Below are 56532 nucleotides of genomic sequence, written 5' to 3'. Positions count from 1 at the left end.
GCGTCGAAGGTGCCGTTCACAGCGCCGCCGAGCCGGAAGGTGTCGCTGCCGGTGCCGACCACGTTGCCGTTGATGATCGAGCTCGCCCAGATCTCCAGCGTGTTGCTGCCGCCGGTGAAGGTGATTGCGTTGGCGCTGGTCACGGCGACGCCGCCGGTATTGAACCCGGCCGAGATCGTGCCGCTGTTGATGATGGTGAGATTGGCGCCGGTGACGCCGGCCCCGGCCGGACGGTAGTCGCCGTCGTTCGCATTTGGGCCAACGCCCTTGTTTCCTGAAGCGCCACCGCTGATGCTCCCGGAGTTGATCAAGGTTCCACCGGCTGCGAAGACCGCGCCTGCACCGCCATTGCCGCCATCGCCACCGGCGTGGAATTGGATGCTGTTGGCGGTGTTGCCGCCATCGCCGCCTACGCCACCGAAAATCGCGCCAGAATTGACCAGGATACTGGTGCCGGTCAGATAGATGCCGTAACCACCATCGCCGCCGTCGCCTCCACGACCAGTGCCGTTGGCGACGCCGCCGGGACCGCCGCCACCAGCAGTGATCACCCCAACGTTCGTGTACGTCAGGCCGCTGCCATCCACGACCACCCCGTAGCCGCCCGCTCCACCGCCGCCGGCTCCGAAGCTGAGGCTGGTCGAGCCGCCCCGTCCGCCATTGCCGCCGGTTACGGTTGTCGAATTGACGTCGTTCGTGATGACCACCGCGCCATGAGCGCCACCACCGCCACCGCCGCCGCCGGTGCTCCCGCTGCCGCTTTCGCCGGCATGTCCCCGCTCGCCCGCGCCGATGCCGCCTTGGCCCCCCAGGGTCTGGCCCGTGCTGTCACCTCCGCCGTTGCCGCCGTTCACACCCGCGCCGCCGCCGCCGCCTCCTTGCGCAATGTTGGCTCCGGCACCGCCATCGCCGCCCGAACCAGTGGCCGAACTCGTGCCGCCATTCCCAGTCGCTGCGCCGCCGTCGCCGCCACTCGTCGCCTGGGCGAGGACTGGGCTGGCGAGCATGACGGTGAGTAGCGCTGTCGTCGCTGCCAGCCAACGCAACTGAGTACGTCGGAGTGAATCGGCCGATGTCTCGTTCTTCAATCTGCCTGGGATCAGCACTTCAGCCCTTCGCGCGACTCGATATCAGGCCGGTGCCGATCGACGGACGCAGGCCGTCGTCCAAAGCACGCAAATTTGCGGGGGCGGGAATTGTGACTTTTTGGGTGAATTGAGCGGCAGTGCAGATCGTAATCGGACTGTGGCACCGCCGACACGTTTACGAGAGGCCGGATCGGCAGCGACGGACCGTTGTTCGAATCGCTTCCGCGCTTCTCCAGAGGTTGTGTCTTTGCGATGACAGCATTTTAGGCAGCACAGTGGTAGGCTTCATTCATGGGCAGACGTCGTGCTGCTCACGCGCGGTGCCTGATCTCTGGTCATCGCGCCCTGATGTTTCCTCCCGAGACGATCACCTTGCCCGGCGCGTGCGTCGGGCTTTTTTTTGCATTCGGTGGATCAGGGTTCGCAGCTCATCCCGTCACCCTCGAAAGGAAAAAGCCTCCGTCCGGCTTTCGGAACGAAGGCTTCGAGCAAAGGTGATGCAGGTCAGCGAGCGCGCAAACCTGAGGCAGGCCAGCCTCAGTTGGCCTTCTCCGCGAGCGGCATGTGGTACCAGTCGGACTCGTTGTCCAGCATCGTCTCATCGAAGGGCAGCGCGCCGTCGTGATTCAGAGCGGCGGCGTTGACGTCGCGGACGATATCCATCGCCGACAGAAACTCGTTCAATTCCGATGCGCTCATGACCCGCTACTCCTCAAGCCCGCGGGCCCCGGGGGTCCGCGATCAACTGATGAGAAGAGGTTAACGCGGTCTCGCTCTGGCCTCAATCCCGCCCAGGTCGAAGTTCCAACGTGGTGACATCTGGGCCACAGCGGCGGGATGCCGCAGCTTGGTCATATTGCACTTGCTCACACGACGCGATGCAGCCGGAGATCGGCGATCTCGCCGTCGGTAAAGCCGAACTCGGAGAGGATCTCCTCGGTCTGCTCACCGAATTCCGGCGGCCGCGCCGCCATCCGGCTCGGCGTCCGCGACAAGGTGAAGGGCTGCGCCACCAGCGTGATGTCGCGGCCGTCGTCGCTGGCGATCTGCTGCGCCATGCCGAGATGCTGGACCTGCGGGTCTGCGAACATCTGATCGATGGCATAGATCGGGCCGCACGGCACCCCAGCGGCGTTGAGCTCGGCAACCCATTGCTCGCTCGTCTTTGCCAGCGTGCGCGCGTTGATCTCGGCGTTGAGCGCGTCGCGGTTCTTCGAGCGCGCCGGCGCGGTCGCGTAGTCCGGATTGTCGATCCATTCGGGCGCGCCGAGCGTCTGGCACAGCCGCTCCCAGATCCGCCCGCCGGTCGCGGCGATGTTGATGTAGCCGTCGGAGGTCTTGAACACGCCGGTGGGGATGCTGGTCGGATGGTTGTTGCCGGCCTGAGGCGCGACGTCCTTCTCCATCAGCCAGCGCGCGGCCTGGAAGTCGAGCATGAAGATCTGCGCCTGCAACAGCGAGGTCTGGACCCACTGGCCTTCGCCGGAGACCTCGCGCTCGAGCAGCGCGGTGAGAATGCCCATCGCGCAGGACAGGCCCGCGGAGAGATCGGCGATCGGGATGCCCGCGCGCATCGGCCCCTCGCCGGGCGCGCCGGTGATCGACATCAGCCCGCCCATTCCTTGCGCGATCTGATCGAAGCCAGGCCGCTTGGCATAGGGGCCGTCCTGGCCGAAGCCGGAGATGCTGCCATAGACAATGCGCGGATTGACCTTGCGCACCGCCTCGTAGTCGATGCGGAGCTTGGTCTTCACGTCGGGACGATAGTTCTCGATCACGACGTCGGCCTGCTTGGCGAGCCGCATGAACACGTCGACGCCCTTCGGGTCCTTCAGGTTGAGCGTCATCGCGCGCTTGTTGCGATGCAGGTTCTGGAAGTCGGACCCGCGGCGCGGGCCGCCGAGCGCCTCGCCGCCGTCCTCCATCATGGCGTCGATCTTGATGACATTGGCGCCCCAATCGGCGAACTGCCGGGCGCAGGTCGGGCCGGCGCGCACCCGTGTCAGATCGAGCACGGTGAAGCGGGACAGGGCTTTGGACGCGCGCGGGAAGGCCATGCGGACGAACTCCAGGGAACGTGACATGGCTGTATAGGAGAGCGCGCGTGAGGCGACAATTGCGCATGGGACGTGCGCAGGGCGCGGCTCATGCCGTCGCCGCAGGGCTTCGCCTCGGTTGCAGGACCTCAGCGCTCGTCGGCGATCACCTTGCCGTCGTTCGGCAGCGTGCCCGGCGCGACGATCTCAACGTTGCCGCCGAGCTTGGTGACGCTGCGCAGGCTGGCGGTCACGGCCTCGGAGAGGCTGTCTGCCGGCGATGCGCATTCGGCCTTCAACGTCATCGCATCGGTCTCGCCGGCGCGGGTGACGACCAGACGAAGGCGGCCGATCTCGGGATGGCGCTTGCCGATCTCGGCGACCTGCTCGGGGCGCACGAACATGCCCTTGATCTTGGTGGTCTGGTCGGCGCGGCCCATCCAGCCCTTGATGCGCATGTTGGTGCGGCCGCAGGCGCTGATGCCGGGCAGAGCGGCGGTGAGGTCGCCGAGGGCGAGGCGAATCCAGGGATGGTGGGGATCGAGCGAGGTCACGACGATCTCGCCGACATCGCCTGGCGCCACCGGATCGCCGGTGCCGGGGCGGACGATCTCGAAGATCAGGTCCTCGTTGACGACCATGCCGTCGCGCGCTGCGGTCTCATAGGCGATGATGCCGAGATCGGCGGTGCCGAACGCCTGATAGGCATCGATGCCGCGCGCCTTGATCTCGGCCTGCAGCGACGGCGGGAACGCCGCGCCCGACACCAGCGCGCGCTTGAGCGAGGAGACGTCGCGACCGGCGCTGGCGGCGGCATCGAGCAGGATCTTGAGGAAGTCGGGCGTGCCGCTGTAGCCGATCGGGCGATAGGCCTCGATCAGCTCGAACTGCGCCTCGGTGTTCCCTGGTCCCGCCGGAATGACAGCGCAACCGAGCGCGCGCGCCGAGGCATCGAAGATGAAGCCGCCCGGCGTCAGATGATAGCTGAAGGTGTTGAGCACGACGTCGCCACTGCGCAAGCCCGACGCGAACAGCGCGCGGGCGCCGCGCCAGGGATCGTTGTGCGCTGCCTCCGGCTCGAAGATCGGTCCGGGCGATGTGAACAGGCGCGAGAACGCGCCGGGCGCCTGCGCGACGAAGCCGCCAAACGGCGGGGCCGCTTTGTGCAGGGCAGGCAGTTCGGATTTGCGCAGCACCGGCAGCTGCGCCAGCGCGGCGCGGGTCGTGATTTCTCCGGGATCGATGCCCTGCAGCAGCGCCGCATACGCCGGCGCCGTCATCGCCGCACGCAGCACGTCGGGCAGGCGGGCGAACAGCTCCTGCTCGCGGGCTGCGGGATCACGGGTTTCGAGGGCGTCGTAGTAGGTGGTCATTGCTCGTGTCCTGGCACGTCATTCCGGGACGGTTCGCTGCGCGAACTGGCGAAGCCATTTGGCGCACTGGACCGAACTCGGAAATCTCGAGATTCCGGGTTCGCGCGTGCCGCGCGCCCCGGAATGACGGAGTGTGACGTTCACAGCCACCGCTTCCGCCGTTTGAAGCTCTTCAGGTTCTTGAAGCTCTTGCGCTGGTCGCCGGCGCCGCCGAGGTAGAATTCCTTGACGTCCTCGTTGTCGCGCAAGCTCTCGGCGGTGCCGTCGAGCACCACCTTTCCCTGCTCCATGATGTAGCCGTGGCTGGCCACCGACAGCGCCGCGCGCGCGTTCTGTTCGACCAGCAGGATGGTGACGCCGAGATCGCGGTTGATCTCCTTGATGATCGCGAACACTTCCTTGACCAATAGCGGCGACAGTCCCATCGACGGCTCGTCCATCAGGATCATCTTCGGCCGCGCCATCAGCGCGCGCCCGATCGCCAGCATCTGCTGCTCGCCGCCGGAGAGATAGCCGGCGAGGCCGGTGCGCTCCTTCAGCCGCGGGAAATAGTTGAACACCATCTCGATGTCGCTTGCGACCTCGCGATCGGATCGCGTGAAGGCGCCGAGCTTGAGGTTCTCCAGCGACGTCATGTCGGAGACGATGCGGCGCCCCTCCATGACCTGGAAGATGCCGCGGCGAACGATCTTCTCCGGATCGATGCCGTCGATGCGCGCGCCGTCGAACATGATCTCGCCGCGCGTGACCTCGCCGTCCTCGGTCTTCAACAGGCCGGAGATCGCCTTTAGCGTCGTCGACTTGCCGGCGCCGTTGGCGCCGAGCAGCGCGACGATCGCGCCCTTGGGCACATCGAGGCTGAGCCCGCGCAGCACCAGGATGACGTCGTCATAGACGACCTCGATGTTGCGGACGGAGAGCAGGGGGGCTGCTGTCGCGCTGGCTGCGCCGGTTCGCGGAGTGTCGAGTGTTTCGGTCATTGTGGCTGTCCACCGCTGTCGTCCCCCGCGCAGGCGGGGGACCCAGTATTCCAGAGACGCCGATGCTTGATCGATGAGCCGCGGCGTACTGGATCCCCGCTTTCGCGGGGATGACGATCGTGTGTGGGGCGACTGCTGAGTTCACTCAACCGTCGCCGATCAACTTACCAACCAGCCCATTCCGCCTTGCGCGGCAGCTCGATGGTCTTGACCTTCTCGAGCTTGATCACGCCCTTGGCCATGAGGTCGTTGAGGTCGCCATCGGTCGGACCCGTCACGCGGGCGCGATAGAGGTCGACCTTCATGGTGCCGCGGTGGTCCTTGTCCGTCCAGGTCGACGGGCTGCAGACGCCCTCCATCCCGGCCGGCACCCAATCTTTCTTCTGATAGAAGCCCTTGGCAACGTTCTCGCCGGTGGCACCGCCGTTCTTCGCAGCCCACTCGATCGCCTCCTTCATGTAGAGCGAGGAGCAGACCGCGGCGACGTAGTGCACCGGGCGGTAGACCTTGCCGGTCGGGTCGGACATCTTCGAGATCTCCTGCACCGTCTTCATGCCCGGCGCATCGCCACCCCAGGCCACCGAGGTGCGCAGCGGGAAGATCACGCCGTCGGCGGCAGCGCCCGCGGTCTTGGCGGCGTTCTCGTCCATGCCCCAGACGTTGGACAGGAACTGCACGTCGACGCCGGCATTCTTGCAGGCCTTCATCACCGAGATGTTGGAAGCCGCGGTGTTGCCGAGATAGGCGTAGTTGGCGCCGGAGCTCTTCAGGCTCAGGCACTGCGCGCTGTAGTCGCCCGGCGCCAGCGCGAACACCAGCGGCGGCAGCACCTCGAAGCCGAGCTCGGTGGCGAGCGCCTCGCCGGCCGCCTTCGGCGCGTTGGGGTAGGGGTGGTTGGCGCCCATGTGGACGAATTTCGGCTTGCCCGGCTTGCCCTTGGCCTTCCAGTCCTCGGCCGCCCAGGTCAGCTCGGCGCGCAGCGCATCCGAGTAGCTCGGGCCGTAGAAGAAGTTGTACGGCGCCGGCTTCGCCTTGCCGCTGGTGCCTTCCGGATCGGTCAGCGCGGCGGCGTAGGAGCCGGACATGTCCGGGATCTTGTCGTTGGCGAGGAAGCCGGTCAACGCCTCGGTGTCGGCGGTGCCCCAGCCCATGATCGCCGCGACCTTGTTGTCCGGTGCCGACCACTTCTTGTACAACGCGATCGCGCGCGGCACCTGGTAGCCATAATCGTTGCTGTCGACTGCGAGCTGCTTGCCGCCGATGCCGCCGTTCTTGTTGACCCAGGCGAAGGTGTCCGCGACGCCCTGGCCGTAGGGCGTGCCGACGTCGGACGTGCCGCCTGAGAGATCCTGCAGATGGCCGATCGCGATCTGCTGCGCCTGCGCCGACGGGGCGAATGCGCCCGCCAAGAGCGCCAGTGCCGCCGAGCCGAGCCATGATTTGATCGTCATAGTGCTTCCTCCTGTGGTGGGTTCGGGCCGGATTGCCGCCGGTCCCTGTTGGTTGGAATCAATGTGAGAACGGATAGAGCTTCCAATAGGTCTTGATCTGGCGCCAGCGATGCGCGAGCCCGTCGGGCTCGAACATCAGGAAGCCGATGATGATCAGGCCGATCGCGATCTCGCGCAGAAAGGTGATGTTGTTGTTGAGCGCGAGCGCCTTGTCGATCGCGCCGCCCTTGAGGAGATGGCTGAGCCACTCCATCGATTCCGGCAGCAGAACGACGAAGGCGGTCCCCATCAGCGTGCCCATGATCGAGCCGGTACCGCCGATGATGATCATGGCAAGGAACAGGATCGAGCGCTCGATGCCGAAACCCTCCTGCGAGATCACCAGCTGGTAGTGCGCGTAGAGGGCGCCGGCAATGCCGGCGAAGAACGCCGCGAGGCCGAATGACAGCGTGCGATACTTGGTCAGGTTGATGCCCATGATCTCGGCAGAGAGATAATGGTCGCGGATCGCGATCAGCGCGCGGCCGTCGCGGGTGCGCATCAGGTTGGTGACCAGGAGATAGCAGACCAGCACGTAAGCGAGCACGACGTAGAAATATTGCCGGTCGCCGCGCAGCGTGTAGCCCAGAATCGAGAACGGATTGGCCGAAGCCGGCACCGAACCGCCGGAAAACCATTCGGCGCGCGAGAAGAAGTCGAGCAGGATGTATTGCGCAGCGAGGGTGGCGATGACGAGATAGAGCCCCTTCAGCCGTGCCGCCGGAAGGCCGAAGACCAGACCAACGAGGGCCGTGATCACGCCGGCGAGCGGGATCGCGAAGAACACCGGGATGGCATAGGCGTTGTTGATGTAGGCCGAGGTGAAGGCGCCGAGCAGGAAGAAGCCGGCCTGGCCGATCGAGATCTGGCCGGTGAAGCCGACCAGGATGTTCAGCCCGAGGGCCGCGATCGCGAAGATGCCGATCTGGATCGAAACCGACAGCCAGTATTCGGAGAACACCTGCGGCGCGAAGCACAGCAGGATGACACCGGCGATCGCGAAATTGCGGCTGGTCCTGGTCGGGAAGATCGTGGTGTCGGCCGCGTAGGAGGTGCGGAAGTCACCGGCGGGTATCGTGGAACGTGCGACCATGGTTCAGATCCGCTCGATGTCTTTGGTGCCGAACAGGCCGTAGGGCTTGATCATCAGGATGATGATCAGGACGTAGAACGGCGCGATCTCGTACAGATTGCCCCAGTGCAGATACTGGCTGTCGACATATTGCGCGATGTTCTCCAGGAGGCCGATGATGATGCCGCCGAGCACGGCACCGCCGACCGAGTCGAGGCCTCCGAGGATCGCCGCCGGAAACACCTTGATGCCGTAGGCCGACAATCCCGAGGACACGCCGTTGACGACGGCGACGACCACGCCGGCCACGGCGGAGACGGTCGCCGAGATCGCCCAGGCCATCGCGAACACGCTCTTGACGGAGATGCCGAGCGATTGCGCGACCTGCTGGTTGAAGGCGGTGGCGCGCATCGCAAGGCCATATTTGGAGGCCTTGAAGAACCAGGCCATGCCGAGCATCATCAGCAGCGACACGACGAGGCTCATGACGTAGACCGTCTGGATCTGCAGTCCGAACAGGTCGACGGACGTGCTGGCGAACACTGGCGGGAACGGCTGCGGATTGACGCCAAACATCCATTTCAGCGCCGCCTGGAACACGGTCGACAGGCCGATCGTGACCATGATGACGGAGATGATGGGCTCGCCGATCATCGGCCGGAGGATCACAACCTGGATCGCGATGCCGAACGCGAACATGAAGACCAGCGTCAGCGGCATGCCGACCCAGAACGGCACCTGATATTTCGTCAGCAATGCCCAGCACACCCAGGCGCCGATCAGGAGCAGCTCGCCTTGCGCGAAATTGACGACCTGGGTCGCCTTGTAGATCAGCACGAACGACATCGCGACCACGCCATAGAGCGTTCCGACGACGAGGCCGTTGACCAGGAGCTGGATGAGGAAGGCGGTGTTCATGATCGTTCTCGCTCGTCATCGCCGGGCTTGACCCGGCGATCCAGCTTTGTCGGAAGAGGATGGATGCGCGGGGCAAGCCCGCGCATGACGATTGGGTGTGCCGAGCCGGCGTGGCTCTTACCCTCTCCCCTTGTGGGAGAGGGTGGCTGCGCGCAGCGCAGCCGGGTGAGGGGCTCTCTCCGCGGGCGAGCGAGAGGAGAGGGACCCCTCACCCGACCGCGTTTGCGTTGACCGGCCGAGATGCCCTCTCCCACAAGGGGAGAGGGCGCAGTCATGCGCAGTAACCTTCGCTGCGGCTCAAGCCGCTGCTCGTCATCGCCGGGCTCGACCCGGCGATCCATCGCTCTCGCAAGAAGATGGATGCGCGGGTCAAGCCCGCGCAGGATGACCGAATATGACGATAAGCACATCACTCTGCGGCCTCCGCCATGGGGCCGTGGCTGTCCAGGTCCACCACCTTCAGCGTGGTGCGGATGCGCTGGGTGGTGCCGTCCTGGAAGCGGATGACCGTGTCGACGGGGATCGCCGGCTTGCCGCCATAGATGCCGTCGATGATATCGGCGTACTTCTCGTTGATGACGCTGCGGCGCACCTTGCGCGTACGTGTGAGCTCGCCGTCGTCGGCATCGAGTTCCTTGTACAGCAGCAGGAAGCGGGAGATGCGCTGCGCCGGCGGCAGGTGGGCATTGACGGTCTCGACCTCCTTCTGCAGCAGCGCATAGACCTCGTTGCGCGAGGCGAGATCGGAATAGGTGGTGAAAGCGATGCGGTTCTTCTCGGCCCATTTCGAGATGATCGAATAGCGGATGCAGATCATCGCGGCGAGGTGCTCGCGGCCGGCGCCGAGCACGACGGCCTCGGCGATATAGGGTGAGAACTTCAGCTTGTTCTCGATATATTGCGGTGAGAAGCGCTCGCCGCGCGCGGTCTCGGCGAGGTCCTTGATGCGGTCGATGACGACGAGCTGCTTCGCGTCGTTGAAATAGCCGGCGTCGCCCGAATGCATCCAGCCGTCCTTGACGTCGGCGGTCGAGGCTTCCGGGGCCTTGTAGTAGCCCAGGAACATGTTCGGGTGGCGTACCAGGATCTCGCCGATGCCCTGGCTGTCGGGCTGGTCGATCCTGATCTCGATGTCGTCAGCCATCGGCACGCCGGTCGTGTCGGGATCGACCTTGTCGTCCGGATGCAGCGTGTAGGCCCCGAGCAGCTCGGTCTGGCCGTAGAGCGTGCGCAGCGGCACGCCCATGGCGCGAAAGAACTTGAACGTATCGGGCCCGAGCGCGGCACCGCCGGTGGCAGCCGAGCGCAGCCGGGTGAAGCCGAGCCGGTCGCGCAGCGCACGGAACAGCAGCATGTCGGCAAGGCTCGAATGCCGGCCCTTTTCCAGGGCCGCAAGGCCGGTCGACATGCCCAGATGGTAGAGCCGCTGCTTCAGCGGCGAGGCGTCCATGACGGCGGCACGGACGTCGGCCGCGATCTGCTCCCACACCCTTGGTGCAAACAGCACGAAGGTCGGCGCGATCTCGCGGAAGTCGTTCATCATCGTGTCGGGCTCTTCGACGAAGTTGACCTTCATCCGGCAGAGCAGTCCTTTGCCGAGCACGTAGACCTGTTCCATGATCCAGGGCAGCGGCAGCACCGAAACGTATTCGTCCTCCGGCCCCTTCGGATCGAACGCGAGATAGGTCGCGCAGTGCTTGAGCACGCGCGCGGCCGAGAGCATCGCGAGCTTCGGATGCGAGGTCGTGCCCGAGGTGGTGCAGAGAATGGCGACGTCGTCGCCGACGGTCGCATCGACCATGCGGTCGTACAGATCCGGCTCGCGCGCCGCCCGATTGCGGCCGAGCTCAGCGAGCTTGTCCGCCGGCATCAGCCTGGGATCGTCATACTTCCGCATGCCGCGCGGATCGGAATAGACGATATGCTCGAGCGCCGGCACGCGCTCGGCGAGGTTGAGCAGCTTGTCGACCTGCTCCTCATCCTCGGCGAACACCAACCGAGCCTCGCCGTAATTGAGCAGGTAGGCGGCCTCGTCGTCGAGCACATCGCGATAGAGCCCGAGGCTGTAGCCTCGGATCGCATGCGTTGCGATCTCCGCCGCGACCCAGTCGGGCCGGTTGTCGCCGATGATTCCGATCACGGCATCCTTGCCGAGCCCAAGCTCGACCATGCCGAGCGTGAAATCGCGCACGCGCGCCTGGTAGTCGGCCCAGGTGAAGGTGCGCCACAGCCCGAGATCCTTTTCGCGCAGCGCGATCTCCGTCCCGTGCTCTTTCGCGTTCAGCCGTAGCAGCTTCGGATAGGTGTCGGCCTGCCGGACGCGACCCGCATAGTCCATCATGCCGCGTCCTCCGCGATGGACGGCGCCTCGTCGGGATCGACCAGCAGTTCGTCCTCCTCGCCGAGATAGGCGCGCTTGACGTGGGGATCGGCGAGCACCGCGGCCGGGTCGCCCTCGGCGATCTTGCGGCCGAAATCCAGCACCATGACGCGGTGGGAAATGTCCATCACCACGCCCATGTCGTGCTCGATCATCACGACGGTCATGCCGTATTCCTCGTTGAGGTCGACGATGTAGCGCGCCATGTCCTCCTTCTCCTCGAAGTTCATGCCGGCCATCGGCTCGTCGAGGAGAATGAGATGCGGCTCCAGCGCCATCGCTCGGGCGAGCTCGACGCGCTTGCGCAGGCCATAGGAGAGCGTGCCGGCCGGCGCCTTGCGCACCGACTGCAGGTCGAGGAAGTCGATGATCTGCTCGACCTTCTCGCGGTGCTTCAGCTCCTCGCGCCGCGCGCCGGTGAGCCAATACAGAGAGCCGGTGAGGAAGTTGTTCTTCAAGAGGTGATGGCGCCCGACCATGATGTTGTCGAGCACGCTCATGTGGTGGAAGAGGGCGAGGTTCTGGAAGGTGCGGCCGATGCCGATATTTGCGCGCGCGCTCGGCGGCAGGCCGGTGATGTCGCGGCCGCGATGGAACAGGCGGCCCTCGGTCGGCTTGTAGCGGCCGGAGATGCAGTTGACGATCGAGGTCTTGCCGGCACCGTTCGGGCCGATGATCGAGAACAACTCGCCCTCGCGCACGCCGAAGCTGACGTCGGTCAGGGCCCGCACCCCACCGAAACGCAGCGACACTCCGCGCGCTTCCAACGTATAGTCCAAGTCGTCCTCCCGAATTGTCTTGGGCGCTTGGCGCGCTCTTCAAGGCATCGTGTCGCGCGACGTTGAGCTCGTCGCGTCGGCTGCAATCCTATCCCGGGCATCGGTTCCGCGCCATCCGACGAATGACGGGCCACCCGGGCGGGCGCATTTTGCCGCATCTCGGATGCACCTCATCCGAGGCGCGAGTCGAAGGCGGTGGTCCTCGATAGGGGAAAGCGCTATCAGGAACTGTCTTGCGCCTGACATTTCCCAGGCTAAATTCACCGCTGGATTGTTGCGATGCAATATAGTTGCCGCGAGCTTCGACGAGACGAGATGACGGCTTGATCTCTCCCGATACCCTTCTGCGCATCGCGCCCTGGTCCCGCCATTTGAAGCCCGAGGAAATCGACACGGCCGCGGCCGGCGTCGTCGAGCGGTCGTTTGCGGCCAACGAACACATCTTCGTCCGCGGCGACCAATTCGACTACTGGACCGGGATCGTCACGGGTCTGGCGCGCATGAGCACGGTGTCGCGCGGTGGCAAGGCGACGACATTCGCCGGCATGTCGGCCGGCGCCTGGTTCGGCGAGGGCAGCGTGCTGAAGAACGAGCCGCGCCGCTATGACGTCGTGGCGCTGCGCGATACGCGCGTCGCGCTGATGGAGCGGCCGACCTTCATGTGGCTGTTCGAGAACAGCGTCGGCTTCAATCGCTTCCTCGTCACCCAGCTCAACGAGCGGCTCGGCCAGTTCATCGGCCTGGTCGAGGTCGGCCGCACGCTGGATGCGACGGCACGGCTCGCCCGCAGCATCGCGTCACTGTTCAATCCGATCCTCTACCCGAATACGACCCGCCACCTGGAGATCACCCAGGAGGAGATCGGCGCGCTGTCGGGCCTGTCCCGGCAGAACGCCAATCAATGCCTCAAGACGCTGGAGCGGGAGGGCCTGCTGCGCGTCGAATATGGCGGGGTGACCGTGCTCGATCTCGACCGGCTGCGCTGCTACGGGGACTAGGTCCCGCCTTGCGTCGCGCCGATACGGGATTGATCCAACGCCTTGTTTTCCGTCGAGCTTGACCGGCGGCTTCGGCTGTGGACTGCTCGCCGGGAACTTCGGCCCGAGGGGGCGCGACGGTGTTGGAGTGAGTATGGCGGGGAAGGATTGCAGCGGCCGCGTGGCCCTGATCACGGGCGTCACGGGCCAGGACGGCGCCTATCTGGCCGAATATCTGCTCGGCCTTGGCTACACTGTGCACGGCATCAAGCGGCGGTCATCGTCCTTCAATACCGCGCGGGTGGATCATCTCTACCAGGATCCGCACGAAGGCAACGTCCCGTTCCTGCTGCATTACGGCGACATGACCGATTCCACCAACCTGATCCGGCTGGTGCAGCAGATCCGCCCCGACGAGATCTACAATCTCGCGGCCCAGAGCCATGTCGGCGTCAGCTTCGAGAGTCCGGAATACACGGCCAATGCCGACGCGCTCGGGGTTCTGCGCTTGTTGGAAGCCATTCGCATTCTCGGCATGGAGAAGCAGACGCGGTTCTACCAGGCCTCGACCTCGGAGCTGTACGGCCTGGTGCAGGAGATCCCGCAGCGGGAGACGACGCCGTTCTATCCGCGCTCGCCCTATGGCTGCGCCAAGCTGTACGGCTACTGGATCACGGTGAACTATCGCGAGGCCTATGGGATGTTCGCCTGCAACGGCATCCTGTTCAACCACGAGAGCCCGATCCGTGGCGAGACCTTCGTGACCCGCAAGATCACCCGCGGCGTCGCCCGCATCGAGACCGGCCTGGAGGAGACGATCTATCTCGGCAATCTCGAGGCCAAGCGCGACTGGGGCCATGCGCGCGATTATGTCGAGGGCATGCACCGTATCCTGCAGGCCGATACGCCTGACGATTTCGTGCTGGCGACCGGCGAGACCCATTCGGTGCGCGAGCTGGTCGAGCTCGCCTTCGCCGAGGTCGATCGCCGCATCGAATGGCGCGGCGAGGGGGTCGAGGAGACCGGGATCGACGCGAGATCCGGCAAGGCGGTGGTGCGGATCGACCCGACCTATTTCCGCCCGACCGAGGTCGACCTCCTGATCGGCGATTGCAGCAAGGCGCGCGACAAGCTCGGATGGAAACCAAGGACGAGCTTCGCCCAACTGGTCAAGGAGATGGTCGCCAGCGATCTGTGCGCCGCACGGCGGGAGGCGAGCAGTGGCCACGCCATTTGATCTCCGCGGCAAGCGTGTCTTCGTCGCCGGCCATCGCGGCATGGTCGGCAGCGCGCTGGTGCGGCGGTTGGCGAGCGAAGGCGTCGAACTGCTGACGGTGCCGCGCAGCGAGGTCGATCTGCGCGACCAGGCGGCGGTGTTCTCATGGTTTGCGCGCGCCCGGCCGCAGGCCGTTTTCCTCGCCGCGGCGAAGGTCGGCGGCATCGTCGCCAACAACACGCTGCGTGCCGAGTTCATCTACGAGAACATCGCCATCGCCACCAACGTCATCCACGCCGCGCATGTGAACGGCGCCGAGAAGCTGATGTTTCTCGGGTCCTCCTGCATCTATCCCAAGCTCGCTCCCCAGCCGTTGCGCGAGGATTCGATGCTGACCGGGCCGCTGGAGCCGACCAACGAGCCCTACGCGATCGCCAAGATCGCCGGCATCAAGATGGTCGAGGCCTATCGCAGCCAGTATGGCGCCGATTTCATCAACGTGATGCCGACCAATCTCTATGGTCCCGGCGACAACTACCATCCCGAGTACAGCCACGTCGTTGCGGCGCTGATCCGCCGCTTCCATGAGGCGAGGCTCGCCGATGCGCCGGAGGTGGTGGTCTGGGGCACGGGAACGCCGCGGCGCGAATTCCTCTATGTCGACGACATGGCCGATGCCTGCGTGCACCTGATGAAGACCTATTCGGAGGCCGGGCTGGTCAACATCGGCACCGGCGAGGACATCACGATTGCCGATTTCGCCCGTGTGGTCGCGGCGACGGTCGGCTATCGGGGACGGATCAGCTTCGATCCCTCACGCCCCGACGGCACTCCGCGCAAGCTGCTCGACGTCTCGCGCCTGGCGAAGCTCGGCTGGCGCGCGACGACGTCGCTGAAGGAAGGCATCGCGCGCGCGTATCAAGCGTTTCTGCAGGAGACGGGGCAGGCGGCCGCCTAACCCGCCGCTGTCGTCCCGGCGAACGCCGGGACCCATACCGCGGACGCTATCTGGGAACGGGGCTGGTAGTTGCCTGCCTCATCGCGATCGGTGGCTATAGGTCCGGGGGCAAGCCCGGGACGACACTGTTAGTAACGCGCCGCTGGCGGCACTTTCACACCCAGCGCCTTGGCCATCGCCGAGATCAGCGGCTTCATGAAATAGGCCTCGCCCGCCGGTGTGATCGACGGCGTCAGCCCATGCGCAGCCAGCTCCTCCGTCACCACAGGCCCGACGGAGGCGATCTGCGTGCGTGCCAGTCCCTCACGCAGGCGTGCCTCGACGCCGTGCGCCCTGGCGACGTCGAACAGCCGCCGCGGCTGGCCCGAACTCGTCAGCGCGATCGCGTCAACCTTGCCGGCGATCATCTCGTCGATCGCGGTGAGGATGTTCGCATCCGCCGCCTTGGCATCATAGACATAGGGCAGCACCGGATCGACCTCGGCGCCACCCGCCTTGATCGCACCGATCAGCGCCGAATGATCCTTGTCGGGATAAAGCTGCAGGCCGAGCCGATGGCCCGCGAGGTCGTAGCCTGCCAGCAGTTCGGCCACGCCTTCCGAGGTCGGCTTCTCCGTGGTGACCTGCGCCTCCAGGCCCAGCTCGCGCAAGGCGCGCCCCGGCTTGGGGCCGCGGGTGAAGGTCCGGGCCTTGCCGATCGCGGCGATGAACTCGGCCTCGACGCCGATCCGGCGCGCCACCGTCATCAGCCGCCTGAGGCCCTCGCCGGTCATCAGCACGAGATCGTCGAACGGCCGTTCGTTACAGCGGCGAATCCAGGCTTCGATCGGCGCCGGGTCCGGCGCATCCTCGATCGTGAACATCGGACATTGCAGCACGTCCGCGCCCTGCTCGGCGAGCAGCCGCGAGAACTGCGCCTCCTCGCGGGTTTCCAGGATCAGGATGCGGTTGCCGGTCAGCCTGTCAGCCATGACGATGCTCGAAGTTTGAGAGTTGATGTTTTGTTCATCCTGCCCACGGGCCGAGCGTTGGCGCAAGCGCGCGGAGGGTGATAGAGCAGGGCCCGAACGGGCGCCAAGCCTGCCGCATCATTCACCCCTCGTCATCCGCCCGGTAACGTCACGCCATGTCCGACCACCAATATGTCCTGACTCTGTCCTGCCCGGATCGTCCCGGGATCGTCTCGGCCGTCTCCACCTTCCTCGCCCATAACGGCCAGAACATTCTCGACGCCCAGCAGTTCGGCGACTTCGAGACGGGTCATTTCTTCATGCGTGTGGTGTTCACGGCGGCCGACCTCGCGGTCAACCTGCCGGCGCTGCAGACCGGATTCGCCGCGATTGCCGAACGCTTTGCGATGGATTGGCAGATGCGCGACCGCGCCGGGCAGCGCCGGGTGATGCTGCTGGTGTCCAAGTTTGACCATTGCTTGGTCGACATCCTCTATCGCTGGCGCACCCGCGACCTCGCGATGATCCCGACCGCGATCGTCTCCAACCATCCCCGCGAGACCTATGCCGGGCTCGATTTCGGCGACATTCCGTTCCACCACATGCCCGTCACCAAGGACACCAAGCGGGACCAGGAGCAGGCGATCCTGAAGCTGGTCGAGGAGACCGAGACCGATCTCGTCGTGCTCGCGCGCTACATGCAGATCCTGTCGGACGAGATGTCGGCGAGCCTGTCCGGCCGCTGCATCAACATCCATCATTCTTTCCTGCCCGGCTTCAAGGGCGCGAAACCCTATCACCAGGCTTATGAGCGCGGCGTCAAGCTGATCGGCGCTACCGCCCATTACGTCACCCGCGATCTCGACGAGGGCCCGATCATCGACCAGGACGTCGAGCGAATCAGCCATCGCGACACCCCCGACGATCTCGTGCGCAAGGGCCGCGACATCGAGCGGCGCGTGCTGGCGCGGGCGATCCGCTATCACCTCGAGGACCGCGTCATCCTCAACGGCCGCAAGACCGTCGTCTTCATGGATTGATGTCGCCGCCGTCAGCGGCCGGGGGCGGTCGCCTGCGCGTTGGCGTTGGACTGCGTCTGCTTGTCGCGTTCGGCGGCCGGCAATTGCCGCTGCCGCTCGCGCTCCTGCATGAACCGGTCGTATTCGGGGGTGCCCGGCCGGGGTGGCGCGTCGGCCGGCAGGCCGCCGGCCCATTGCGGCATTAGATCGCCCATCCCCGCGCCGACCTTCTCATTGATCGACGAGCAGCCGGCGAGGATCGGCCCGGCCGCGGCCAGAAGCATCATCGCGGCCGGAAAGAGCCTGGTCCGGTGGGGGCGTCTGGCCGGCATTGACGGGGGACCTTTCGTGCTGCGGGCGACCCGCGGCCCGGACCCTAACGACTTGCCATCAATTGGTAAAATTTGGCCGTTCGATGGTTTGGGTATTAATATACCAATCACGGATCGGTGGTCCGTTGCGGAAACCTACCGTTCACGAAGCCTCCCATGATCGCCATTGACAACGGGGTCCCAAGTCCGCAGCGATGCGCCCGCGATATCGTGAACGAGATCGCACGGTTAAGACAACAATGGCCGGGGGCTGCGGTCCTGATCCGACCAGGGAGGTAGTTTCAATGTTCGTGCGAAACAAGACACTGACGCTCGCCGCCAGTGCGGCGCTCGCCGCGGCTGCGCTCGCGTCCGGTGCGGCGCGGGCCGAAGACGTGTTCAAGATCGGCCTGATCGTGCCGATGACCGGCGGCCAGGCGTCGACCGGCAAGCAGATCGACAATGCCATCAAGCTCTACATGCAGCAGAACGGCGACACCGTCGCCGGCAAGAAGATCCAGGTCATCCTCAAGGACGACGCGGCGCTGCCCGACAACACCAAGCGTCTGGCGCAGGAGCTGATCGTCAACGACAAGGTCAATGTGATCGCCGGCTTCGGCGTGACACCGGCGGCCTTCGCCGCCGCGCCGCTTGCCACCCAGGGCAAGATCCCGGAAGTCGTAATGGCGGCCGGCACCTCCATCATCACCGAGAAGTCGCCCTACATCGTCCGCACCAGCTTCACGCTGCCGCAGTCCTCGACGATCATCGGCGACTGGGCGGTCAAGAACGGCATCAAGAAGGTCGCCACGCTGACCTCGGACTACGCGCCGGGCAACGACGCGCTGGCCTCGTTCAAGGAGCATTTCACCGCCGGCGGCGGCGAGATCGTCGAGGAAATCAAGGTTCCGCTGGCGAACCCCGACTTCGCTCCGTTCCTGCAGCGCATGAAGGACGCCAAGCCGGACGCCATGTTCGTGTTCGTGCCGGCCGGCCAGGGCGGCAACTTCATGAAACAATATGCCGAGCGCGGCCTCGACAAGAGCGGCATCAAGGTGATCGGACCGGGTGACGTCACCGACGACGACCTGCTCAACGACATGGGCGACGCCGTGCTCGGCGCCGTCACCGCGCACATCTATTCGGCGGCGCATCCGTCGGCGAAGAACAAGGAGTTCGTCGCGGCCTACAAGAAGGCGTTCAACAGCCGTCCGGGCTTCATGGCGGTCGGCGGTTACGACGGCATCCATCTGATCTACGAGGCGCTGAAGAAGACCGGTGGCAAGACCGACGGCGATTCCCTGCTTGCTGCGATGAAGGGCATGGCCTGGGAGAGCCCACGCGGTCCCATCTCGATCGATCCGGAGACGCGCGACATCGTTCAGAACGTCTACATCCGCAAGGTCGAGAAGGTCGACGGCGAGCTCTACAACGTCGAGTTCCAGACCTTCGAGGCCGTCAAGGATCCGGGCAAGGCCAAGAAGTGACGCGATAGGCGTCATCTCGAGCGCGCACGAACGGTGCGCTCCCTCCCCCGCGTGCGGGGGAGGGCTGGGGTGGGGGTACCCCACGGCACACGCGTCGTGTGGAGAGATGTCCCCCACCCGGATCACATCGTTCAGATGCGATCCGACCTCCCCCCGCAGGCGGGGGAGGCGCAGACCGAGCAAGCATTGAATGCATGCCCTTCGGATGAAGGGATGACCGGGGACTGAAACTAGACTCCATGACCGCCATCCTCACCAACCTCTTCGACGGCGTCGCCTACGGCATGCTGCTGTTCGTGCTGGCCTGCGGGCTCGCCGTGACGCTCGGCCTGATGAACTTCGTCAACCTCGCCCATGGCGCCTTCGCCATGGCCGGCGGCTACGTCTGCGCCGTGCTCGTCAACCGGATGGGATGGCCGTTCTTCGCGGCGCTGCCGCTGGCCTTCGTCGCGAGCGCCATGATCGGCGCGCTGCTGGAGCGGACGCTCTATCAGCATCTCTATGCGCGCAGCCATCTCGACCAGGTGCTGTTCTCGATCGGGCTCGTCTTCATGACGGTGGCCGCGGTCGACTACATCATGGGCTCCTCGCGAATCTTCATCAATCTGCCCGACGTGCTGCAGGGCCAGTTCGACGTCTTCGGCGTTGGCATCGGCCGCTATCGGCTGATGATCATCGTCATCTGCGGGCTGCTCACGGTGGGGCTGCAGCTGGTGCTCTCCAAGACGCGGTTCGGCAGCCGGCTGCGTGCCGCCGTCGATGATCCGCGCGCGGCGAGCGGCCTCGGCATCAACGTGCCGCAGGTGTTCGCCTTCACCTTCGCGTTCGGCTGCGGGCTCGCCGGCCTGGGCGGCGCGCTCAGCGCCGAGATCCTCGGCCTCGATCCATACTTCCCGCTGAAGTTCATGATCTACTTCCTGATCGTGGTCACCGTGGGCGGCTCGTCGTCGATCACCGGCCCGTTCCTCGCCTCGCTGCTGCTCGGCATCGGCGACGTCGCCGGCAAATATTATGTGCCGAAGCTCGGCCCCTTCGTCATCTACACCATCATGATCGTGATCCTGATCTGGCGTCCGAACGGCCTGTTCGGCCGCACGGCGACGCGGTGAGGATCGCATGACCATGAACGCACAAACCGAGGTCGGATTTCACGCCAGGCAGCACGGCCGCTGGCACTGGAGCGAGTTCGCCTTCTGGATCGTCGTGCTGGCGGTCGGACTGGCGTTTCCCTCGCGCTACCTGATCATGACCGAGATCCTGCGGCTGGCGCTGTTCGCGCTGTCGCTCGACCTGATCCTCGGCTATGCCGGCATCGTCTCGCTCGGCCACGCCGCCTTCTTCGGCGTCGGCGCCTATTGCGCGGGCCTGCTCTCGGTGCACGGCATCATCAACGAGCCGGTGCTGGCGCTGATCGTGGCCGGCCTCGCCGCCACCGTGCTTGGCTTCGCCACCAGCTTCCTGGTCATCCGCGGCGTCGACCTGACGCGGCTGATGGTGACGCTCGGCATCGCGCTGTTGATGGAGGCGCTGGCGGAGCGCTTCTCCAACATCACCGGCGGTACCGACGGTCTCCAGGGCATCGACATCCAGCCGATCTTCGGCGTGTTCGCCTTCGACATGTTCGGCAAGACCGGGTTCTTCTATGCGCTCGCGGTGCTGTTCGTGCTGTTCCTGCTGGCGCGGACGATCGTGCATTCCCCCTTCGGTCTGTCGCTGCGCGCGATCAAGAACAATCCGTTGCGCGCCGCCGCCGTCGGCATTCCCGTCAACAAGCGCCTGATCGCGATCTACACCGTCGGCGCGTTCTACGCCGGCATTGCCGGGGCGCTGTTCACCCAGACCACGGCGCTGGCCTCGCTCGACGTGTTCTCGTTCGAGCGCTCCGCCGACCTCGTGCTGATGCTGGTCATCGGCGGATCCGGCTATCTCTATGGCGGGCTGATCGGCGCCGCCGTGTTCCGGATGCTGCAGGAGCTGTTCCAGTGGATCACGCCGCAATACTGGATGTTCTGGATCGGCCTCGTGCTCGTCGTCATCGTTCTGGTCGGCCGCCATCGCATCCACGCCTATGCGCTGTGGCTGCCCAATCTCATCCTTCGGCAGATCGCCGGCCGCAAGGCCGCGGTGGCCCTCACCGATAACGAGGCGCCATGACCTACGCATTGGAAACCCGCGGCCTCGACAAGCATTTCGGCGGCCTCCATGTCACCCGCAATCTGTCGCTGCAGATCGCGCCGGGCGCGCGCCATGCGCTGATCGGTCCGAACGGCGCCGGCAAGACCACAGTCATCAATCAGCTCACCGGCGTGCTGGAGCCGAGCGCGGGGCGCATCCTGCTCGAAGGCCAGGACATCACCGACCTGCCCGTGCACAAGCGCGTGCTGCGCGGCCTGTCGCGCACCTTCCAGATCAACCAGCTCTATCCGGACCTCACGCCGCTGGAGACGATCGGGCTCGCGGTCTCCGAGCGACTCGGCGGCGGCGGCAACTGGTGGCGGCGCATGGGCACGCGCGACGACATCAATGCCGAGATCGCCGAGACCTTGGAGCGCTTCCGGCTACTCGACGTGATGAACGATCGCACCTCGACCTTGCCCTATGGCAAGCAGCGCCTGCTGGAGATCGCGGTCGCGATCGCCGCGCGCCCGCGCGTTCTGCTCCTCGACGAGCCCGCCGCCGGCGTGCCCGAGGGCGAGCGCAAGGATATTCTCGCCGCCGTCGCGGCGCTGCCGCGCGACGTGACGGTGCTCTTGATCGAGCACGACATGGATCTCGTCTTCTCCTTCGCCGACCGCATCTCGGTTCTCGTCTCCGGCGCGCTGCTGGTCGAGGGCGCGCCCGACGAGGTCGCGCGCGATCCGCAGGTCAAGGCCGTCTATCTCGGCGAGGCCGCGTGATGACCGATCTGCTGACAATCGAGAACCTGCGCGCCGGCTACGGCCAGGCGGTCGTGCTGCCGGACATGTCGCTGAAGCTGCCCGAGGGGCAGGTGCTGGCGCTGCTCGGCCGCAACGGCACCGGCAAGACCACGCTGATCAACTCCATCGTCGGCGTTACCCGCCGCTTCTCCGGCACGATTGCGCTTGATGGTGCCGACATCACCGGCCTGCGCGCCGACCAGCGCGCCCGCGCCGGCATCGGCTGGGTGCCGCAGGAGCGCAACATCTTCCGCTCGCTCACGGTGGAGGAGAACATGACCGCGGTGGCGCAGCCCGGACCCTGGACGGTCGAGCGCGTCTACCAGATGTTTCCGCGGCTCAAGGAGCGGCGCAACAATTTCGGCAACCAGCTTTCCGGCGGCGAGCAGCAGATGCTGGCGATCGGCCGCGCGCTGACGCTCAATCCCAAGGTGCTGCTGCTGGATGAGCCGACCGAAGGCCTCGCGCCGATCATCGTCGAGGAGCTGCTGGCTGCGATCGGCACCATCAGCCGCGCCGGCGGGCTGTGCTCTGTTATCGTCGAGCAGCACGCGCAGAAGCTGCTGGCGCTGGCCGACCGTGTCGTGATCCTGGAGCGCGGCACCATCGTGCACGATGCGCCGTCGAGCGCCTTGAAGGCCGATCCGGCGCCCCTGGAGCGGCATCTCGGCGTCGCGAGCGCCGCCGCGCACTGACCTGATCGATAGGCTTGAACGCGACGAGCCGAAGCGTCATCATTGGTTGCGGGGACGGCGTGGCTCGCGCAATCGACCGAGGTCTGGCGGTATGGCGCGGCCGTCGTCAACATCGGTATGCAGAATCCAGTTGTGACGGCCTGGCGGCCGGAGCCTCGTTATCCCGAGGGCGCTTTGCCTGGAGACGGATTTGATGGGGTCACCTCAAGATTGCCCATCGAACGCGGTCGGAATTGGCCAGACCACCGCACCTGGCATGGATTGCGCCGTGCCTCTCCACGATCTCTCTTCGACAGAATTGTATACCGACCGGATACGGGGTAGGGGATGGACCCAGTCCATCACGCTTTGCCCAGGTGACCAGCCAGGACAGATCGCGGGTCCAACAACCCTATCCAACGAATCGACGCCTTCCAAGGAGTGAGCACATGCAACGCACCAAGCCCCCATTCCGCGCCGACGAAGTCGGCAGCCTCTTGCGGCCGCAGAAGATCAAGGAAGCCCGCGCCAAGCTCGAGAAGGGCGAGATCTCGGCGGCCGACCTCGCAAAGATCGAGGACATGGAGATCGAGAAGGTCGTGCATCGCCAGGCCTCGACCGGCCTGAAGCTTGCGACCGACGGCGAGTTCCGCCGCTCCTGGTGGCATTTCGACTTTCTCGCCAAGCTGACCGGCTGCGAGCTGTTTCACCCGGACACTGGTATCCAGTTCACCGGCGTGCAGACCCGTCATGACGCGGTGCGCGTCATCGGCAAGCTCGACTTCCCGGCCGATCATCCGATGCTCGACCATTTCCGCTTCCTGAAGAAGCACGCCGACACCGCACATGTCACGGCGAAGATGACGATCCCGTCGCCGGCGGTGCTGCACTTCCGCGGCGGCCGCAAGTCGATCTCGAAGGAGGTCTATCCGGATCTCGATGCGTTCTACGAGGATCTCGGCAAGACCTATCGCAAGGCCGTCAAGGCGTTCTACGACGCCGGCTGCCGCTACCTGCAATTCGACGACACCGTCTGGGCCTACCTGTGCTCGCAGGACGAGCTCAAGAAGGCGCGCGAGCGTGGCGACAATCCGGATGGCCTGCAGCAGATCTATTCGCGCATCATCAACTACGCGATTGCCGAGCGTCCCGCCGACATGACGATCACCACGCATGTCTGCCGCGGCAATTTCCGCTCGACCTGGATCTCCTCGGGCGGCTATGAGCCGGTCGCCGAGACCATGCTCGCCAACACCAACTATGACGGCTACTTCCTGGAGTACGACAGCGAGCGCGCCGGCGGCTTCGAGCCGCTGCGCTTCCTGCCCAAGGGCAACAAAGTGGTCGTGGTCGGCCTCGTGACCTCGAAGGTCGGCGAGCTCGAGAAGAAGGACGACATCAAGCGCCGCCTGGAAGAGGCCTCGAAGTTCGCCCCGCTGGACCAGCTCGCGCTGTCGCCGCAATGCGGCTTTGCCTCCACCGAGGAAGGCAACATCCTGAGCGAGGAAGAGCAGTGGGCCAAGCTGCGCCTCTGCGTCGAGCTCGCCGAGGAGATCTGGGGCAAGTAATCAGCTGCCTGAGGCAGCGCGCCTGGCGATCAGGCGATGATCAATGACGTGGAAGCGGGGCCGGAGCAATCCGCCCCGCTTCGTTTTTGCGCAGCAGCGCGCGGCGGATCAGTCGCTGGGCGGGGGCCTCGAAGCCGGCATAAGTGAGATATGCCGCCGTCAGGGTCAGTCCCATGAAGCCGATCCAGAACAGCTGGCTGCCGTACGGGATCGGTTGGCCCCAGGACGCGAATGCCAGCGCGATCATGAGCTGGATCGGGAAGTGCAGCAGGTAGCACGAATAGGTCATGTTGCCCGCGGCCTGCAGCAGATCTTCGACACGCTTGGGCAGTGTCAGCGGGGTTGTGCAGACGAACAACAGGAGCGGTGTGTAGACGAGCAGGAGCGCTGCCGCGCGCTCGGCGAGCGCGATGCCTGACACCCGCAGCGCCAAGGGAATGCCGACGACGGCGCAGGCGGCGAGCGCCTCCAGTTTTGGCCGGTACGGGGCATCGGCAACGCTCTGCCGCGCCATCGCGGCGAGGCCACCAGCATAGAAGAACACGAAACATTTTCCGACCAGCGTCCCGCTCGCGATCCCGGCCAGGATCATCGCCAGGTTCAACAGCGGCGATGCGGTGACGAAACGCAGCGCCAGGAAGAACGCGGCATAGACCAGCACCTCGATCGAGACCGACCAGATCGGGCCGTTGAAGCTGACCCCGGTCGGCGGCAGCCAGTCGCTCGCCATGAAAAGCTGGGCGACGAAATGAGCGAGATCGTTGCTCTGGTAGACGAAGAAGAAGCCGTGCTGCGCGACATAGAGGGCCTGCAGCCCCGCGACCAGCAGCAGCGTTGCGAGATGCAGCGGATAGAGCCGCGACAGCCGGTTGACGAAGAAGGTCCAGCCGTCGACCGCGCCATCCGGGACGAGCGCGCTGTACTTCCAGAAGAAGATGAACCCGGAGATGCACCAGAAGATCACCACGCCGTGTTCGCCGAGCTCGTAGAACGGGAACAGCACGCGGTAGAATGGCAATTCGCTTCGGACGAGATCGACCGGCGCGTCGGCGACGTAGGCGAAGTGTGGATAGTGCCACAACAGCACCGAGATCGTGGCGATGAAACGCAGCAGCTCGAGCCCGAGCAGCTTGTGAGTCCCAGACGATGTCGATGTGTGAGGCAGGGCCATGCGGTGATCGTTAACCGTCTCGACGGGATGTGCGCCCCAATCCTAGCCGGCGCGAAGTGAAGGATTGTTTTCGCAGCCTGCGGATCAGCGGCAGGCGAGCTCGGTTCCCTGCAGGATCGCCTGGTCCCAGGACCGATAGCCCGTGGCATTCAGATGGATGCCTTCGAGCGTGAACGGCGATTCCATCGGCGGCAGGGGCAGGAAGGTCGCGCCGATGCGCCTCGCGAGGTCCGGCAGCACGGCGCGATAGCCGGTGATGCTCGCCGTGGCGGCCTTCTCCATGGCCGGCGTGAATGGCCCGCGCGCCTCGACGGAGGGAAACTCGGCGATGAAGATGCGCGTGGTGAGCTTTGACAGCTCGCGCAGCAGGGCCTCGTAGCGCGCAGCGAAGACCTCGCTGGAGTCGGGCTTGGCGGCCAGCGCATCGTTCACGCCGAGCGAGACGATGATCGCGAACGGCCGTTTCGGCCCGAGTGCGGGCTTCAGCCAGCCGGCGAGATCGCTGCGCGTCCCGGCGCCGGCGAGACCGGCGTTGACGACCGGATGCCCGCAGGCGTTGGCCGGCAGCGTCGCCGCCTCGACGATGCTGTCACCGAGCACGATGATCGGGTCATCGGGGCGAGCCAGCAGATTGTAGTGGACGACGAGCTGGCGGACCATGCGGTGGTCGCTGCCGGACGGTGTCGCCGAGCGGCGTGCCAGCACGAACGTCGCGGCTGCCGCGGTGATCACCGCAAACAGCACGAATCCCAGCCGCGCCTGCGTTTTCGCTGCCATATGGACGATCGATGCCCTGATGTGACCCGACCGTAGGATGAATTCGCAAACGGAGCTCTAATTCGTCCGCGTCCAGGTCGAGGAACGGCAGATGACGCCGCCGAAGGCGCAGCCGGCCGTGGTCAGCGTGCCGCCGGACAGGGTCATCTTGGCATCGTAGGTCTTGCCGTCGTCGGGATTGCTGTAGCTGCCGGCCCAGGCGTTGGGTCCGGTCGGCTTCATGCCGGAGAACAGCCGCTGGCCGACCTTGGCGGGGGTAACCGTGCCTTCCTTGATCCAGACCAGCGTGCCGCAGATGGCGCCGCCGCAGGGCGCGAATCTGACCTTGGAGGCGCCGCTTTCGCGCAGCCAGACGCCGCTGACATCGTCGGCGAGCGCCGGGCCTGCCGCCAGCGCGAGCGACACACCTAGTCCGACAACGAAACGACCGATCATGCGAGCCTCCCTCATCCTTCGAGACGAACTTGTTGCTAGCGGATCGTGTCGGCGATGCGGCGGGCCGACGGCGACACGCTTGGTCTCCATTGTTCAGAAAGGATATCAGGATTCGGGCGTGCCGCACCTGTCTCGCGGGCTGTGATGGTCGGGCTGTGGCAGTGCCTGCCCAGCCGCAGGTTTATCTCGCCGCCAGATAGACTTCGCCAAGCAGCGAGGAATTCGACCACGGCACCTGCCGGTTCTTGGTGCCGGCCACGACCTCGGCGCGTACGCGCGTCAGCATCTGCTGCACCTCGAGCCCGGGCGTGCCGATGTGGCGGGTCAGCGCCGCCGAGAACGGGCTGTTGTCGCCGTCGCCGTCGAGCGCGACCTTGCCCGGCGCGGTCGCGAACGCGATCAGCGTGCCGGCCCCGGACGTCGCGCCAGCACCGAGCGACGATGGTGCGGCCAGCCCGGTGGCGCTGAGACCCCGGCCGGGTCCGGCGCTTGCCGTCTCCGGCGGCGCGAACGGATTGTTGCGGCAGGCATCGAGGATCAGGATGTTGGTGCGGACCTGGTCGTCGAGCCCGGCCAGGATCTGGTCCATGTCGACCATTGCCGTGACCACATCGCTGCCCGCGGACGGTGCGATGTCGGTGGGCAGGAGATAGTTGCGGCCGTCGATCTGCACGCCGTGGCCGGCATAGAACACGACGGCCACCTGCGCCCGCGTCGCCTCGCGCAGGAAGTCGCGCGTCTTGGCCTGCATCGCCGCGCGGTCGAGATCGATGCCCTCAGTCACCGTGAAGCCGATGTCGCGCAGGCTCCTGGCGATTGCTCGCGCATCGCGCGGCGGATTGGGCAGTGGCTGCACGTGAGCGTAGGCCCCGTTGCCGATGACCAGCGCCATGCGCTGCCCCGTCGGCGCCGCTGCGGCCGAGGAGGGGGCCGTGGATTCCGGCCGCGGCTGGGGGCGCACCACCGCCTCCGACAGCAGCGACAGACGCACCCTGGCGGTGGCCTGGTTGGCCTTGCTGCCGGCATCGGATGCGGTCGGCGTCAGCGCCGCGGCGTAATCCGCCTTGGCCGCGTCGAACTCGCCCTTGGCCTCATAGGCCAGCGCACGATGCACATGGGCAGCGATGACGACGCTGCCCGGCGGCGTCATCACGTTGGCCGGCGGATTCTGCGCGAGCCGGACCGCCTCCGAAGCGTCGGCGACGGCGCGGTCGAGATGGCCCTTGGCGCGCCAGATCACACTGCGGTTGATCAGCGGCGAGGCCAGCGCCGGATCGAGCCGGATCGCCTCGTTGATGTCGCCAAGCGCGCCGTCGAGGTCGCCGGTCGCTTCCTTGGAGATGCCGCGATTCTGCCAGGACAGCGCGGATTTCGGCATCAGCCTGATCGCCTGGTCGTAGTCGGCGATCGCCTTGGCGTAGTCGCCGGTGCCGCGATAGGCGTTGCCGCGGTTGTGGAAGAGCGTGCCGCTCGGCGCGCCGCTCTTGATGGCGTCGTTGAAGTCGGCGATCGCGATCTCGTACTCGCCTTTGTCGTAGTAGGCCGAGCCGCGCAGATTGTAGATCGCCTGCGCCGGTGCCAGCCGCAGCGCCTCGGTGGCATCGGCGATCACGTGGGTGTAGTCGCCCTTCTTGTTCCAGCCGACCGCGCGCCAGAAATAGATCGTCGCCAGCTGGCTGCCGGAAAACACCTTCAGCGCGATGATCTTGTTGCAGGCGGCGATCATCTGGTCCGCAGGCGCCGTCTCGGTGGTGCAGATCAGGCCGAGCTGGGACTTCGACTGGGCGAGGCCGGGAGACGTCCAGAGGGCAGCCAGCAGTGGTATCAGCAGCAGGAGGGAGCGGCGCATCGGCACGGACCGTGGGGACGAGAGGCAGGAACCTATCCGGTTTGTTGCGTCCGGAAGGGTCCGGGTTCAGGCTCTTTCCAATGGTGGGCAGATGGTGCTAGGACGTTGGGCCAAGGGCACGCTGCCCACTTACATTTCCCACCCGTCGGACCGAATGAAGAACGACCAGCTGCTCGCCCAGATCACGGAGTTCTGCCGCCAGTCGGACATGGCGGAATCGACGTTCGGCCGCCGGGCCGTGAACGACGGCAAGCTCGTGCAGCGGCTGCGCGAGGGCAAGCGCATCACCATCGATACGCTGGACCGCATCCAGGCCTATATCGCGGCTTCCACCGGCACGCTGCCGCCGCCGCGGCTCGACGTCGTGCCGGAGAAGCGCGATCCCAAGAGCAATTTCCGCTTCTTCGAGAACCGCCAGAAATACCTGCTGTTCGTGCATACCTGCAGCGAGAAGCGGGTGGTGGCCGAGCGTGTCGGCCTCGAGCTCGCCAGCATCCATCCGCGGCCGCCGGCGCTGCGCCTGTTCGACGCCGGCGTCGGCGACGGCACCGTGCTGTCGAAGGTGCTGCGCACGATGCACGGCCGTTTTCCACACATTCCGTTCTATGTCGCCGGCAAGGAGCTGAGCCTCGAGGACGTCCGGCTGACCCTGGAGAAGGTGCCCGACCGGCTGTTCGAGCATCCGGCCAGCGTGTTCGTGTTCACCAACATGAACTATGCCGAGGCGCCCTGGCTGACGCCGGCATCGCCTTCGGTCGCGGCGTCGATGATCTGGCACGAGGTCGTGCTGCAGGGCGATTCGTCCGGGGATTTCGAGGCCCAGATCACCGCGTTGAAGCCGTTTCTGGAGCAGAACTGGCGCGCCAACGTCTCGCAGCGCACCGGCATGCCGGTCTATGAGCGGCCGATCGCGCTGGTGCTGTATCGCGAGGATCACCGCTTCCTGCTCGACGGCATCATCCCGCGGGCCGGTCGGGTCGAGGCCAATTTCGACCTGATCATCGCCTCCCAGCCCTACCGAGCCCGGTCCTCGGTCAATTTCCGCGCCAAGCGCATCATCGCGCCGCTGGCGCGGGCGCTGAAGCCCGGCGGCCGGCTGATCGGAATCCACTCTCACGGCCAGGATCCGGGCCTGGACATCATCCAGGCGGTCTGGCCTGGAGAAAATCCTTTCTCGGTCAGCCGCCATGAGCTATTGCGCGCCGTGAAATACGAGCTCGGCTCCAGTGGGCGGGACTTAAATTTTAACGCCTATGCGGACAATCGCTCGATTTTCAGGTATGAGATGGAGGCTCTGCCCAACGAGGTCACCGGTGCGATCGGAACCTCGACGGCCTTTGCAGCCTGGAACGCGGCGGTGTATGTCGCGCAGATCGAGGAAGACCGCCTGACCGAGGTGGCCCACTCGTCTCGTGCGCTCGACGCCGCCAGAGAGGTTCTGCGAAAGCACAACGGGCTGTGGTTCTACGACGAGTCCTACGTCATCTCGCGGCGTCGCGACTGACATCCTGGGATCAGGACAGTTGGGATCAAGAGACTTGGGATCGAGAGACTTGGGATCAATACAAATGACCGCCGTGGGCGGCAAAGAAGGGGTTGCTTGATGCGCGCGTCTTATCTGTTCACCTCGGAGTCGGTGTCCGAGGGCCATCCGGACAAGGTCTGCGACCGTATTTCCGACGAGATCGTCGACCTGTTCTACCGTGAAGGGCCGAAGGCCGGCATCGACCCCTGGCAGATCCGCGCCGCCTGCGAGACGCTTGCCACCACCAACAAGGTCGTGATCGCCGGCGAGACCCGCGGCCCGGCCTCGGTCACCAACGAGCACATCGAGCACGTCGTCCGCGAGGCCATCAAGGACATCGGCTACGAGCAGGAAGGTTTTCACTGGAAGACCTGCGATATCGAGATCCTGCTGCATCCGCAGTCGGCCGACATCGCCCAGGGCGTCGACGCGCTGCAGCCCGGCGAAGTCAAGGAAGAGGGCGCCGGCGACCAGGGCATCATGTTCGGCTACGCCTGCAACGAAACGCCCGATCTGATGCCGGCGCCGATCTTCTACGCCCACAAGATCCTGCGCCTGATCTCCGAAGCCCGCCACTCCGGCGTCGAGAAGGTGCTCGGCCCGGACTCCAAGAGCCAGGTCACCGTGCGCTATGAGAACGGCAAGCCGGTCGGCGTGCGCGAGATCGTCGTCTCGCATCAGCATCTGGTCGAGGACATGACCTCGGCGCAGGTGCGCGAGCGCGTCGAGCCCTACGTCCGCGAGGCGCTTCCGAAGGACTGGATTACCAAGGACACGATCTGGCACATCAACCCGACCGGCAAGTTCTTCATCGGCGGTCCCGATGGCGACACCGGCCTGACCGGCCGCAAGATCATCGTCGACACCTATGGCGGCGCGGCTCCGCATGGCGGCGGCGCGTTCTCCGGCAAGGATCCGACCAAGGTCGACCGCTCGGCGGCCTATGCTGCGCGCTACCTCGCCAAGAACATCGTGGCCGCTGGTCTGGCTGATCGCTGCACCCTGCAGCTCGCCTACGCGATCGGCGTGGCGCGGCCGCTGTCGATCTACATCGACACCCACGGCACGGGTAAGGTTTCCGAGGACAAGCTGGAGAAGGCGGCGGCCGAGGTCATGAACCTCACCCCGCGCGGCATCCGCTCGCATCTCGACCTCAACCGCCCGATCTACGCGCGCACCGCGGCCTACGGTCATTTCGGCCGCACGCCGGACAACGAGGGCGGCTTCTCCTGGGAGAAGACCGACCTCGCCGAGGCGTTCAAGCGCGCGGTGTAAGCATTGCCGGCGCTTGCCGCCTGAATGTTCGAGGCGTCATGGCCGGGCTTGTCCCGCCTGCGCGGCCGAAGCCGCTTCGGCGAGGCGGAGACCCGGCCATCCACGTCTTGAGTTGAGGTGACTGATACGACTGACGACGTGGATGCCCGGCACGAGGCCGGGCATGACGAACCATTGCTGTTCGATTTGCTGAATGTCGCGTTCGCGCGAAGACAGAGGATGATCTCATGACCGCCTTCAACGACTACATCGTCAAGGACATTTCGCTCGCCGAGTTCGGCCGCAAGGAGATCTCGCTCGCTGAGACCGAGATGCCCGGCCTGATGGCGACGCGCGAGGAGTATGGCCCGAAGCAGCCGCTGAAGGGCGCGCGCATCGCAGGCTCGCTGCACATGACCATCCAGACCGCGGTCCTGATCGAGACGCTGAAGGCGCTCGGCGCCGACATCCGCTGGGTCTCCTGCAACATCTATTCGACCCAGGACCACGCGGCCGCCGCGATCGCCGCCGCCGGCATTCCGGTGTTCGCCGTCAAGGGCGAGACGCTGGTCGACTACTGGGACTACACCGCAAAACTGTTCGACTGGCATGGCGGCGGCCATCCCAACATGATCCTCGATGACGGCGGCGACGCCACCATGTACGTCCATCTCGGCCTGCGCGCCGAGAACGGCGATGCGGCGTTTCTCGACAAGCCGGCCTCCGAGGAAGAGGAGGTGTTCTTCGCGCTTCTGAAGAAGCAGCTCAAGGAGAAGCCGAAGGGCTACTTCGCCGAGATCGCCAAGTCGATCAAGGGCGTCTCGGAGGAGACCACCACGGGCGTGCACCGCCTGTACGACATGCAGAAGGCCGGCACCTTGCTGTGGCCCGCGATCAACGTCAACGACAGCGTCACCAAGTCGAAGTTCGACAACCTCTATGGCTGCCGCGAGTCGCTGGTCGACGGCATCCGCCGCGGCACCGACGTGATGATGTCGGGCAAGGTCGCGATGGTCGCGGGCTTCGGCGACGTCGGCAAGGGCTCGGCCGCCTCGCTGCGCCAGGCCGGCTGCCGCGTCATGGTCTCCGAGATCGACCCGATCTGCGCTCTGCAGGCGGCGATGGAGGGCTATGAGGTCGTCACGATGGAGGACGCCGCGCCGCGCGCCGACATCTTCGTGACCGCCACCGGCAACAAGGACATCATCACCATCGAGCACATGCGCGCGATGAAGGATCGCGCCATCGTCTGCAACATCGGCCATTTCGACAACGAGATCCAGGTCGCCTCGCTGAAGAACCTGAAGTGGACCAACATCAAGCCGCAGGTCGACGAGATCACCTTCCCCGACGGCAAGCGCATGATCCTGCTGTCCGAAGGCCGCCTCGTGAACCTCGGCAATGCGATGGGCCACCCGTCCTTCGTGATGTCCGCGTCCTTCACCAACCAGACCCTGGCGCAGATCGAGCTCTACGCCAACAACAAGGACGGCAAGTACAAGAAGGAAGTCTACGTGCTGCCGAAGTCGCTGGACGAGAAGGTGGCGATGCTGCACCTCGCCAAGATCGGCGTGACCCTTACCAAGCTGCGTCCCGACCAGGCTTCGTATATCGGCGTCAAGCCGGAAGGCCCATTCAAGTCGGACCACTACCGCTACTGAGTTCCGGCGCGACGCGCGGCGAGACGACGAAGGCCGGGGCATTGCCCCGGCCTTTTTTGTTTTGATCGCGAAGTAACTATCAAACTCAATCGTAGCGATTGAGGATGACAAGTCGAGTGCGATGCCCATGAATGCGCCCTCTCCCCTTGTGGGAGAGGGCAAGGTGGTGACTGCCACAAATCTGTTTGGGTGAGGGGTATGCCTCCACGAGCAACGCTCGCGGAGAGAGACCCCTCACCCGACCGCGTGCGTGGCGGTTCGGAGATGCCCTCTCCCACAAGGGGAGAGGGCGCTGCATCGCTCACCGCACTGAAGGATGTCGTCAAGTCCGTGGTTTAGCGACACGCGTAGCAATCTACGCTTGCAATCACCCCGTCCGCCGCGACGCCAGCGCCGACGCGCGGACCGCCTTCGCGCGCTTGGCCGCGTGATGCTCCGGTCGCGCGGCGATCCGCTTGCGCTTGTTCGTCTCCGCCGCTGCCACCTTCACGGCCGGCGCGCGATGCTTGGCATATTCCTCGCCGTCGACCGGGCCGACATGCGGCGGGTCGCGGTCGAGATAGGGCCGGCCGATGCCGAACGTCTTGCCGTTGGCGTCGACCCATTTCCACAGAGCCTCGGTCGCGACCCAGCGCTGCGCGCGCGTCGCGCCGTTGACGCTGACGATGTCAGCCGCGAGGCCATGGCCGTAGCCGCCGCGCAGGCTGCCGCCGTGATAGGAGCGATTGCTGGCCGCCTTCAGCCCGCTCGCGATCTCCTGGCGATAGTCGTCGCGGAATCCGCTGGTGATGCCCGGCGCGAGACCCGCGGCCTCGGCGGCGTGCAGGGTGTGAAACAGCTTCAGCTTGAAGCCGCGGTCCATGCCGCCGATCACGTATTCGGCCATGCTGCGGCCGACGCGCTCGGCCGCCTTCGGATCCTTCCAGGTAAAGTCATTGTCGACGAGCTTGGTGAAGCTGCGCGTCACCTTGACCATGCGCCCCTTGCGCTTGACCGTGACGACGCGGCGCTCGGTTTCGCGGATCTTGTCGAGCTTCGGCGCGCGCTCATACAGCGCGAACAGATAGCGGTCGATGCAGGCATCGATGTCGGGGCACTCGTCGAGGATCTCGATGCGGTCGGCGCTGGCGACGGTGGGCCGGGGCGGTTCGGTTGCCGCGCCGGGCGCGGCCTGTTCGTCCGCGGGCAGGACGGCCGATGGGGTGATCGACGCGGTCGTCAGCGCAGGCTCGGCTGTGGTCGGCTGCGGCGACGTCGCGATCGGCTCCGCGACGATGGGCGGCGTCGTCGCCTCGATCTCGGCGGCGGCCGCGGGCCAAGCCGCCGCACAAGCTGCCAGGACAACGGACCGACACAACGCACGCGTCAGAAGCTGCTGCGAGCTCATCATCCGGTCTCCCCAAAATCCGAGCCCCTGCTGGTGAGGGGCGGTCAGGTATCCGATACCTGCGATTGTTCGGCGCTTGGCGGCGAGGTGCAATAACACGACGCCCGTGGCGGGCAGCTTTTGCGGGAACTGTGACATCAGCGCAACGGTGCGCGATTGTGAGTTCCGTGTGTCGCTTATGAGTCGACTCTTGCGCTGGACTGCTGCCCACGCTGCATCGTTCGCCGCAGCAGCTTGCGTCCGGTCAGCATGGCGCGGGCGAGATTCTCGTGCTGCAGGCGGCTCACCAGCACGACGCCGGCGACATGCAGCACCACCAGCGGGATCAGCAGATAGGACGTCACCTCGTGGGTGTCCTCGACCCACCAGATGCCGAAGAACCGCACGGTCACCTGCATCGCGCCGGTCACCGCGGAGACGATCAGCAGCAGCAGCAGTGCGAGCTGCATCGCCGTGCCGGCGGGATTCAGCCCGAGATAGCGCCCGGTCCTGCCGCGCCGCAGATTCCACAGGTAGGCCGGCGTCGCGCGCAGCCGGGCACGGAGACTGCGGAAGCGCGAATGGCGGGTGCCGATGATGCCCCAGATCAGGCGAAAGGCGAGCAGGCCGAGGATCGCGTAGCCCGCAATCCGGTGCAGCCCGTCATGGACGTTCGGCGTCATCCAGGCGATGAGCACCAGCACGGCGAGCATCCAATGCCACAGCCGCAGCGGCAGGTCCCAGACCTGCACGGTGTCGGCGATGTCCTGGCGTTTCAGGCTGGCTCTGGGGGCTTTGCCGTGCATGGCTCTCACGTCACGTCGTCCAGCATGCTGGACGACGCTTGCGCCAACTACTTGGCGATCGTGTGCTTCAGGCTGAGATCCTCGGGGCTGTAGAACAGCTCATACAGCTTGCCGCCCTTGACGCCGTAGACCTCGTAGCAGGAGCCCTCGACCTTCGAGCGGCGCACCTCGTAGCCCGCTTCCTTGGCCTTGGCTTCCGCCTCGGCCGCCGACTTCCACTGGGCCTTGTCGAGCTTGGTGCAGTCCTTGTAGCCGTCGGCCAGAGCCGGCGAGATGGCGAAGCCGGCGAGTGCGGCACCGAGCACGGCTGCGATGGTCAGTCTCATCAATCCCTCCAATGAGCAAATTCAAATACGATGCATCGTGGGATCAGTGGAGACGGCAACCGCCCCGATGTGTCAACGGAGCGGCGGCTGGAATCGCTCTTAGAGCTTTTCCAAGTTCGTGAGGGCCGCGATTTCGGCCGAGAATCGCAGATGGCGCGATGCGCGACGTTACGTCTCGCTCGTGCAGCTGGTCGCGACGCTGTCGTCGTCTGGCGCCCGCTCTCGCCCTGTCCCGCTTGCGGGACAGGGCAGTGCTGCGAATACCGGCGTCAGAATTCCAGGTTCGCCCCCAGATAGAACGAGCGTCCGGGACCGGGAACGGCGGTGCCCCACATCGTCGCGGTGCCCGATACGCCGCCGCCGGTGGCAGCGACGGTCCCGGCCTCCTTGTTGAACGACATCGATGCGCCCTCGCCAACATAGGCGCCGCCGAGCGGCAGGTAGTAGAGCTTGTTGAACAGGTTCTCGACGCCGAAGCTGATGCGCAGCTTCTGCCAGGTGTAGTTGCTGCGCAGGTTGACCAGGCTGTAGCCCGGGGTCTTCAGCTCGTTGCGCGCGACGGAGACGTCGGACTTGCGGCCCACCATCACCAGCTCGAGGCCGCTGTCCCAGCCGTCGAGCCGGTGCGTGAGCGTCAGCCTGCCGTTGATCGGCATGATGTTGTAGAGGCCGCTTCCGGTGTCGAGGTTCCTGCCGTTGGTATAGCTCAGGACTCCCTTCAGGCCGAAATCGCCGACCGGCGTGCTGCCCAGCGGCACCTTGCCGGACAGATCGAAGCCGTACAGCCGTGCCTGCTGGTTCATGTACTTCATGATCACGAACTGGTTGGCGACGGCAGGCACGGCAGCGGTGTTGGTGGCGGCCTTCCACTGCACCGCATCGATGTAGTCGCGCACATGGGTGTAGTAGGGGGTGAGCCGAAGCTCGGCCTCATGGTCGGCGCTGTGCCAGGCGCCGGTGAAGCTCACGGTATGGGCGACCTCGGGTCTCAGATCGGGGTTTCCGAGATAGCCGTTGCCGTCGCCGACGAAGTTGTTCATCTCCAGCGCCATGGTGTTGCGCGACCAGGAATAACGTTCGTACAGATTCGGCGACCGGGTCTTCTGCATCGCGCCGAACTCGAAGGTGAGATGGGCGCTCGGCGTGTTCCGGAACAGCGCCGTCAGGTCGATATTGTTGTCCTTTCGCGAGCGATCCATGGCGTTGAACGCCGCGCGGGAGCCGACCGAGCTCGTCTCGTACATGCCCGACATGAATCCCGATGTCAGCGGTGTGGTGCTGGTGTTGTAGCCGACGACCGGTCCGGTGTCGGTCTCGACGCGCTCGAACCGCACGCCCAGCAGCGACAGCCAGGACGGGCTCCACTTCGCCTCCCACTCGCTGAACACGCCGGCCCGGTCGCGCTTGCCGCCGTTGATGTTCCAGAACGTCAGCGGCGCCATGCCGCCGATGCAGTTGCCGACGCCGCAATCGGGGGCCGGCGGCCACCAGTCGTCGAGACGGTAGGTCTGCAGATCGACGCCGACGCGGACCACGTCGCGGGGCGACAGCGTGATGTCGGCCTTGGAGGTCAGGCCGTTGGTTTTGGTGCGCGTATACATCGGCATGCCGTTGACCGGATAGCTTGCTCCCGTCGTGTTCGGCGGCTTCAGCGTGCCATACGAGAACAGCCGATCACCGCCGAAGTTCATGTAGTGATCGACGAACTGATGGTAGAGGCGGGTGTCCAGATCGCCCCAGTCGAACCGGCCGAGATGGTGCAGGTTGACGCTGTAGGCATCGTTGCCCAGCATGTCCATGCGCTGGTTCGGGTAGAGCTGATAGGGGACCTCCTGCACCCCCGCCTTCAGCTCGATGAGCTGGCCGTCCTTGCTCCAGGCGACGCCCATCAGATGATTCCTGGTCTCGTAGGCGGATGAGCCGACCTGATCGAGGGGGAGCACCGGCGTGATCGAGCTCCTCAGGGTGAAGTTCTTGAAGTTGCCGCCGGCCGTATAGTTGTCTGCCTTGACCGCAGCGCCGCTGTAGCTGACGCTGTAGTTCTCGGTGGCCATGGTGGCCGACAGGTTGACGCCGCGCACGTTGCCGTTGCTGCGGTAGAACGTGCCGATGCTGCCTTTGGTCAGCAGGCTCTGCCCCGGCGCCGCGAACAGGGCCGCCGGCGAGTTGACCGCGACGGTGCCGCCGATCGAGTCGCCGCCGACGCTCACGGGCGTGATGCCCGCCCAGACCTTGGCCGCGGCGACCTGGGCCGGATCGATGTAGGACAGCGCCGGGTTCATGTGATTGGGACACGAGGCGATGGTGTCCATGCCGTCGACCTTGATGCGCAGGCGGTCGTCGGCGAGGCCATGGATCGCTGGCAGGCTCGAGACTCCGCCGGCCGAATAGAGGCTGACGCCGGGCACATCGGCAAATAGCGCAGCCGCGTCGCTCGTGGTGGCCCGCTTCGCCAGGATGTCACCCGGCGCAACCGAAGTGGCGCCCGGAGGCGCGGCGATGCCGTCGGATGAGGCCGCCTGCGGCGCTGGCGCAACTGCCGGATTGGTCGTCGCCGCATGTGCGCCCCTGCGGCGGACTGCCGTTCGGGCGGCCGGGCGGGGCTGCGGGACAGTGACCGTCACCTGCGGCAACGTGGTGCCGGAGCGAGCCTGCGATGGGTCCTGTGCGAGCACGGGGCTCGAAAGGGCGAATGCCAGCAGCGCCGGCGATGTCAGCACGGTGGTTGAGCGGAGCAACCCCCGCCGGACGGGTGTCGAACAATGGTCCATGATGGGATCTCGGAATAGGAATGGGAGAGGCGCCTGGCGGCGAGCGCGCCGTGGCCTCGTGAACATGTCGCGACGAGGCGGCTGCGGGCACGCTGCGGCGGCCGCCGGACGGCAGCCTACAGCGCGCGCCGACGAGACCGGCCGCATCGTGACGGGATGAGATGTCTGGAGTGTCGGCCTAGACGGCCGCCGGTGGTCCGCGAGCGACCGGCAGTTCGAGCGCAGGCCGGGGTGCCGCAACGAGGTCGGTCCGCTCGATCAGGATCGCCACGACCATCTGCATCGGCCGCGCCACGGCGGGTACGTGCGGGACGGTGACGCCGCGCCCGAGCGCACAGAACGGACAGCTCGCGCATTGCTTGGCCGCAGTGCCGATGTCGTCGGACGTCGGACCGTCGGTGGAGCTCTGACAGATGATGGCGACGGCGTCGGGCGCCGCAACCGCAGCGCTCATCGCGGAGAGCGCCAGCGCGGACTGGAAGATCAGGGCCCATGCCGCAAACCAGACGAGAGCGCCGCCGAGCCGCGACAGCGCTGCGCGCCGCCGCGCTGAGCGCATGCGCGCCTCACGTCGTCCTGATGCGATGCCTTGTCGTTGACGCCCCTGACGAGCCACCGGCTGACGCTCCCGTCCCTTGGAATGACCTACAGGAGCGGGCATCGCATTGGCAATGGAGTATGTGGGATGTCGTCTTCTCCCGTCACGGTGGATCAATTCGGCCACAGTGAAGTAGCTTCAACTCAGTCGCGAGCCGCAGCGGGCGTGAAATGCTGATCGACGCGTCCTGCGAGTCGAACTCAATCGCGAAGCGGTCTCGAGCGACCGATGAGACCGGGCCTGGACACCGTCGCCAACAACTGTCAAATACATCCTCATGACCTTCCGCATTCACGTCGCAGGCGCTGCACTGGGCAGCCGAATTACCGACCCGGCCTGATCCGTCGGGCCGGGCGTTTGCCTGCGAAATTCTTTGTGAAAATCTCTGGCGTCCCAAGCGGCGCCGCACGCGAGGTCTGTATCCATGTCTCCCAACCAACCGACGCTGCACCTCGTGTGCGGCAAGATCGCTGCCGGCAAATCGACTCTCACCGCGGAGCTCGGCCGCCGTTCAGGCACCACCGTGATCGCCGAGGACGACTGGCTGGCGCGGCTCTATCCCGGCGAGCAGAGCACCCTGGCGGACTACGTGCGCAATTCGTCACGGCTGCGCAGCGTGATGGGGCCGCATGTCGTCGCACTCCTGCGGGCCGGCGTTTCGGTCGTGCTCGACTTTCCCGCCAACACGCCGGCGAGCCGCGCCTGGATGCGCGGCCTGTTCGAGGCAGCGGGCGTGCCGCACCAGCTGCACCATCTCGACGTGCCCGACGAGGTCTGCAAGGCGCGGCTGCGCGCCCGCAACGCAGAAGGCCGCCACGCCTTCACAGTGACCGACGAGGAGTTCGACCTGTTCACGAGCTACTTCGTGGCGCCGACGGCGGACGAAGGGTTCAACGTGATCGTCCAGCCCATGGAAACCCAAGGCAGTTGCGTAGCCCGATGAGCGCAGCGACATGCGGGTTCGCCAGGACAGCGCGTGAGAGCCCGGATGTTGCTTCACTCATCCGCTCTACGCGCTGCCCACCCCGATCCTGAAGCGCCGATTCTGCCGGCCTTTGTTATCAACCTTGAGAATACGAATCCGCCGTGCCTGTGCCGTCGAGACCAGATGCGTGCCGCCGCAGGCCTGGCGGTCGAGGCCGTCGATGTCGACGATGCGGATCAGGCCGTCGGCCTGGCGCGGCGGTGCGACCGATTTGGCACGGAACAGTCCCGCGGTCGCCTGCGCGTCGTCATAGGGCATGTCGAAAGCACGCACCGGACGATCGTCCGAGATCGCGGCATTCACCGCGTCTTCCACCGCACGGAGCTGCTCCGGCGCCACCTTGGGCAGGTCGAAGTCGACGCTGAATTCGTCGGTCTCGGTCATGCGGACGCCGGTCAGCAGCGCGCCGTCGAACTGGGTGTAGACGGCGCTGTTGACGAGATGCGCCACCGTGTGCTGCTCGCTCATGCGCTGCCGGAACGCCGGATCGACCTGCAGCTCGATCACCCCGTCGGGGATGGCGTCGTCCCCGATCAGGTGCCAGATGCCGGCAGCGGTCGGCTCGAAGCCCACGACGTCGCGAACGATGCCATTCCACGCGATCGTGCCACGGTCCGGCAATTGGCCGCCGCCACCGGGATAGAATGGCGAGCGCGCCAGGAGCACCGCGCCCGGCCGTGCGTCGAGCGCCGTGATGTCGAGCTCCAGCAGGTCGGGATGATCGACGGCGAAAGGGCGAGGCAGGAAGTCGGTCATGCGAGGCCGTTCACGGTCGGAGCCCGGATGAGCGCAGCGACATCCGGGTTCATCGAGATTGCGCGTGAGACCCCGCATGTCGCTGCGCTCATGCGGGCTACGATCCTTTCCTAGACATACGCAGCGTCGCTCGTCCGCGCAACTTGGACGGCAGGCGACGCCTCACCGGCACGCCGCCACCGTGAACCACGCCATGCGGAAGGCGCCGTCGTGCAGGCGAAGGCATACGGTGTCGCCCGGCTGCAGCCGCTCATACAGCGCCTGCGCGACATGCGCATCGGCTGCCGTCGCAAACGGCCCCCACGGCTCCAGCGTCACCTGATAGGTCGCAAGCCGGCTATGGCCGAGATGCTTTGACAGCACGCGGCTGCGCAGCAGCGCCGGCGCCGAACGGTCGAGCGCGGTGTTGAACTGGCCGAGCGCTCCGAACGCATAGGCGGCGACGAAGACGGCAGCGAGCAGCAGCCGCCAGCCGCGCCGGCGGAGCTGGGTTTCGAACCGCGCGGCGACGATGAGGAAAATGATCGCGACCGCGGCCGCGAAGGCCGTCAGCGGCAGCCAACTGACGAGATTGACGTCCGACAGCGTGCGCGCGGCGAGCGTGCCGGCCGCCACGATGCAACCGGTGCCGAGATTGGCGCCGTAGCCGGAGCCGAGGCCGATGCGGAACCGCCCGGGAAAGCGCAAGGTGAGGACGAGCGCCAGCAGCGGAATGACGGTGACGACCGCGATCAGCTGGCCGGCCGGAAAGCTCGGGAAGAGCGACCAGGCTGCGAGCCCGATTGCGAACAGCGAGAAGCCCAGGGCGATGCGCTGTGACGGCGCGCCACTGCCGCCGGGGCCGTCATTGTCGCCGGGCCTGTCGTCGCGCGGGTGGGGAGCGTTCATCGCCAGATCCGTATCGAGGGTGTTTCCCGCTGATAGCGGAGGAGGGTTGACCGACGACGAATGCGCCGGCGATTTGACAGCGACGGGCCGGGTTGCGACTGTCCGCAGCCAGAGCAAGAAAGCTGCACCAGGAAACGCCAGGAACACCGTATGTCAACAGAGCATGTCGACGTGCTGATCGTCGGCGCCGGGCTGTCCGGCATCGCCGCCGCCTATCATCTGCAGCACAAGTGCCCGGGCAAGCGCTTCGCGATCCTGGAGGGGCGGGGCGCGATCGGCGGCACATGGGACCTGTTCCGCTATCCCGGCATCCGCTCCGACAGCGACATGTACACGCTTGGCTATTCGTTCAAGCCGTGGACAGATCCGAAGGCGATCGCCGACGGGCCGCAGATCCTGAAATATGTCCAGGACACCGCGACCGAGAACGGCATCGACCGCCACATCCGGTTCAACCATCGGGTCCGGCGTGCGTCGTGGTCGAGCGCGGACGCATGCTGGACCGTCGAGGCCGAGCGCCGGACGGAGCAGGGCACGGTCGAGACCGTGCGGATGACCTCAGGCTTTCTGTTCATGTGCTCCGGCTACTACCGCTACGAAAAGGGCTACCTGCCGGACTTCAAGGGCATGGCCGATTTCAAGGGCCGCATCGTGCATCCGCAGGCCTGGCCTGAGGACCTCGACTATGCCGGCAAGCGCGTCGTCGTGATCGGCTCCGGCGCGACCGCAGTCACATTGGTGCCGGCGATGGCCAAGTCCGCCGCGCATGTGACGATGCTGCAGCGCTCGCCGACCTATGTGGTGTCGCGCCCCGCGCAGGACGCGCTCGCCAACAAGCTCTGCCGGCATCTGCCCGCTGCTCTCGCCTATCACCTGATCCGCTGGCGAAACGTGCTGTTCGGGATGTATTTCTTCCAGCTCAGCCGGCGCAAGCCGCAGCGGGTCAAGCAGCTGATCCTGGGCGGGGTGCGCGCCGCGCTGGGTCCCGATTACGACGTCGCCACCCATTTCACGCCGCGCTACAACCCGTGGGACCAGCGGTTGTGCCTGGTGCCGGACGGCGACCTGTTCAAGACCATTCGCGAGCAGCGTGCCTCGGTCGTGACGGCCGGGATCGAGACCTTCACCGAGCGCGGCCTGCGCCTCACCGACGGCCGCGAGATCGAGGCCGATGTCGTGGTCACCGCGACCGGCCTGGTGCTGCAGGTGCTCGGCGGCCTCGAGGTCGTCGTGGACGGCCGCACCGTCGATTTCGCCAAGACGCTCAACTACAAGGGCATGATGTATTCCGACGTGCCGAACCTGGCGGCGACGCTCGGCTACACCAACGCGTCGTGGACGCTGAAATGCGACCTCACCTGCGAATATGTCTGCCGGCTCCTCAACTACATGGACCGGCACGGCTACCGCCAATGCGTGCCGCACAATGACGACGCCACCGTCACGCCGCTGCCGTCGCTGAGCTTCAGCTCCGGCTATGTGCAGCGCTCGGTCGCCGAGCTGCCGAAACAAGGCTCGAAGCGGCCGTGGCGGCTGTACCAGAACTACGCCCTCGATATCGTCTCCCTGCGCTTCGGCAAGGTCGACGATGGCGTGATGCGGTATTCGTGAGGGCAGGGCGCTCCGTCGGATCGTCGGCGCGATCTCGGGCCTCATGGTTCGAGACGGCGCTTCGCGCCTCCTCACCATGAGGGGAAACATCTCGCCACCGCAGAGGATTTCGCCACGCACTCGATCCTCATCCTGAGGAGCCCGCCGCAGGCGGGCGTCTCGAAGGATGGCCGCAACGACGGTGTCAGCGTCAGTTCTTATCGGGCGCGACCGTGCGCATGATGGGGTGGAGCAGGAGCAACCTTCACCGCTCCTCCGCCGCCCCCTCCCGCAGCGGCGCGCGGCTGAGGTCGTTGGCGGCGGCGATCGCCTTGCGCATCAGGCGCACCAGCTCGTTCGCCTCGGCCGCGCTGAGGCCGCGCACCATCAGCCGCTGCGCGGCCTCGACCGCCGGCGTGATCGCCTCCAGCGTCCTTTTCCCCTCATCGGTGATCAACAGCTCCCGTGACCGGCGGTCGCGCGCGCTCGCTCGGCGGACAACGAGGCCTTTCTGTGCGAGCCGGTCGATCACGCCGGTGATCGTGGTGCGGTCATAGGCGATCAGGCCAGCGAGCGTGATCTGGTCGATCGCCGGGTTGGCCGCGATCGCCGCCAGCGCCGCATATTGCACCGGCGTCAGGTCGAAGCCGGCCGCTTCCACCTCCGCCAGAAACACCGCCACGGCGATCTGCTGAAACCGGCGCGCCAGGTGCCCCGGCATGTCCCGCATCTCGGTCAATTCGAATCTCCTGTCACCAGCTTGACAAGCATACTGATGATCAGCATACTGATCAATAAGGAACAGCGAGGGAGGGTGGTCACGTGCAGTTTCATCTCAATGGCTTCCAGCCGGGCGATCCCGAAATCTTCGACACGGCCGAACGTGTCGCGAGCGCCGGCGCGAGCAGCCCGCTGCCGGCCGAGGCCGACGTCCTCATCGTCGGCTGCGGCCCGGCGGGCCTCAATCTCGCCGCCCAGCTCTCTGCCTTCCCCGACATCAAGACCTGCATCGTCGAGCAGAAGCCCGGCCGGCTGCTGCTCGGCCAGGCCGACGGCATCGCCTGCCGCACCATGGAGATGTTCCAGGCCTATGGCTTCGCCGAGAAAGTGCTGAGGGAAGCGTGCTGGATCAACGAGACCACGTTCTGGAAGCCCGATGACGCCGACCGCGCGCATATTGCGCGCAGCGGCCGCGTGCAGGACGTGGAGGATGGCCTGTCGGAGATGCCGCATGTCGTGCTCAACCAGGCTCGCGTGCACGACTTCTTCCTGGACGTGATGCGCCGTTCGGCCGCGAAGCTCGAGCCGCACTACGCCCGGCGACTGCGGGACCTTCATATCGATCCGTCCACAGGCAATGACGCACACGGCGTGACCGTCAGCTTCGACCGCATCGATCCGGAGCATGAAGGCCAGGTCGAGACCATCAAGGCGCGCTACGTGGTCGGCTGTGACGGTGCACGCAGCATCGTGCGCAAGGCGATCGGCCGCGAGCTGCACGGCGATTCCGCCAACCACGCCTGGGGCGTGATGGACGTGCTCGCCGTCACCGATTTTCCCGACATCCGCTTCAAGTCGCTGATCCAGTCCGCCAAGGACGGCAGCCTGCTGGTGATCCCGCGCGAGGGCGGCTATCTCGTCCGGCTGTATGTCGAGCTTGCCAAGCTTGAGGTCGGCGAGCGCGTGGCGGGCCGCAACATCACCGTCGACGAAGTGATCGCCAAGGCGCAGCGCATTCTCGCGCCATATACGCTTCAAGTGAAGGAGGTCGCGTGGTGGTCGGTCTATGAGATTGGCCAGCGCATCACCGACAAGTTCGACGACGTGCCGGAGGCGGAGGTCGCAACGCGGCTGCCGCGCGTCTTCATCGCCGGTGACGCCTGCCACACGCACAGCCCGAAGGCGGGGCAGGGCATGAACGTCTCGATGCAGGACACGTTCAATCTCGGCTGGAAGCTCGCCGCCGTGCTGGGCAAGCGCTGCGCGCCGGAGCTCCTGCACAGCTATTCGGCCGAGCGGCGGGCCATCGCCCAGGAGCTGATCGATTTCGATCGCGAATGGGCAGGAATTCTCGCTTCCGCCGCCAAGCAGGGCGGCGCCGATGCGGCCAAGACGCAGGACTATTTCGTGCGCCACGGCCGCTACACGGCGGGCACCGCCACGCACTATCGGCCCTCCGTTCTCACCGGCGACGACACCTTCCAGCCGCTCGCCGCCGGCTTCGTCATCGGCAAGCGCTTTCACTCGGCGCCGGTCATCCGGCTCGGCGACGCCAAGCCGGTGCAGCTCGGCCACGTCGTCCAGGCCGACGGCCGCTTCCGCATCTTCGCCTTCGCGGCGGCAGAGGATCCGGCCGCGCCGGGGTCCGCGATCCGCCGCCTGTGCACATTCCTCAGCGAGGATTCCGCCTCACCCCTGCGCCGCCACACCCCGGCGGGCGCCGACATCGACTCCGTGATCGATCTGCGCGCGGTGTTCCAGCAGGGGCATCGCGAGCTCGCGCTCGAACGAATGCCGGAGCTGCTGCTGCCGCGCAAGGGCCGTTACGGCCTCATCGACTACGAGAAGATGTTCTGTGCCGATCTGAAGAGCGGCCAGGACATCTTTGCGATGCGCGGCATCGATCGCGCGGCGGGCTGCATCGTGATCGTGCGGCCCGATCAGTATGTCGCCGACGTCCTGCCACTCGACGACGTCAGGAGGCTGTCGGCGTATTTCGATCGTGTGCTGCTGCCGGTCCGCTGAGGGATGCAGAGGGTAAACGAAATCCAAATCCGGCCCCTGGATTTCAGGGCTTGGCGCTAGTCAGATCCCAAGGTTTCCTCGCTACAAACGAGGTCTCCGGAATGGACGATCGAGTGGGTGAGACGTCGAAATGTTGATGTTGGCGAACCGTCGCAAGAGTGAACGTCGGCTGTGCAGGAGGATCGCGAAGATTCACTACGGCAACGGCAGCCTGCCGCGCGACTGCACGGTCACGGATATTTCCGACGGCGGCGTCAAGGTGATCGCCGAATTCGTCGAGATTCCCCCGCAGTTCACCATCGTCTTCGCGCCCGACCACCAGCGCAAGTGCCGGCTGGCCTGGCGCATCGGCTGCGAGTTCGGCGCCGAATTCATCGATTGAGGCGGGCCGGCCGCGCCCGCTTAACGGGACCTTAGGGTTAATCTGCCAGCGTGCAGATCATCTGGTCCCGAAGTAGTTCAGTTGCATGCGTACGCGGCCCCTCCGCTCTCTCCCTCTGCTCCGGCCGGCCGCGTTCGCGCTGTCGTTCACGGCCGTGCTGCTCGGTCTCGGCGCCTGCCAGACCACCGATCTCAGCGAGGTCACGGGGGCCCTGGGCGGCAATCCCGAAAAGAGCCGCGCTGCCGCCGCCGACCCGCGCGCCGAGATCGACCAGCTTCGCGAGCGCTTCCGCGCCAGTCCCGACGATCCCGAGGTGGCGCTGCGCTATGGCAGCGCCCTGCGCGCCACCGGCCAGCGCTCGCAGGCCGTCGCCGTGCTGGAGCAGGCGAGCATCGCAAGCCCCGGCAACAGGACGCTGCTTGCGGCCTATGGCCGTGCGCTCGCCGACAACGGCAATTTCCAGCAGGCGTTCGACGTGCTCAGCCGCGCGCATTCGCCCGAGGATCCCGACTGGCGCATCCTGTCGGCGCAGGGCGCCACGCTCGACCAGATGGGGCGCAACGAGGAGGCCCGGCAATACTACATGACGGCGCTGAAGATCGCCCCTGACGACCCGTCCGTGCTGTCCAATCTCGGTCTCTCCTACGCGCTCACGAACGAGCTGCCGAAGGCCGAGGAGCAGTTGCGCAAGGCGAGCGCGCATCCCGATGCCAGCCCGCGGGTCAGGACCAACCTTGCCGTCATCGTCGGGCTGGAGGGCCGGATGAGCGAGGCCGAGAGCATCGCGCGATCAGGACTGCCGCCGGAGCAGGCCAGCGCCAGCGTCGCCTATGTCAAGCGCATCCTGGAGCGCCGCAAGATCGCGCAGCGCGAGCTGTCGCCGCGCCGTGACCGTCCGGTGGCCGGCGAGCCCGACAAGGCGCTGGCGCGGGCGCTCAGCCGGTCCGACGACTGAAGCGCTATTTCGCGCCGAGCAGCTTTGCGATCGGCGCCAGCAGCGAGCTGCGCTGCGGCTTGTGGTCGATCCGCCCCGTCAGCCGGTTGGCGATGTCCTGGAACAGTTTTGGCGTGCGGCTCAGCGCCGCGATCTCCGCGATCATCTGGCCGTTGTTGGCGGCGGTGCCGAACAGCTTGCAGTCGAACGGGATGATCGCGACCGGCTCGGCCTCGACCGTCTTGGCGAAGCGCTTCAGGTCGATCTCCGGCCGCTTGGGCATGCCGACCTGGTTCAGGCAGTACAGCGGCGGCCGGTCGTTGGGACGCGAGGCCTTGAGCACGCCGAGCAGGTTCTTGGCGTTGCGCAGGTTCGCCAGATCGGGCTCGGCGACCACGAGGATGTCGTCGGCATTGATCAGCGCGTGCCGCGTCCAGGCCGACCATTGGTGCGGCACGTCGAGCACGATGCATTGCTGGGTCATGCGCAGGGTGTCGAAGATGGCGTCGAACGCGTCGGCGCCGAAATCATAGACGCGGTCGAGGGTCGCGGGTGCGGCGAGCAGGTTGAGATTTTCGGTGCATTTGGCGAGTAGGCGCTCCATCAGCGCCGTATCCGGCCTGTCGGGCTGGAACACGGCGTTGGCGATGCCCTGCAGCGGATCCTGGTTGTAGTCCAGTCCCGCGGTGCCGAACGCCATGTCGAGATCGATGACGACGGAATCCAGCGTCAGGTCGCGCGCCATGCTCCAGGCGACGTTGTGGGCGACGGTGGAGGCGCCGACGCCGCCCTTGGCGCCGACCACGGCGATGATGCGGCCGGTGATCACGGCCTCCGAGGCCGAGAACAGGCTGCAGACCGAGCGGATGACGTCGATGGTCTCGACCGGGCCGATCACGTAGTCGTTGACGCCGCGCCGGACCAGCTCGCGATAGGCGACGCCGTCGGCCGGGCTGCCGATCAGCACCACGCGGGTGCCCGGATCGCAGACGCTGGCGAGATCGTCGAGGCCGCCGAGAATGTCGCCGCCGGGCCTGGTCTCGATCACGATGACGTTCGGCGTCGGCTGCGAATGATAGGTCTCGATGGCGCGCGCCATGCCGCCCGCCTTGATCGTGATGTGCGCCTTGCCGAGCCGGCGGTCCTGGCTGGCGGCGAGGATCGCGGACGAGGTCTGGTCGGTTTCGCAGAACGCCTGCACCGAGACGCGCGGCACCGGCGCGATGTGGTCGTCGAGCACGGGGCCGCTGGGGGCGGCCGGCTCGTCCTGGCTTTGACGGGACGCGTTGATCATTTGCCTGTATCGCTGAGCTTGGCCTTCTCGGACTCCGGATACGCCACCGCGGTCGACTCACCCTTGCGGTACTTCTCGAACAAAGCGGAGCGGCGCGGCGTGTAGGCGGCCATCTCCGAGCGCGGCTGCTCGAGATCGGCTGGGTTGTCGATCATCGCGGCGAGGTTGCGCTGCGTGGCGCAGCCGAAATTCTGATAGTGCTGGTTGCTGCTGTAGCCGCGATTGTCGAGGTTCGGCCCGAGATCGTCCGGCCACAGCCCGCAGGGGCCGGCGACGGCGGCGATCTTCGGATAGCTCAGCCGGATGACGGCGAGCTGCCGCGGATCATCGGGCATGGTGTTGCGCAGTGTGATCGCGTGCGAGGGAACGCCGCCGGCGGTCAGCACGGCGCGGATCTCGCGATAGGCGTCGGCCGCGGCGCGCGCGTTCGACGTGCCCGTCGGCACCTCCGCCATGATTCCGCCTGTGCCTTCGCGCAGCCATGAGCGCGCAAGCCCCGCGACGTCGACGCGCTGCTGGTAGGTCAGGCCGCCGCGTCCGCTGCCGATGAAGACGACGGTCGACTGCCGGCCTTCCTCGATCGCGATCGGATGGCGGATCCTGTAGTCGTCGGGGATCGTCGCGACGACCTCGCCGGTGGTGGCGTTGCAGGCGCCGAGCGTGAGCGCCAGCCCCGCGATGGCGCCGATCCGGCGCAGCGCGCGTCCGCCGTCTCGTGTGGATGTTGCCGACATGATCGTTCCCCCGTGCCCCGTCGTCCCGCAACCTCAGTCGATGATGAAGCCGAAGCCGGCCGGCTGCCCCGTGGCCGCGTCGACCTTGGCGGCGATGCCGTACAGCCGGTTCATGCGGCCGAGCAGCGCCGACTCCGAGTCGGTGGCCGGCGCAAAGCCGTCGTCCGGACGCGACAGCTCCTTCTGGGCGACGGCGCGCACCACATAGGGCGTCACCATCACCATCAGCTCGGTCTCGTTGTTGACGTAGTCCTGGCTGCGGAACAGCTGGCCGAGCACCGGCAGCTGATTGAGCCCGGGCAGGCCGTTGATCGCCTGCTTGGTCTGGTTCTGGATCAGGCCGGCCATCGCCATCGATCCGCCCGAGGGGATCTCGACCGTGGTCTCGGCGCGGCGGGTGCGGATCGCGGGGATCGTCACCGACGAGGTCGAGGCCGAGGTCAGCGCGTAGGACACCGTGATCGCATTGTCGTTCGACAGCTCCGACACCTCCGTCATCACCCGCAGGCTGATGCGGCCTTCGCCGAGCACGACGGGCGTGAAATTGAGCGAGATGCCGAACTTTTTGTAGGTGATCGACGTGCTGCAGACCCGCGTCGTCGGATCGCAGGAATAGCCGCCGGGAATCGGGAATTCGCCGCCCGCGATGAAGGTCGCGGATTCGCCGGAGATCGCGGTCAGGTTGGGCTCGGCCAGCGTCTTGACGACACCGGCCGTCTCCATCGCGCGCAGCGTCGCCGAGACCGACGACAAGCCGCCGCCGGTGGCGGACAGGCCGTTGGTCCCGACCAGCGACTTGCCATAGGCGGTGAACGGGTTGGTGTTGTTGAAGTTCACCACCGCGGTGCCGTAGTTCAGGCTGGCGCTCAGATCGATGCCGAGCTGCTTGACGATCTCGCGCCGGACCTCCGACACGTTGACCTTCAGCATCACCTGGTCGCGGCCGCGCACGACGATCGAGTTGACCACCTTGTCGGCGCCGCCGACCAGCCGTGCGGCGATTTCGCCGGCCTGCTGCGCCTCGACCGGGCTCGACACCGATCCGGTCAGGATCACGCCCTCGCCGACGCCGTCGATCTTCACGCCGGGAATGCTCTGGCTCAGCGCCTGGCGCACGCCGTTGAGGTCGCGCTTGATCGCGATGTCGTAGGCCGCGACCTGCTGTCCCTCGCCGTCGAAGAACACCACGTTGGTCTGGCCGACCGCCGCGCCGATGATGTAGGCGCGCCGGGCCGAACGAACGACGGCGTTGGCGACCTTGGGATCGGCGACCAGCACGTCCTTGACGTCCTGCGGGAAGTCGACGACCACGGACTTGCCGATGCCGAGGGAGAGGAAGCGCATCTTCGACGAGCCGACCGACACCACGGGCGTCTCCAGCCTGTCGTCAGCCGCCTTCACCGGCGTCAGCGCCGGATTGAGCGCAAGCCCGATCACGGCCGATGTCGATAGCGCGCGGACGACCCACGTCCCGAACGTTGCGCGTTGATGCCCACCCATCATCTTCCACGTCCTTTCGATCACTTCTGCGCCGTGAGCGAGCTCGTGATCCCATAGCGAATGATCTCGATGGCGCTGCCCCGTCGCGCCATCTGCTGCTGCTGTTGTTGTGCCTCGGTCTTGTTGCCGTCGGCTGCGTTCACGTCGGCGATGCTGCGCAGCGCCAGCGCCAGCGAGCCGGCCTGGCGCGCGCGCGCCAGGGTCTCGGCCTGCTCGGGCCTGAGCTCGAGCGTCACCGTCTTGCCGACGACGGTGTTCTGGCCTTCCTTCTCCTTCGGTGCCTGGTCGATCGCGAGCACGCGGACGTTGGAGAGAATGATCTCGGAGCTGACGAAGTCGGCGGCGCCGGGCTTGTCAGGATTCTTGTCGCGCTTCGACAGGATGACGTCGACGCGGTCGTTCGGCAGGATGAAGCCGCCGGCGCCGGTCTCGGGCGAGATCTCGGTGGAGATCGCGCGCATGCCCGCGGGCAGGATCGCCGCCATGAAGCCGGAGCCGTCCGCCTTCACCAGCTTCTGCTCGCGGATCGGCTCGCCGATCACGAAGGGCGAGCGGGCGATGGTGCCGACCAGCTGATTGGCCGCCTCGGGACGGTCGCCGCGCCGGATGAAGATGTTGCTCGCGGCCTCCGGCCATGTCTGCCAGATCAGGTCGCCGGGCTTGATCGCCTGTCCGAGTCCGATGTCGGTCTTGGCGACCAGCACCTCGACCGTCGGCAACTGCACGACCGGCGCCACCGGCGCCTGCCGCTGGCCGTCGGAATTGCTGACCAGATAGGCCGCAACGCCGCCCGCGCCGAGAGCGATGGTTAACACCACGATGCGTGCGGTCATCATACGCGTGACTACTCTGCTTACTCATACATCGGGAGCAAACACGCTGACGACTGACAGCCGTTCTCCCTCACTAACGACTAAGCGCCAATGGTATAAGCAGACTTGAACGCGGCGGGCCGCGGCACCCGCATCAAGCAACGATTGCGCAAGTGGTGAACAGGTTGTTAGCGTGAAAATAGTGAAACGCCGCGAATGTGTTAGCTATTTGCGCACGGCGCGCCTGCACGCATCCGTCGGCGCGCGCGCGACAGAATGAGATCATGAGTTGCAGCCGCGCCTCAGTGCGAATCTCGTTAAGCTGAATCGTTTGCTAACAACACGAGCGTAGGAACACGACCCCGCCGACGAGGTTGTGCCGTCGCGCGAGGCAGCGCGGATCGGCCGATCACGACTTGCCCCTGCGCCACGCGAAACATCCGCGCTGAACTCTCCATGGGGGCGACGATGCCGACACTGCATGCCATGCTGCACCGTAATCAGACGGGGTCGCATCTTCAGAAAGCCGAAACGGGTTGGACATACGATTCCGTTGAGCGGGATTTCCGTCTCGACATTCAGATTTCCTCAACAATTTGCGCGCACGGTCCGGGCACGGCGGTCATGCCCAATTCGATTTAGTACGACCTAAAATGCACGCAGAAATTGTAATCAGCGCATCGTGCCGCGGCGGGGGCCGCGCCGTCATCGTCGGGGATATCCTGGGTTGGAGGGGAGACGCGCAATGTCGGTTGCTCGATTCCTGAAGCAGCGCGCGGTCAGGATTCAGACGGTCGGGTCCTACACGCTGCCGAACTGGTATTCCCCGGAAGGACGGCTGCGATCCTTCGCCTGCCGCACCACGCGGGTGTCGCCGTTTCGCGCACTGCTCGAGGTGCCCGTCGTCGGCAGGGTCGGCGATCGCCTGACCTCGTATTTCCGCGATTTCGGCAAGTTCGAAGGCGAGATCAGCGACACGGTGCATGGCGGCTTCCTGCTCGAGCTGGAGATGACGCGCGCCGAGCGCGCCAAGCTCGCCGAGAAGCTGGTCTGGCTGGAGAAGAAGCAGAAGGATCCGTCGATCCGCGATTCCCGCCGCGACGCGCGCTTCGTGCCCAACTCGCCGCATTCGGCGCTGACGCTCGCCGACGGCAGCATCATCCCGTGCTTCGTGATCGATGCCTCGATGTCGGGCGCGGCGGTCTCGGCGGAGATCCAGCCGGAGATCGGCACGCCGCTGGCGGTGGGCAGTTGCATCGGTCGCGTCATCCGGCATTTCCCCAGCGGCTTCGCCGTCCGCTTCGTCGATCAGTTGCCCGGCGCCAATGAGCTGGAGCGGCGGGTCATCACGCCGCCGGTCCGCCCGATGCGGCGGGGGCTTGTGGCCCACGGCGATGACCGCCTGATCGGGGCGCCCGAGGACTTCTTCATGGTGTGACGGCGGCGCTGCCGCGGCGCGCGACAGGCGGCCGCTCCGGCCTGCGCGGTTTCGCGTATGGAGCGGCGGCGGGAATCGCGGCATGGGAACTGGCGGCCGTCCGCACGGTTAACGCGATGTTAATCGGCATCGTGACAGCCTGCGCGTGCCGGGTGCATTGCCAGGAGGACCAGTCCCATGGAGGCCCAGAAGACCGCGGTGGATGCCATCGTCGTCCTGACCGGCTGCGACCGCGACGCGGTCGCCGCCTTCGTCCGGCGCATCTATCTCGCCGGCGTCCGCGACCCCAAGCGGCTGACCTTCAAGGGCCTGCAGGAGCTGACGCGGGTCTAACGCGACCGCCAGCCGGGATCGGCGGCTGTTGCAACGGGGCCACGGCGCAGAACTTTCAACCCGGATGTCCGCCTGCAACCGACGTGCGAATGATGCGGCCCGCCGCACTTGCGGCTAAATTGGGGCTCTAGCGGCTGGCATCAGAGCACCATTTCGATCGCCAAAAAGGCGACATATCTGCGCAACACGCTCAGAGCGGCCGGATCATGGGTACCGGACATGCTCAGACAGCTCTTCGCGCCTCAGCTCATCGGCCTCTACATCCTGATCGGGGCCACCATCTACGTCCATTTCCGCGGCAAGCAGCGGCTGCGCTTCGCCCGCCAGCTCGGCGACCACTCGACCTATCTCGCCCCCTACAACGTGCTGATGTATGCCGGCTCGGCCGTGCCCAACACGCCGGTCATCCCGGTGGAGCAGTTTCCAGAGCTCGCGAGGCTCACCGACAACTGGCAGGAGATCCGCGAGGAGGCCGTGCGCCTGTTCGACGAGGGCTTCATCCGCGCCGCCGCCGCCAACAACGACTGGGGCTTCTACTCGTTCTTCAAGAGCGGCTGGAAGCGCTTCTATCTGAAATGGTACGACGACTTCCTGCCGTCGGCGCGCACGCTGTGCCCGAAGACCGTCGAGCTGCTGAACTCCATCCCGAACGTGCATGGCGCGATGTTCGCGATGCTGCCGCCCGGCGGCAAGCTCGGCGCCCACCGCGATCCCTTCGCCGGCTCGCTGCGCTATCACCTGGGGCTAGTGACGCCGAACTCCGACAAGTGCCGCATCCTGGTCGACGGCGTGCCCTGCGTCTGGCGCGACGGCGAGGCCTTCATGTTCGACGAGACCTTCATCCACAGCGCCGAGAACGCCACGGACGTCAACCGCATCATCCTGTTCTGCGACGTCGAGCGCCCGATGAAGCTCGGGTTTATCGCTGCGATCAACCGCTGGGTCAGCCACCACATCGTCAAGGCCTCGGCGACGCAGAACGTCGAGGGCGAGCACGTCGGCGTGCTGAACAAGGTGTTCGGCAAGCTGTACGAGTTTCATTTGGCCACGCGCAAGGTGAAGGCCTGGAATCGGACGGTGTACTACACGGCGAAGTACACGCTGACGGTCGCGATCGTCGGCGCGATCGTGGTGTCGGCGTTTCGGTGAGTGGGACGGAGTAGGGCGGATTAGCGAAGCGTAATCCGCCGTCGTTGCCCGCGGATGCGCGGCGGGTTACGCCTGCGGCTAACCCGCCCTATGGTTGTCGCTAAAGCCGGAACCTCGATGCGTCTCTAGTTGATGGGCGGCATACGCTCCCGGGAGTTGATCTTGAACGAGGGGTTTCTTCGCGAGTTCGTCTCGCCGGATGGTACGGCGACGATCATGGTCGAAGACGATGGCCGGGTCGCCTATGCCTATTGGCTCGACTCCGAGCGAGCGATCTGCGGCGACGTCTGGCTCTACAACCGCTGCTCAGCTCCTGAGCAGCCCGAATGGACCGATCGCGACGCGGCGCCATATGCCAATCCCCTGGCCTTCGTAGATCAGACGGCCGAATTCTTTCCACCGTCGTCTGCTTCTTCCGTCACGGTCAGCTGGGATCGGCTGGGCTCCGAGACGGCTGCCTGCATTCGCGTGTCGGAAGTGGTGTTGGCCAGACTGATTAAGGGAAGCAAACCCGGCTGGTCCCGTTTGGCTGCTAAGGATGGACCCTTGGCGTTGTGTTTGCCGAGGTGATCGTTGCCGCTGCTTGTCGCGCAACAGGTATGGCAGAGTAGGGCGGATTAGCGTAGCGTAATCCGCCGTTGTTGTTCCGGACGAGCGGCGGGTTACGCCTGCGGCTAACCCGCCCTACGCTCGCGAGGTGGGGTAAGGACCAAGGTCATGCTTCGCGAAGCACTGCGCGGCTTTCTTCACCTGTTGATCTTTGTCGATTTCGGATGCGGCGCTGTGCTTCTCCTTTTGGGAGTTCAGCAGACGTTGGTCAGAGCCGGTGAGTACCGCGATCGACGCGGCAGCCTCTTCTCACTCAGAAGGCCACTCCCCAGCGGATTTTCGCAAGAGTATTACGGTTCGTGGCGTCGATCAGTGTGGTTGGCCGTTGCCTTTTTTGCGGTACTCGCCATAGGCGCGCTGTTGTTGTGGCTCCATGCACTTATCTTCGGTGCTGTGAACTAGCGGACGGAGTAGGGAGGATTGGCGCGGCGTAATCCACCGTCGTTGTTCCGGATGGGCGGCGGCTTACGCCTGCGGCCAATCCGCCCTACGCTCGCTCGGGCCCGTCGTCGACCTCAATATGGATATATCGTGTTGCCGTATGTCGCAGACTGAACTCCTGATTGTCGAACAAGTATTCCAACTTGACGGAATCGGTTTGGCTATCGTGCCCGACTTCTCGGTCCCGGAGGCAGGTTGGAAAAATGGCTCTCATCGGGTGCGCGTAGTGAAGCCGGATGGCAAGCATTTCGACGCTGACGCGAATTTTCATGTTTGTGCATTTCAATATTCGCGATCCATCGGTGCCACTCGACCAACGTTGGCGGGTGGTCGTCTCGCTCCCGTTTCTGACAAGAGACAGTCTGCCTCCCGGCAGTAGGATTCTGGGAGACCGCTCTTTGGCGGCGGTGCTTGAGCCACGAGCTTCCTAAGTCTGTTCCGGGTCATTGGACGGTCAAAGAGGTGATTAGTTGATACCCGCGTCCACGCTTACCGAGCTGTCGGTCAAATCACGGTAATCAGAATATCCTGTCAAGCGCTTCCGAAAAACATAAGCGGCTTGACAATTTCGCCAAATCAGCATTACAGTCCGCCCATCTCGTTGCACGGTAGGGGACGGTTCGCGGTCGTCACGGACGTTGGCAGCGGGGAGCGGTGGACGCGGGGTGGCGGCGTGTGATGAGCACGGACGAACGCTGGCCCTGCGGACGGTGAAGGCGTGTGGTTCTGACACTCCGACGCTAGTGTCAACGTTGCGACGACGCTAACGCGTCGCGCGGCGGATGGTGGCCAGAAAGCCCGGTGCACCAGGAAGAGCACGCTATAGCCTGTTAAAACCATCGCGCGGGGAGGGCCGGGTGTGTTCGGCCAGACCTGTGGTACCTGCCGCCTGCATTTTTTTTCGCAGGCGGGCCACGGGCGCGGCCAGCGCCCGGCCTTCCCTGCGCCCTCCATCTGGAGAGGGCGGGAGTTGGAGCATCACTCGGGCGCGGGATGCGTCGCGAGGCCGTCGATGCTCGCCCCGGATCGACGCGATGCTGTTTGAGAATGTGGAGATGATAATGCTTGCGCGGCGTGGTGCGCCGCTACGAGTACGTGGGGCTGCCGCGACGATGGACCGGGGCAGTTTGTGACTCCGTCATGCCCGGGCTTGTCCCACGGCTGTCCGGTTCAGCTTCCGCATATTGCGAGGCTCAACTGTTGTGGGTT

The 56532-nt window shown here is 65.8% G+C and carries 51 protein-coding genes (1 of these 51 only partly in view); 23 read left to right on the top strand and 28 right to left on the bottom strand.

Going from position 1 to position 56532, the window contains the following annotated elements:
* The 10 genes from ACQR2C_RS00255 to ACQR2C_RS00210 all read right to left on the bottom strand — a co-directional run.
* Window positions 1–1007: the 5' end (the start) of an autotransporter domain-containing protein gene (locus ACQR2C_RS00255; RefSeq protein WP_434880187.1), read on the bottom strand. Its footprint begins 2866 nt before the window's first position; 1007 of the gene's 3873 nt are visible here — the first part of the coding sequence; the start codon lies at window positions 1005–1007; its stop codon lies off the left edge, out of view.
* Between the two features lie 618 nt (window positions 1008–1625).
* A complete protein-coding gene (locus ACQR2C_RS00250) occupies window positions 1626–1787 on the bottom strand; it encodes a hypothetical protein (protein WP_316216911.1) in 162 nt (53 codons plus the stop codon).
* A gap of 167 nt (window positions 1788–1954) precedes the next feature.
* Entirely contained in the window at window positions 1955–3145 is a 1191-nt protein-coding gene (locus tag ACQR2C_RS00245) for a CaiB/BaiF CoA transferase family protein (protein WP_434880186.1), read from the bottom strand.
* Between the two features lie 128 nt (window positions 3146–3273).
* Window positions 3274–4497: a phenylacetate--CoA ligase family protein gene (locus tag ACQR2C_RS00240; RefSeq protein ID WP_434880185.1), complete on the bottom strand. Its 1224-nt coding sequence runs from the start codon at window positions 4495–4497 to the stop codon at window positions 3274–3276.
* Window positions 4498–4637: 140 nt separating this feature from the next.
* Complete coding sequence (locus ACQR2C_RS00235) at window positions 4638–5477, bottom strand: ABC transporter ATP-binding protein (protein WP_315803560.1); 840 nt, start codon at window positions 5475–5477, stop codon at window positions 4638–4640.
* A gap of 164 nt (window positions 5478–5641) precedes the next feature.
* Entirely contained in the window at window positions 5642–6928 is a 1287-nt protein-coding gene (locus ACQR2C_RS00230; RefSeq protein WP_315803559.1) for an ABC transporter substrate-binding protein, read from the bottom strand.
* Between the two features lie 58 nt (window positions 6929–6986).
* Complete coding sequence (locus ACQR2C_RS00225) at window positions 6987–8060, bottom strand: branched-chain amino acid ABC transporter permease (protein ID WP_315803558.1); 1074 nt, start codon at window positions 8058–8060, stop codon at window positions 6987–6989.
* A 3-nt stretch (window positions 8061–8063) separates the two neighbouring features.
* The gene (locus ACQR2C_RS00220; RefSeq protein ID WP_315803557.1) at window positions 8064–8957 is read right to left on the bottom strand and encodes a branched-chain amino acid ABC transporter permease; all 894 of its coding nucleotides are present in this window, start codon (window positions 8955–8957) and stop codon (window positions 8064–8066) included.
* 409 nt (window positions 8958–9366) lie between these two features.
* Window positions 9367–11298, bottom strand: coding sequence for a long-chain fatty acid--CoA ligase (locus tag ACQR2C_RS00215; protein ID WP_434880184.1), 1932 nt, complete (start codon window positions 11296–11298; stop codon window positions 9367–9369).
* Window positions 11295–12116: an ABC transporter ATP-binding protein gene (locus ACQR2C_RS00210; RefSeq protein ID WP_315803555.1), complete on the bottom strand. Its 822-nt coding sequence runs from the start codon at window positions 12114–12116 to the stop codon at window positions 11295–11297. Before ACQR2C_RS00210 ends, ACQR2C_RS00215 begins: the two co-directional genes overlap by 4 nt.
* Window positions 12117–12439: 323 nt before the next feature.
* Here ACQR2C_RS00210 and ACQR2C_RS00205 point away from each other — a divergent pair, with 323 nt between their 5' ends.
* The 3 genes from ACQR2C_RS00205 (at window position 12440) to fcl (ending at window position 15267) form a co-directional block, all read left to right on the top strand.
* Window positions 12440–13114, top strand: coding sequence for a Crp/Fnr family transcriptional regulator (locus tag ACQR2C_RS00205; RefSeq protein ID WP_315803554.1), 675 nt, complete (start codon window positions 12440–12442; stop codon window positions 13112–13114).
* Between the two features lie 160 nt (window positions 13115–13274).
* Window positions 13275–14330, top strand: a complete 1056-nt coding sequence (gene gmd / locus ACQR2C_RS00200; RefSeq protein WP_409997946.1) for a GDP-mannose 4,6-dehydratase — start codon at window positions 13275–13277, stop codon at window positions 14328–14330.
* On the top strand, window positions 14314–15267 hold the full coding sequence (gene fcl, locus ACQR2C_RS00195) for a GDP-L-fucose synthase (RefSeq protein ID WP_434880183.1): 954 nt from the start codon (window positions 14314–14316) through the stop codon (window positions 15265–15267). Before gmd ends, fcl begins: the two co-directional genes overlap by 17 nt.
* A 128-nt stretch (window positions 15268–15395) precedes the next feature.
* Here fcl and ACQR2C_RS00190 read toward each other — a convergent pair whose 3' ends face one another.
* Window positions 15396–16238, bottom strand: coding sequence for a uroporphyrinogen-III synthase (locus tag ACQR2C_RS00190; RefSeq protein WP_434880182.1), 843 nt, complete (start codon window positions 16236–16238; stop codon window positions 15396–15398).
* 155 nt (window positions 16239–16393) lie between these two features.
* On the opposite strand from ACQR2C_RS00190, the gene purU reads away from it, so the two are divergent.
* Complete coding sequence (gene purU / locus ACQR2C_RS00185) at window positions 16394–17257, top strand: formyltetrahydrofolate deformylase (protein WP_315803550.1); 864 nt, start codon at window positions 16394–16396, stop codon at window positions 17255–17257.
* A gap of 11 nt (window positions 17258–17268) precedes the next feature.
* On the opposite strand, the gene ACQR2C_RS00180 is transcribed toward purU, so the two are convergent.
* Window positions 17269–17568, bottom strand: a complete 300-nt coding sequence (locus ACQR2C_RS00180) for a hypothetical protein (protein ID WP_315803549.1) — start codon at window positions 17566–17568, stop codon at window positions 17269–17271.
* Window positions 17569–17852: 284 nt separating this feature from the next.
* Between ACQR2C_RS00180 and ACQR2C_RS00175 the strand changes: the two genes are divergently transcribed.
* The 6 genes from ACQR2C_RS00175 to ACQR2C_RS00150 all read left to right on the top strand — a co-directional run bounded on the left by ACQR2C_RS00175 (window position 17853) and on the right by ACQR2C_RS00150 (window position 24194).
* The gene (locus ACQR2C_RS00175; RefSeq protein WP_315803548.1) at window positions 17853–19034 is read left to right on the top strand and encodes an ABC transporter substrate-binding protein; all 1182 of its coding nucleotides are present in this window, start codon (window positions 17853–17855) and stop codon (window positions 19032–19034) included.
* 239 nt (window positions 19035–19273) lie between these two features.
* Window positions 19274–20143 carry a branched-chain amino acid ABC transporter permease gene (locus ACQR2C_RS00170; RefSeq protein ID WP_315712905.1) on the top strand — a complete coding sequence of 290 codons (870 nt, stop codon included), beginning with the start codon at window positions 19274–19276 and terminating at the stop codon, window positions 20141–20143.
* Window positions 20144–20150: 7 nt separating this feature from the next.
* Window positions 20151–21188, top strand: coding sequence for a branched-chain amino acid ABC transporter permease (locus tag ACQR2C_RS00165; protein WP_434880181.1), 1038 nt, complete (start codon window positions 20151–20153; stop codon window positions 21186–21188).
* Window positions 21185–21931, top strand: a complete 747-nt coding sequence (locus ACQR2C_RS00160; protein WP_315803546.1) for an ABC transporter ATP-binding protein — start codon at window positions 21185–21187, stop codon at window positions 21929–21931. The genes ACQR2C_RS00165 and ACQR2C_RS00160 overlap by 4 nt, the downstream gene beginning before the upstream one ends.
* Window positions 21931–22647 carry an ABC transporter ATP-binding protein gene (locus ACQR2C_RS00155; RefSeq protein ID WP_434880180.1) on the top strand — a complete coding sequence of 239 codons (717 nt, stop codon included), beginning with the start codon at window positions 21931–21933 and terminating at the stop codon, window positions 22645–22647. Before ACQR2C_RS00160 ends, ACQR2C_RS00155 begins: the two co-directional genes overlap by 1 nt.
* 428 nt (window positions 22648–23075) lie before the next feature.
* Complete coding sequence (locus ACQR2C_RS00150; protein ID WP_434880179.1) at window positions 23076–24194, top strand: cobalamin-independent methionine synthase II family protein; 1119 nt, start codon at window positions 23076–23078, stop codon at window positions 24192–24194.
* A 40-nt stretch (window positions 24195–24234) separates the two neighbouring features.
* Here ACQR2C_RS00150 and ACQR2C_RS00145 read toward each other — a convergent pair whose 3' ends face one another.
* The 4 genes from ACQR2C_RS00145 to ACQR2C_RS00130 all read right to left on the bottom strand — a co-directional run bounded on the left by ACQR2C_RS00145 (window position 24235) and on the right by ACQR2C_RS00130 (window position 28426).
* Window positions 24235–25365 carry an acyltransferase family protein gene (locus tag ACQR2C_RS00145; RefSeq protein WP_434880178.1) on the bottom strand — a complete coding sequence of 377 codons (1131 nt, stop codon included), beginning with the start codon at window positions 25363–25365 and terminating at the stop codon, window positions 24235–24237.
* An 84-nt stretch (window positions 25366–25449) separates the two neighbouring features.
* Window positions 25450–26142: an SGNH/GDSL hydrolase family protein gene (locus ACQR2C_RS00140; RefSeq protein WP_434880177.1), complete on the bottom strand. Its 693-nt coding sequence runs from the start codon at window positions 26140–26142 to the stop codon at window positions 25450–25452.
* A gap of 57 nt (window positions 26143–26199) precedes the next feature.
* Entirely contained in the window at window positions 26200–26577 is a 378-nt protein-coding gene (locus tag ACQR2C_RS00135; RefSeq protein WP_315803541.1) for a DUF2147 domain-containing protein, read from the bottom strand.
* Window positions 26578–26758: 181 nt separating this feature from the next.
* Window positions 26759–28426 carry a caspase family protein gene (locus ACQR2C_RS00130; RefSeq protein WP_315803540.1) on the bottom strand — a complete coding sequence of 556 codons (1668 nt, stop codon included), beginning with the start codon at window positions 28424–28426 and terminating at the stop codon, window positions 26759–26761.
* Window positions 28427–28580: 154 nt separating this feature from the next.
* On the opposite strand from ACQR2C_RS00130, the gene ACQR2C_RS00125 reads away from it, so the two are divergent.
* The 3 genes from ACQR2C_RS00125 to ahcY all read left to right on the top strand — a co-directional run bounded on the left by ACQR2C_RS00125 (window position 28581) and on the right by ahcY (window position 32866).
* Window positions 28581–29930, top strand: a complete 1350-nt coding sequence (locus tag ACQR2C_RS00125) for a hypothetical protein (RefSeq protein WP_172112675.1) — start codon at window positions 28581–28583, stop codon at window positions 29928–29930.
* A 99-nt stretch (window positions 29931–30029) separates the two neighbouring features.
* Window positions 30030–31226, top strand: coding sequence for a methionine adenosyltransferase (gene metK / locus ACQR2C_RS00120; RefSeq protein WP_315803538.1), 1197 nt, complete (start codon window positions 30030–30032; stop codon window positions 31224–31226).
* 227 nt (window positions 31227–31453) lie between these two features.
* The gene (gene ahcY, locus ACQR2C_RS00115; RefSeq protein WP_315803537.1) at window positions 31454–32866 is read left to right on the top strand and encodes an adenosylhomocysteinase; all 1413 of its coding nucleotides are present in this window, start codon (window positions 31454–31456) and stop codon (window positions 32864–32866) included.
* Between the two features lie 367 nt (window positions 32867–33233).
* Here ahcY and ACQR2C_RS00110 read toward each other — a convergent pair whose 3' ends face one another.
* From ACQR2C_RS00110 to ACQR2C_RS00090, 5 genes are all read right to left on the bottom strand, one after another.
* Window positions 33234–34256, bottom strand: a complete 1023-nt coding sequence (locus ACQR2C_RS00110) for a hypothetical protein (RefSeq protein ID WP_434880176.1) — start codon at window positions 34254–34256, stop codon at window positions 33234–33236.
* 173 nt (window positions 34257–34429) lie between these two features.
* On the bottom strand, window positions 34430–35038 hold the full coding sequence (locus tag ACQR2C_RS00105; protein WP_434880175.1) for a cytochrome b/b6 domain-containing protein: 609 nt from the start codon (window positions 35036–35038) through the stop codon (window positions 34430–34432).
* Window positions 35039–35085: 47 nt separating this feature from the next.
* Window positions 35086–35364, bottom strand: coding sequence for a PepSY domain-containing protein (locus tag ACQR2C_RS00100; RefSeq protein ID WP_434880174.1), 279 nt, complete (start codon window positions 35362–35364; stop codon window positions 35086–35088).
* 269 nt (window positions 35365–35633) lie between these two features.
* Window positions 35634–38102, bottom strand: coding sequence for a TonB-dependent receptor (locus ACQR2C_RS00095; RefSeq protein WP_434880173.1), 2469 nt, complete (start codon window positions 38100–38102; stop codon window positions 35634–35636).
* A 211-nt stretch (window positions 38103–38313) separates the two neighbouring features.
* Complete coding sequence (locus ACQR2C_RS00090) at window positions 38314–38694, bottom strand: hypothetical protein (RefSeq protein WP_316216897.1); 381 nt, start codon at window positions 38692–38694, stop codon at window positions 38314–38316.
* Between the two features lie 463 nt (window positions 38695–39157).
* On the opposite strand from ACQR2C_RS00090, the gene ACQR2C_RS00085 reads away from it, so the two are divergent.
* On the top strand, window positions 39158–39676 hold the full coding sequence (locus tag ACQR2C_RS00085) for an AAA family ATPase (RefSeq protein WP_434880172.1): 519 nt from the start codon (window positions 39158–39160) through the stop codon (window positions 39674–39676).
* A gap of 66 nt (window positions 39677–39742) precedes the next feature.
* Here the strand turns inward: ACQR2C_RS00085 and ACQR2C_RS00080 are convergent, their stop codons facing one another.
* On the bottom strand, window positions 39743–40474 hold the full coding sequence (locus ACQR2C_RS00080; protein WP_434880171.1) for an alanyl-tRNA editing protein: 732 nt from the start codon (window positions 40472–40474) through the stop codon (window positions 39743–39745).
* 162 nt (window positions 40475–40636) lie between these two features.
* A complete protein-coding gene (locus ACQR2C_RS00075) occupies window positions 40637–41362 on the bottom strand; it encodes a hypothetical protein (protein ID WP_434863752.1) in 726 nt (241 codons plus the stop codon).
* Window positions 41363–41512: 150 nt separating this feature from the next.
* Here ACQR2C_RS00075 and ACQR2C_RS00070 point away from each other — a divergent pair, with 150 nt between their 5' ends.
* Window positions 41513–42973: a flavin-containing monooxygenase gene (locus tag ACQR2C_RS00070; protein WP_434880170.1), complete on the top strand. Its 1461-nt coding sequence runs from the start codon at window positions 41513–41515 to the stop codon at window positions 42971–42973.
* A gap of 244 nt (window positions 42974–43217) precedes the next feature.
* Here the strand turns inward: ACQR2C_RS00070 and ACQR2C_RS00065 are convergent, their stop codons facing one another.
* Window positions 43218–43673, bottom strand: coding sequence for a MarR family winged helix-turn-helix transcriptional regulator (locus ACQR2C_RS00065; protein WP_315803789.1), 456 nt, complete (start codon window positions 43671–43673; stop codon window positions 43218–43220).
* A 101-nt stretch (window positions 43674–43774) separates the two neighbouring features.
* Here ACQR2C_RS00065 and ACQR2C_RS00060 point away from each other — a divergent pair, with 101 nt between their 5' ends.
* The 3 genes from ACQR2C_RS00060 (at window position 43775) to ACQR2C_RS00050 (ending at window position 47034) form a co-directional block, all read left to right on the top strand.
* On the top strand, window positions 43775–45697 hold the full coding sequence (locus tag ACQR2C_RS00060; protein WP_434880169.1) for an FAD-binding monooxygenase: 1923 nt from the start codon (window positions 43775–43777) through the stop codon (window positions 45695–45697).
* Between the two features lie 136 nt (window positions 45698–45833).
* Window positions 45834–46079, top strand: a complete 246-nt coding sequence (locus ACQR2C_RS00055) for a PilZ domain-containing protein (RefSeq protein WP_315712872.1) — start codon at window positions 45834–45836, stop codon at window positions 46077–46079.
* 85 nt (window positions 46080–46164) lie between these two features.
* Complete coding sequence (locus tag ACQR2C_RS00050; protein WP_315803527.1) at window positions 46165–47034, top strand: tetratricopeptide repeat protein; 870 nt, start codon at window positions 46165–46167, stop codon at window positions 47032–47034.
* Between the two features lie 4 nt (window positions 47035–47038).
* On the opposite strand, the gene ACQR2C_RS00045 is transcribed toward ACQR2C_RS00050, so the two are convergent.
* Genes ACQR2C_RS00045 through cpaB form a run of 4 tightly spaced genes read right to left on the bottom strand, consistent with a single transcriptional unit; the run spans window position 47039 to window position 51377 of the window.
* Window positions 47039–48307 carry an AAA family ATPase gene (locus ACQR2C_RS00045; RefSeq protein WP_316238906.1) on the bottom strand — a complete coding sequence of 423 codons (1269 nt, stop codon included), beginning with the start codon at window positions 48305–48307 and terminating at the stop codon, window positions 47039–47041.
* Window positions 48304–49041 carry a CpaD family pilus assembly protein gene (locus ACQR2C_RS00040; protein WP_316216891.1) on the bottom strand — a complete coding sequence of 246 codons (738 nt, stop codon included), beginning with the start codon at window positions 49039–49041 and terminating at the stop codon, window positions 48304–48306. The genes ACQR2C_RS00045 and ACQR2C_RS00040 overlap by 4 nt, the downstream gene beginning before the upstream one ends.
* Before the next feature lie 33 nt (window positions 49042–49074).
* A complete protein-coding gene (locus ACQR2C_RS00035) occupies window positions 49075–50544 on the bottom strand; it encodes a type II and III secretion system protein family protein (RefSeq protein ID WP_315803524.1) in 1470 nt (489 codons plus the stop codon).
* Between the two features lie 17 nt (window positions 50545–50561).
* Window positions 50562–51377, bottom strand: coding sequence for a Flp pilus assembly protein CpaB (gene cpaB / locus ACQR2C_RS00030; protein WP_315712864.1), 816 nt, complete (start codon window positions 51375–51377; stop codon window positions 50562–50564).
* Window positions 51378–52098: 721 nt separating this feature from the next.
* Between cpaB and ACQR2C_RS00025 the strand changes: the two genes are divergently transcribed.
* The 5 genes from ACQR2C_RS00025 to ACQR2C_RS00005 all read left to right on the top strand — a co-directional run bounded on the left by ACQR2C_RS00025 (window position 52099) and on the right by ACQR2C_RS00005 (window position 55284).
* Complete coding sequence (locus tag ACQR2C_RS00025; protein ID WP_434848525.1) at window positions 52099–52791, top strand: PilZ domain-containing protein; 693 nt, start codon at window positions 52099–52101, stop codon at window positions 52789–52791.
* A 177-nt stretch (window positions 52792–52968) separates the two neighbouring features.
* Window positions 52969–53124 (top strand): hypothetical protein, encoded by a 156-nt coding sequence (locus ACQR2C_RS00020; RefSeq protein ID WP_434847301.1) that lies wholly within the window; start codon window positions 52969–52971, stop codon window positions 53122–53124.
* Between the two features lie 219 nt (window positions 53125–53343).
* On the top strand, window positions 53344–54273 hold the full coding sequence (locus ACQR2C_RS00015; RefSeq protein WP_434880168.1) for an aspartyl/asparaginyl beta-hydroxylase domain-containing protein: 930 nt from the start codon (window positions 53344–53346) through the stop codon (window positions 54271–54273).
* Between the two features lie 162 nt (window positions 54274–54435).
* Entirely contained in the window at window positions 54436–54843 is a 408-nt protein-coding gene (locus tag ACQR2C_RS00010) for a hypothetical protein (protein ID WP_434880167.1), read from the top strand.
* Window positions 54844–54990: 147 nt separating this feature from the next.
* Window positions 54991–55284 (top strand): hypothetical protein, encoded by a 294-nt coding sequence (locus tag ACQR2C_RS00005; RefSeq protein ID WP_315803519.1) that lies wholly within the window; start codon window positions 54991–54993, stop codon window positions 55282–55284.
* Window positions 55285–56532: the final 1248 nt, after the last annotated feature.

The sequence above is a fragment of the Bradyrhizobium sp. HKCCYLRH3061 genome (assembly GCF_051168015.1).
Lineage (GTDB): Bacteria > Pseudomonadota > Alphaproteobacteria > Rhizobiales > Xanthobacteraceae > Bradyrhizobium.
This window is presented reverse-complemented; position numbering and strand designations above follow the sequence as displayed.

What these genes read in the sequence shown, in the direction of transcription:
- ACQR2C_RS00105 (WP_434880175.1), bottom strand. Translation starts at nt 35,038, where the DNA reads ATGCACGGCAAAGCCCCCAGAGCCAGCCTGAAACGCCAGGACATCGCC.
- ACQR2C_RS00125 (WP_172112675.1), top strand. Translation starts at nt 28,581, where the DNA reads ATGAAGAACGACCAGCTGCTCGCCCAGATCACGGAGTTCTGCCGCCAG.
- ACQR2C_RS00235 (WP_315803560.1), bottom strand. Translation starts at nt 5,477, where the DNA reads ATGACCGAAACACTCGACACTCCGCGAACCGGCGCAGCCAGCGCGACA.
- ACQR2C_RS00190 (WP_434880182.1), bottom strand. Translation starts at nt 16,238, where the DNA reads ATGGCTGACAGGCTGACCGGCAACCGCATCCTGATCCTGGAAACCCGC.
- ACQR2C_RS00050 (WP_315803527.1), top strand. Translation starts at nt 46,165, where the DNA reads ATGCGTACGCGGCCCCTCCGCTCTCTCCCTCTGCTCCGGCCGGCCGCG.
- purU (WP_315803550.1), top strand. Translation starts at nt 16,394, where the DNA reads ATGTCCGACCACCAATATGTCCTGACTCTGTCCTGCCCGGATCGTCCC.
- ahcY (WP_315803537.1), top strand. Translation starts at nt 31,454, where the DNA reads ATGACCGCCTTCAACGACTACATCGTCAAGGACATTTCGCTCGCCGAG.
- ACQR2C_RS00170 (WP_315712905.1), top strand. Translation starts at nt 19,274, where the DNA reads ATGACCGCCATCCTCACCAACCTCTTCGACGGCGTCGCCTACGGCATG.
- metK (WP_315803538.1), top strand. Translation starts at nt 30,030, where the DNA reads ATGCGCGCGTCTTATCTGTTCACCTCGGAGTCGGTGTCCGAGGGCCAT.
- cpaB (WP_315712864.1), bottom strand. Translation starts at nt 51,377, where the DNA reads ATGATGACCGCACGCATCGTGGTGTTAACCATCGCTCTCGGCGCGGGC.
- ACQR2C_RS00175 (WP_315803548.1), top strand. Translation starts at nt 17,853, where the DNA reads ATGTTCGTGCGAAACAAGACACTGACGCTCGCCGCCAGTGCGGCGCTC.
- ACQR2C_RS00230 (WP_315803559.1), bottom strand. Translation starts at nt 6,928, where the DNA reads ATGACGATCAAATCATGGCTCGGCTCGGCGGCACTGGCGCTCTTGGCG.
- ACQR2C_RS00080 (WP_434880171.1), bottom strand. Translation starts at nt 40,474, where the DNA reads ATGACCGACTTCCTGCCTCGCCCTTTCGCCGTCGATCATCCCGACCTG.
- ACQR2C_RS00020 (WP_434847301.1), top strand. Translation starts at nt 52,969, where the DNA reads ATGGAGGCCCAGAAGACCGCGGTGGATGCCATCGTCGTCCTGACCGGC.
- ACQR2C_RS00160 (WP_315803546.1), top strand. Translation starts at nt 21,185, where the DNA reads ATGACCTACGCATTGGAAACCCGCGGCCTCGACAAGCATTTCGGCGGC.
- ACQR2C_RS00140 (WP_434880177.1), bottom strand. Translation starts at nt 26,142, where the DNA reads ATGGCAGCGAAAACGCAGGCGCGGCTGGGATTCGTGCTGTTTGCGGTG.
- ACQR2C_RS00055 (WP_315712872.1), top strand. Translation starts at nt 45,834, where the DNA reads ATGTTGGCGAACCGTCGCAAGAGTGAACGTCGGCTGTGCAGGAGGATC.
- ACQR2C_RS00155 (WP_434880180.1), top strand. Translation starts at nt 21,931, where the DNA reads ATGACCGATCTGCTGACAATCGAGAACCTGCGCGCCGGCTACGGCCAG.
- ACQR2C_RS00075 (WP_434863752.1), bottom strand. Translation starts at nt 41,362, where the DNA reads ATGAACGCTCCCCACCCGCGCGACGACAGGCCCGGCGACAATGACGGC.
- ACQR2C_RS00015 (WP_434880168.1), top strand. Translation starts at nt 53,344, where the DNA reads ATGCTCAGACAGCTCTTCGCGCCTCAGCTCATCGGCCTCTACATCCTG.
- ACQR2C_RS00165 (WP_434880181.1), top strand. Translation starts at nt 20,151, where the DNA reads ATGACCATGAACGCACAAACCGAGGTCGGATTTCACGCCAGGCAGCAC.
- ACQR2C_RS00150 (WP_434880179.1), top strand. Translation starts at nt 23,076, where the DNA reads ATGCAACGCACCAAGCCCCCATTCCGCGCCGACGAAGTCGGCAGCCTC.
- ACQR2C_RS00180 (WP_315803549.1), bottom strand. Translation starts at nt 17,568, where the DNA reads ATGCCGGCCAGACGCCCCCACCGGACCAGGCTCTTTCCGGCCGCGATG.
- ACQR2C_RS00005 (WP_315803519.1), top strand. Translation starts at nt 54,991, where the DNA reads ATGCTTCGCGAAGCACTGCGCGGCTTTCTTCACCTGTTGATCTTTGTC.
- ACQR2C_RS00100 (WP_434880174.1), bottom strand. Translation starts at nt 35,364, where the DNA reads ATGAGACTGACCATCGCAGCCGTGCTCGGTGCCGCACTCGCCGGCTTC.
- ACQR2C_RS00240 (WP_434880185.1), bottom strand. Translation starts at nt 4,497, where the DNA reads ATGACCACCTACTACGACGCCCTCGAAACCCGTGATCCCGCAGCCCGC.
- ACQR2C_RS00110 (WP_434880176.1), bottom strand. Translation starts at nt 34,256, where the DNA reads ATGATGAGCTCGCAGCAGCTTCTGACGCGTGCGTTGTGTCGGTCCGTT.
- ACQR2C_RS00215 (WP_434880184.1), bottom strand. Translation starts at nt 11,298, where the DNA reads ATGATGGACTATGCGGGTCGCGTCCGGCAGGCCGACACCTATCCGAAG.
- ACQR2C_RS00085 (WP_434880172.1), top strand. Translation starts at nt 39,158, where the DNA reads ATGTCTCCCAACCAACCGACGCTGCACCTCGTGTGCGGCAAGATCGCT.
- ACQR2C_RS00135 (WP_315803541.1), bottom strand. Translation starts at nt 26,577, where the DNA reads ATGATCGGTCGTTTCGTTGTCGGACTAGGTGTGTCGCTCGCGCTGGCG.
- ACQR2C_RS00025 (WP_434848525.1), top strand. Translation starts at nt 52,099, where the DNA reads ATGTCGGTTGCTCGATTCCTGAAGCAGCGCGCGGTCAGGATTCAGACG.
- ACQR2C_RS00225 (WP_315803558.1), bottom strand. Translation starts at nt 8,060, where the DNA reads ATGGTCGCACGTTCCACGATACCCGCCGGTGACTTCCGCACCTCCTAC.
- ACQR2C_RS00065 (WP_315803789.1), bottom strand. Translation starts at nt 43,673, where the DNA reads ATGCCGGGGCACCTGGCGCGCCGGTTTCAGCAGATCGCCGTGGCGGTG.
- ACQR2C_RS00040 (WP_316216891.1), bottom strand. Translation starts at nt 49,041, where the DNA reads ATGTCGGCAACATCCACACGAGACGGCGGACGCGCGCTGCGCCGGATC.
- ACQR2C_RS00130 (WP_315803540.1), bottom strand. Translation starts at nt 28,426, where the DNA reads ATGCGCCGCTCCCTCCTGCTGCTGATACCACTGCTGGCTGCCCTCTGG.
- ACQR2C_RS00250 (WP_316216911.1), bottom strand. Translation starts at nt 1,787, where the DNA reads ATGAGCGCATCGGAATTGAACGAGTTTCTGTCGGCGATGGATATCGTC.
- ACQR2C_RS00045 (WP_316238906.1), bottom strand. Translation starts at nt 48,307, where the DNA reads ATGATCAACGCGTCCCGTCAAAGCCAGGACGAGCCGGCCGCCCCCAGC.
- ACQR2C_RS00220 (WP_315803557.1), bottom strand. Translation starts at nt 8,957, where the DNA reads ATGAACACCGCCTTCCTCATCCAGCTCCTGGTCAACGGCCTCGTCGTC.
- ACQR2C_RS00245 (WP_434880186.1), bottom strand. Translation starts at nt 3,145, where the DNA reads ATGGCCTTCCCGCGCGCGTCCAAAGCCCTGTCCCGCTTCACCGTGCTC.
- ACQR2C_RS00145 (WP_434880178.1), bottom strand. Translation starts at nt 25,365, where the DNA reads ATGGCCCTGCCTCACACATCGACATCGTCTGGGACTCACAAGCTGCTC.
- ACQR2C_RS00035 (WP_315803524.1), bottom strand. Translation starts at nt 50,544, where the DNA reads ATGATGGGTGGGCATCAACGCGCAACGTTCGGGACGTGGGTCGTCCGC.
- ACQR2C_RS00070 (WP_434880170.1), top strand. Translation starts at nt 41,513, where the DNA reads ATGTCAACAGAGCATGTCGACGTGCTGATCGTCGGCGCCGGGCTGTCC.
- ACQR2C_RS00090 (WP_316216897.1), bottom strand. Translation starts at nt 38,694, where the DNA reads ATGCGCTCAGCGCGGCGGCGCGCAGCGCTGTCGCGGCTCGGCGGCGCT.